The sequence below is a fragment of the Marinomonas sp. A3A genome (genome assembly GCF_018336955.1).
Classification (GTDB): domain Bacteria; phylum Pseudomonadota; class Gammaproteobacteria; order Pseudomonadales; family Marinomonadaceae; genus Marinomonas; species Marinomonas lutimaris.
This window is the reverse complement of record NZ_CP025532.1, coordinates 2,454,661-2,510,511: the sequence shown is the minus strand read 5'-3', so window position 1 is coordinate 2,510,511 and position 55,851 is coordinate 2,454,661. Positions and strand designations below refer to the sequence as shown.

Genomic DNA, 55,851 nt, shown 5'->3' with positions numbered 1-55,851 from the left:
GTTGGGTACGTGCGAGCGTATGCTCGAATGTTGGATTCTCGTTGTTCGAAAATAGTCATGTCGTCTCCTTATGAAACTTCTGTTCACTTGCTGTTTTGTGGTTGTGCTTTTGGTTTTATCGTTTTGGTAGTGATTGATTGGCAAGGCCTGCAAGCTGGCAAAACCAACGGCAGACATCGGCAATCAATCGATCATTGAAATCGTAATGTGGACTGTGACAAGCCACGTTGTGACCTGCGCCATCGTCACTGCCTATCAAGGCAAACGCACCGGGAATCGCTTGCAAATAGTAGCTAAAATCTTCCGACGCCATGATTGGTAAGGCTTGTCCGTGATTAAGTGTTTGTTCGCCATAAAGCGATTGCCACACCTCGCGAGCGTTTGTGGCTTGGGCTTTATGATTAATGGTTGCCTGATAGCGCATGTCGTGTTGTATAACGCATTCCACGCCATAAGCCGCTGCAGTTTGCGTGGCGACTTCGGTAATATGTTGATTAATTAGTTGGCGAGTTGCTTCGTCAGGCACACGAATGCTGCCGCTTAATGTCGCCGTTTCTGGAATCACCGTAGGCGCGGTTCCGCCATGTATTTGCGTTACGCTGATCACTGCTGTGGCTTGTGGTGCAATACGTCGACTGACGATTTGCTGTAACGCCACATTTACCGCGCTGGCTGCTAACAAAGGATCGGCGCAGAGTTCTGGTTGGCTGGCGTGCCCGCCACGACCTTTGAATTCCATGCTAAACGTGCCATTGCCACACATCACAATACCGTCAGGGCAAGCGATCGTGCCATAAGGCAGAGCGGGCCAGTTGTGCCAGCCGTAAATTTCTCCGACATTTTCCAATGCGCTATCTTTGATCATTTCACGTGCACCGTGAAAACCTTCTTCGGCTGGCTGAAAGATGAGTACCACGGGCTGAGGTAACTCTTTTTCAAATTGTTTTAACCAACGTGCTGTTGCTAGCAGAGTGGCCGTATGTCCATCATGACCACAAGCGTGCATGCAGCCTTGGTTCACCGATTGCCATTCCTTGCCTGTTTGCTCGTCAATTGGCAAGGCATCCATATCTCCACGCAAAGCAATCGCTTTACCTTTAGCGTTTTTGTTCAACCATGCGATGGTTCCTGTATCGGCACAAGTGCGCCATGGAATATCCAAGGCATCGAGCTGGCTGCGAACCAATGATGCAGTGTTTTTTTCTTGCCAACTAAGCTCGGGATGAGCGTGTAACTGCTTACGCAAGTTTTCTGCGAAGATAATATTCTCTTGCCATAAATTCTGCATAACGCCTCCCTTAAAACTCTGTGTAATTTGAAAAACTTCATACAGTAGTAATTAAATATTTATGGGGTTGCAAGAGCGAAAAATAAAAAGAACATCAATAAAAAGTATAAAAGACAGAAAATAAAACATAAAAACATCAAAAAAAACGCTCAAAACAAACACATAGAGAAATATGTAAAAAAATCATAAAAAGCTGAAAATTCACATTTCAATCAATAAAATAGGCGTTTTAGTGTGCTCCAAAAATGCGCGGTAGAGCCCTAAAAATAAGCGTTCAGCTCAAAATTGGCGCTTATAAATAACTGTCATGTCTAATGATTAGTTATGTAAGCGTTTTGATTGATATAAGTTACATATCTAACGATTAGTGTTGTAGTGTTATTTCTTTATTGTTTTACTACGTTATAAAATAAAAGGGTGAGTTTTGAAGATAAAAGAAGAGAGATAACGATAGAATTAATAATTTAAAATGAATGAGGCTGCAGTCTTAATAAATATGAAAATCTTATTTTAAATATTAAGATTGGGCCTCTTTTTTGGATATTAAGAGGCTAAGAAGAGAAGAGAGTTAGTCGCAAAATAACTGTTCAATCGTTTTCATCGGTAGGAACAGCCGGATACGACCATTATGTTCACATAAGAATTCAAAACCATATTTCTTATAAAAATGTTGAGCAGACTCTGTCAGGCAGTCAACAACCACCGCGAAGGCTTTCATGTATTGATTGACTCGCCATAAATATTCCAGTGCTTTTATTAAACTCACTTTACCAAGTCCATTGCCGTGGAACTCTTTATGAACGGCTAACTGGGCCAGTAAAAATACTGGAATAGGGTAGGTAGGCAGCTTTTTAGCTAAATTTTTAGGTAAAGTTTCTCTGCCTATGGAGCTGGCAGCAACGCAATAAAATGAGCAAATAGGGTATTTTTTATTAAGCAGAGGCTGCACTGCAGGTAAAACCATAGTTCGGCTGATACCCGCTTGCATATGTTTCGCAGCCTGAGTTTTGATAAATGTATTCAGTTCATCTTCACCACAATCGAAAGAGTCGCGATCATGGTCCGATTTTTTTAGCTCTTCAAATTCCTTTTTCCAGCTCATTTTTTCAACCTATTGTTGCTAGTTAATCGCTTTCGACTTAACGAAAGCCTTCATCTTTAGTAAATGCAGCTGCTTCCTTGAGTGCATTATTAGGTTTTTCTGCTTGTTCACAAGCCATGAGAAATTGCTCAAAAACATCTTTTTTCACTATAAGACTCTCATGTTTAGCAATAACATGCGAAGCATCTTCGTCCATCAATCGAACAACGTACTCAGTCAGACTTTTTAGTCCTAAAAGAGCGGACGCTTTTTCTGCTTTGGCTTTAATTTCTTCATCAAGCCGAATATCTAAACGTGCAGTCGCCATTTTTAGCCTCCAACTGTACGGATACATTCCGTATTGTTATGCAGTATAAATCTTGATCAAGAAATATGCAATTTGTACGGAAGCATGACGGATTAATTTAGGCAATAATCTTGTTGAGTTCTATCGAACCGTTGATTCATTTACATACCAGGTATCATTTTTGTGATGGATACCAATGACGATCAGAGCTTCGCGTTTCTCGTAAATACCTTTTCACACAAAGCGAAAGCAACCGTCATGATTGCCATCCCGATAGCCTTGTAAAGCCCCAAAATACTCGTAACCCACGTTTCGACCATTTTTGGCTTGCATGTGTTTGATGTCATACTCAAAACGCTCTGGAGAGAAATCGACAAGATCCTCCTCTTCGTAATGTTTAATAAACAACTCATAGTTGCCCGTGTCATCGGCTTTCAGCATTCCTTGAAGAAATTGCTCCGCAATGTGTTTCTCATTTTTGAGCTCAAGCATAGTCGTATCCTTACTAGAGTTTAAGGCTAAATGAATGCACTAGAGGTTATTATTTCATCATGCTTGGAGCAAATTATTTGGGATAAGCTACTTTTTAAGCACAAAAAAGCCAAGGCCGTATCGACGGTCTTGGCTATTATTGATTAATCCTATAAAGGATTAGGCTGGGTTGGCAGCCACATCCAAGCGTACTCGAAAACGCATAACAGCAAGGCTTGCCAAAACACCTACGCAACAAACAAGCGTGACGTAATACGCAGGAGCTAATGGATCTTCATTTATTAACGTACTCACCACCAGTGGCGTTGTACCACCAAAAATGGCATAAGCCAAATTATAAGAAAACGACAGACCCGTGAAACGAATCGCAGGAGGGAAGCTTTTCACTGCAATCGCAGGGACAACACCCACTAAGCCGACAAAGAAACCAACCAAAGCGTATAATGGAAAGAGCAAGGATGTATCTTGCAGCATAGTGCTATAAAACACCCAATAACTTGCACCAAGACCAACGCTAAAAATTGCCAGTATTGGGCCATTTCCAAAACGATCTGCTAAAGCGCCACATACCAGCGTGCCAATTAAAACGAAAATAATCGCCACGCTATTGGCTTCTAATGATGTTTGAGGATCTAGCTGAATAAGTTTTTGCAGCAAAGCTGGCGTCATCAATATAGTTACCACAATAGCTGCCGTTAAGACCCAAGTAACGGCCATGGAAACCACAACCGAAGGAATATGCCCTTTTAGTACTGTCTTAAGAGGCAGGTCTTCGGCTAACTCTTTACGCTGTTCCATTGCCTTAAAAACTGGCGTCTCGTGCAACCAACGACGTAAATACATAGTCACAAAGCCAGACAAACCACCTAGAATGAAAGGGTAACGCCATGCAAAACTGTGGATCTCTTCCGCTGAATAGATAGCGTGTAAGAAGGTTGTCACCAAGGAACCAATTAAAATACCCGCAACAAGGCCAGCAGACAGCACACCACAAGCGAACCCCACATGACGCTTAGAAACGTGCTCTGTTACAAAGACCCAAGCTCCTGGAGCCTCTCCACCAATAGCCGCACCCTGTAAAATACGGAATAGCAAAAGCAATAGAGGAGCGGCAATACCAATCGTCTCGTAAGTAGGCATTAAACCAATTGCTAATGTCGGTACAGCCATCAGGAAAATACTCATCATAAACATGCGTTTACGACCAAGTTTATCGCCAAAGTGAGCCATGATAACGCCGCCTAGAGGACGGGCTAAGTAACCCGCCGCAAAAATGCCGTAGGTTTGTACTTGGCGTAACCAATCTGGCATGTCTGCTGGAAAGAAAAGACTACCAACAACGTTGGCAAAGTAAACGAAAATGACAAAATCGTAAAATTCTAACGCGCCACCAAGAGCGGACAAACTTAAGGTTTTGGCATCACTTCGATTTAAGCGTCGATGAGGAGCATTTCCATCATCAGCACTATTGGGTTGAGTGTGTGTTTTTGTATTCATGATTATTAGACAACTACTTATTAAGGGCTACTTTTGTTTAAAGAGGACCTATCCAACGCCACTACGATTTTTGTTTTTATTCATGAAAATTCAGACATGAGGGTAGAAAGAGATGTTTTCTGACAGGAATAAGAATTTTACTGGTGGTATTGTGCAAAATAAAGGTGTTTTGACGAATATGGCAGCAACTTCGGAAATACTGACTATTTGGCAAATTTTTTATGCGGACTGATAAGCTGGGATCAATAAAGTCACATGCTCTTTTTATGCTGTTAGCTGCTCTTATCACAGCTTAGACGCTGTTAGAAAAATTTAACCTCTGAACGCGAGCCAACGCATTCCGAACAATTAAAACATGAAAGGGAAGAATAGTTTTAAGGTAGATTTTTCCGCCGATGTTATGGGGATGTACCCAAGTCGATAAAAATACTCGACCATCCTTAGACATGACAGAGATTCTAAAGTCTAAATGTTTATCATTAAACCCAGCGATTAGTTCATGATCATTCTCTGAATCAACTGGGAAAAAACCAACCTTGTCGGATGCTTCTGGCCCATCGCTTAACAGACCAAACTTTGAAACAACAGCATTGCGTATTTTTACCAAGAAACTTGCCCATCCGGGAAAGTCGGTAATAATTTCAGCTGCTTCGCGAGGTGATAAATTGGATTGAACAGCGTAGCTGTCTATGAAATCCGATTTATTGATACGATCGGTAAGAAGGCTGTTGCTAGGAAGTTCCGTTTCTACGACTTTACTCATTATTCATCATCCTTTTGATTTTAGGTGTCGGCTAATAGTTTATCTATTTTTTTATATGAGATTAAAGGGCTATTTACTCACGGCCTAACTCCAAACATTCTCCTTCCATGGCTTTTGCATCCTCAGGATCGTGTGTGACAAGCAACGCGGGTATGTTCGCTTGGCGTATTTCGTTTAGCACAAAGGCTCGTACGTCACGCCTTAGTGCTGGATCAAGTTTGCTGAAGGGTTCGTCCAATAGTAAATAATCCGGTTTGGAAAGCAGGGTTCGTAGCAAGGCAACACGAGCCTGTTGACCGCCAGACAGTTCTTTCGGTAGGGCATTGGCTTTGTCGGGAATGCCGAGTTTTTCCAAGGCGTTTTGCGCCATGTTGATACGTTCTTGCTTATGGATGTCAGCAGGAATAGCGAACATGAGGTTTTCAGTGATGCTCATGTGCGGGAACAGCAAGGGCATTTGTTGTAAAAAGCCGACTTTTCGATCTTGCATGGATTTTGTGTGCAAAGCTTCGTCGTTTAAAAAGGCTTCGCCAGTGGTAGTTAAATTCGGTGATAAAGATCCGCTTAAAAAATGCAGTAGGCTGGATTTGCCAATGCCGCTTGGCCCCATGATGGACAAAACCTGACCATCGGTGATCTCGAAGCTCAAATCTTTGATAAGTGTCTTATCGCCCAAAGACAAAGAAAACGCATTTACACTGAGCACGATGTCTTCCTTCTGCTAAACAAAGTTTTTAATACCAAGCGCCACCTAGTCCAGCGCGGTGGAATAAATTGCGCGAGCCAAAACACCATGATGGGAAAGAAGGCTTGCAACATGGCCATGCTGCCCACTTGCTTTCTATCGCCTGATGCAGCTTGGGCAACGGCTTCGGTTGTTAACGTGTTGTAACGGCCTTCACCCGCAATGAGCGTAGGCAAATATTGGGCGATACTGACAGAAAAACCAATGGCAAAGGCGGTGAAAATAGCGGGTTTCAGCATGGCGATTTTAACCACAAGATAGTTGCGCCAAGGACGATGGTTGAGCCGATTGGCTTGCTGTAAGTATTCCTCTTGATACGCTAAATACGGGCCTTTTAGGGTCAGATACACATAAGGCAAAACATACATGAGATGCAGGGCAATAATGGCCCGTAGGTCGCCATTGAGATTTAGATAAATCAGCAACACATGCAGGCCAAACAAAAAACCAATTTGCGGCAATAGAATGGGCACGTAAATCAGCCAATCAAATAAATGGGGCGTGTCGCTCTGGACTGAATGTGTCATCTTATGTCGTTTGGTTTCCAACATCACAAGACTGATGACACAAGCCAGCAGCGTGGCTATCAGCGCAATAATGAGCGTGTTGCTTGTGAGTTCCATCAACAGCGGCGTGGCGCGTTCGATATTGTCCCATGTCCATTGACTGGGCAGCGCATCGGGAAAGCGCCAGCGTCGAGTAAGTGACCAAATAGGCAGCACAAGCAGAGCAACAAACGCATTGATTAAAGCCAGCAACCCGAGCATGACACCCATTCGAAGCGCGAAGTCAGTAAGACCCGCACGCTTGCCATTGCTGCGTTCTGCACGTGTTAATCGACTAAACAATAAGTGCGCCACTTCCCAGCCTGCTAAAACGGCAACAATGATCAACATAAGAGAAATGGCCCCAGCGCTTGCCATTAAACGCATGGATAAATCGGGGTCATTAAACCAGCGTAACAATGTCACCGCCAGTGTTGACGGTGTGTTGGGGCCAATCACCAAGGCCAAATCGACCACGGTCAAACTAAAGGCAATAACAATGAAAATGGGCAAACGAATAATCGGATACAGCTGAGGAATTAACACTTTTCGCCACAAGGTAAAACGGCTGTAACCGAGGGCTTGACCGACTTGTAGGCTTTCTCGCGCCTTGATGCTCTTCATGGTGGCGAGCATGACAAACAAGAGATAAGGCATTTCTTTTATCACAAGGGCGAGAATCAGTGAAACGCCATAAGGATCTTGTACGGTAATCCAGTTAGGTGGGCGATCAAAGCCTGTTAGCCAAGGGCTAAATAATCGAATTAACCAACCAGATGGACTCAATAGAAACAACAGGCCAATGGCAATGGCTGCATGGGGAATCGCCAAAATCGGTGATAACAGAGCTTCTATTTTTCGGAAAAACGGACGCTGATAGCCCCAAGCCAACAGCGACAGAGCGAACCAAAGGGCAAGCAGAGGCGCGGCAATTCCCGTTATGAGAGTGAGTTTTAAACTGGCGTAAAATTCCCCTTGGGTAAACAAGTCACGCCAAGGAGAGAAGGAAAGGTCGTATTCACCAAGGGGAGGGAAATATGCAAACGCAGGAAGCAAGGTGCCGATCAAACCAATGGCAATGGGAAATACCAATAACAGCCTAATTATCCCAGTGATCCATTTCGCGTGTTTTAACGGCATCTTGCTTCTTAATATATTTGGGGGGGGGTAATAATCATAGCCACTAATGTCTGTCATTCCCGCCTTTGAGCTTGTCGCTAAAGGTACTAAGCGAATTTTGTAGACCTTTATTAAGCCCTAAAGCCCCACCCTAATCCTCCCCTTCAAAGACACAAGGGGAGGGAATTAAAACAGTCTGCTCCTCCCCCTGCTAAGGGGGAGGCTGGGAGGGGGTATTGCGATGGTCTCATCGCGGGAATCACATCGTACCTTCAAACCTTATTGTGCGTAACGTTTACGCCACTCAGACTCTAACGCTCCCACCCAACTACTGTGTGGCTCGGGTAACGTTTGGCCTAACTCTTCAATGCTTAATGTGGCGATACCACGAGGCAGAGCGTCAAATTTGGCTTGTTCAGACGCAGGCAATTTTGCGTAAGATAAAACACTTAAGTCGCCCCAAATAGTTGGCGTTTGCTTTTTAATTTGCGCTTCTGGTGACAACATAAAGTTTGCCACAACTTGTGCTCCCGCTTTTGCGCCACTGTTATACGGAATTGCTAGAAAGTGGGTGTTACCAATGGTGCCGTTGGTGAAAACGTAAGAGCGCACCGAGTCTGGTAGATTACCTTTGTCGATCTGAACCGATGCCGCGGAAATGTCGAAGCTTAATGCTACATCGATTTCTTGGTCATCGAGTAAACGCATCATTTCTTCTGAGCTGGATGGAAAGGTTTGACCATTGCGCCATGCGACCTTATGAAGCTGATCTAAATAGGCCCACAAAGGTGCGGTAATCTTGTCGAAATCCACACTGTCTGCGGGTTGTGCTAGCGCTTTGCGGTAAGGTGTTAATTCGTACAAAGCTTGTTTCAAAAATGTTGAACCAAGGAATTGCGGTGGTTCTGGATAGGTGATTCGTCCAGGATGTGCTTTGGCGTAAGTCAGTAATTCGGCAATGGATTTAGGCGGATTGTTCAAAATTACTGTGTCATACATAAAGATGACTTGCGCCATGCCCCAAGGGGACTCCATGCCATCGACCGGGGTGCCGAAGTCTTGGGTTAAGCTTTGACGAGCATTTTCGTCTACATAATTGATGTAGTTTGGTAATGATTGGCTAAATGGACCAAATAATAGATTGTTGTCTTTCATGGCGCGGAAATTTTCGCCATTCAACCAGATAAGGTCGATGGAGCCATTGCTATTTTTGCCAGCGGTCTTTTCGGCCAATACTCGGTTTACCGCATCAGATGTGTCGGTCAGTTTCACTTGTTTCAGTGTGACATCGTATTCTGCTTTTATACGGTCGGCTGCCCATTGAATGTAATCGTTAATGTTGTCGGCTCCGCCCCAAGCGTTGAAATACACGGTTTGGCCTTTGGCTTGTTGAAGCGTGTCTTGCCAGCTTTGTTGGCTTGCGTTGTTTTGAGTTGAAGTGGCTAGTGTAGGCAAGCTTGATAAGGCTAGGGCGGCAGCGATGGAAGCCGCGACAAACGATTTTCTCATTCCTTTCTCCTGATGTTCTTTAGTTGTTTTAATCTTTACGAAAGCTTAGACGTAAATAGATCCTTGTTTCTTACAGTCCTTTATTTAAGGAATTGTTTTTTATTAAAAATTGGTTTTAGCGTACCATGTTGCAGGCTCAAATTGGGCGAATGTTTTACAGCTTTTTTCGAGGTGTTATGTCTTACCAAATTTACTCTCATGTATTACCGAGCGCTACACCAGGCACTCAGCGTGTGTTAAAAGCCCATCACTTTGGTGAAGCAGGTGCGCGTCCTAAAGTGTATTTTCAGGCGGGATTACATGCAGACGAATGGCCGGGGTTTTTGGTGCTTAACACCTTGCTGAGAAAACTGAAAAAAGCCGACGATGCAGGTTTGATTCAAGGTGAGATTGTCATCGTGCCTGTGGCGAACCCGATTGGTTTGGCGCAAAATTTTCACGGTTATATTCCGGGCCGCTTTGCGTTTTCTGACGGTGGCGGTAATTTTAACCGCAACTGGCCTCAGTTAGGCGCGAAAGTAGAAAAGCGCATCAAGGGCGATATAACGGGTGATATAGAAAGCAATATAGACATTGTTCGTCAAGCGATTCACGACGAATTGGTGTTGCTGCCAGAAACCACCGAACTGCAAGGTATGAAGAAAACCTTGTTGGCTTTGTCTATGGATGCAGATGAAGTGATCGATCTGCATTGTTCCGGGGAAGCCAGCATGCACGCCTATGTCGCACAAGAATTTGAAGGCCACTTTAAGCCATTATTGGCGCTATTGGGCGCGAAAGTCGGCTTGTCTGAATTAGAAACCGGCGCCGCTTCGTTTGACGAAACCAATGTCAGTGTGTGGCGTGATTTAAAAGCCCATTATGCCCATTTGATTCCTTGGGGAAGCCGCTCTTTAACGGTAGAATTACGCGGCGAAAATGACATTTCTAATGAGTTTGCTCAGCAAGATGCACAAGCTTTATTTGATTATCTTGTGCTGCGAGAAGTGATTGCTGGTAAGTCACCCGCGATTGATGACAGCGACGTTGAATATTATCCACTGGATGCCATGGATTTAGTCAAAGCGCCGTGTGCTGGCATTGTCTGTTATCACAAAGCCATTGGCGACGAAGTAGAAGAAGGCGAAGTGATTGGTGAAGTGGTGAACCTAATGGACGATGACGTGGAAAGCTCCAGTTATCCTTTGGTTTCACGCACCAATGGCGTGTTTTTTGCCCGTGTACAGCGCCGTTTGGTGGTGTGTGGCGAATCCATTGCCAAGATCGCTGGCAGAGAACATCTGGCGTTTCGTGAGATCGGCAAGTTGTTTGAAGACTAGAAAAACTAATGACTTAAAAGTCGATAATTAGTAATTGAAGATCCAATCGTATAAATACTAGGCAAGATTATTTTGACACAAGCGCAACCCAATACAGAGGTGACCACCTCGTTAACCGATGAGCAAACGCTTGTTGTAAATCATGATCTCACGTCACCAGCGAAAGTCATTGCCGTGGCTGGCGCGGGTAAAACCACCACCTTAATTTCTCGTATCGAGCATTTGTTGGCTCAGGGTGTGGATCCTTCTCACATCGGCGTGTTTATGTTTAATAAAAGCGCACAGGAGGAATTCTCCGAGCGTTTGAGTAAGCGCCTTATGGCAGCAGGGCATTTACGCTCTCCCAGTGTGATGACCTTTCATGCCTTTGGTATGAAGTTTTGTCGTCGTTTGGAACAGCAAGGTTGGTTGTCTGCCGCCAAGCTCATTACCGATGATTTTAGTTTGGTAAAAATGTTGCGCGAGGCGTTACAGCGTCTGGTTCGCAATGGCGAGAAAATCGCTATGCTAGACGAGAAAGACTGGCTTGAAGACGTGCTGTTGTTTGTCGATCAAGTCAAAGCGTCTGATCAACCAGCGCAGATCGTTTTTGAAGCTTTGGGCTGGTCTAACGAGCGTAAGTTTTTCCCAGCGTTATACGATGAGCTAGAGAAGCTACGTAAACGTAATAACATCCGCTTTTTTGCGGATTTGCTCAGTGACCCTTATGAATTAATCAGTGAATTAGACGAAGCTGAACGCGTGAGAGTGCGTGGCTTAGTACCTGATTTCCGTTATTTGTTAATTGACGAATTTCAAGATATTAATCCTTGCCAATACGAGCTATTAAAATTGCTTTATCCTGCGCCTTGTCAATGGATGATTGTGGGCGACGTACAGCAATGTATTTACGAATGGCGCGGTGCCAGCCCAGAGATCATGGCAAGTCAGTTTGACCAAGACTTTGCTGGTGTGGCGACTTATCCGCTAAGTACCAGTTTTCGTTTCGGTCACGCCGTCGGTTTAATGGCGTCGAGCGTGATCAGTGAAAACGATCCTGATGCTTTAGTGATTGGCGCTGGCGAACGCACGCGAGTGTCTTTTGCCCGCGCACCGAAGACAGGCAAAGCCTTGTTGGGTGAGTTGAAATCTTGGGTAGAGGAAGGTCGCGCATTAAGTGACACCGCCGTGTTGGTGCGTTTGTACAGCGACATGGTGCCAGTGCAACTCGCCTTGATGCACAAAGGTGTGCCGTATCAATTGCACGGTGATTCGCCGCTATTAGAAAATCGTCAGATTCGCATGCTAATGGCCTATCTTGCGGTGATTGCTGGTGGCTTGGAAACGTCGAACACCTTTTTTCATCCGGATGATATCGAATACTTGCTGACGGTACCGAGCCTTGGTGGTTCCATGGCGCAGCGCAAAACCTTGATCCAACAAGCGAAACAAGCGCCGCATTTGTTGCCGCAGATTATCGAGTCCGTGGCTGACGCGACAGATGGTTGGCGTGCTAAAAAACTATACGAACGTGCTGATTGGTTGCGCAGCCTAGGCGTTTATCGCACCGATCCGGGGCAAGGCTTGGCGCACACTTTAGAAAAGTTAGGCATTTATCGCTACTTTGAAAGCACCAGCAGTAAAGATATTCAGACCCAAGAAAAAATCGCTACCTGCGATGCCTTTATGGCCTATGTACGTGGTGTTGGCGGTGATGCAAAATCAATATTAGAACAGCTTGCCACTTTGAATGAAAAACAAACGGATGATGTTCATGGCGTGCATTTGATGACGATTCACAAGTCAAAGGGCTTGGAGTTCGATCAGGTATTATTGTCAGGCTTACAAGAAGGGCGCTTCCCTTATTACGATGAAGACTTAAGCGCCATTGATAAACAAGCCGCCAGTGATATGGCGTCGGAGCGACGTTTGTTTTATGTGGCGATTACCCGCGCCAAACAGAAACTCGTGCTGTTAGAAACGCCCAGTGCCGATGAAAGTAAGCGGATGAAGCAGGGTGATATTCCCCGAGCGGCACTAAAGAGCTTGTCTCTGTCGCGCTTTGTGTTCGAAGCACAGCCTTACGCGGTGAGCCGTATTTGCGAAGCTTGGTATGTCGAGAATGTTGGCACGCCAATTGATACGGAAAAAGGTTCGGTCTTTCAACGTTATTTGAACGCGGTCGATCCATCTCCGTCGCTGACATTTCGTCATCGGGTTGAAGGTAAAAGTCTCTTGCAGCCCGGCGACAAAGTCCGTCACGACCAATTTGGTCAGGGCGTTGTTGTCCGACAAGAGCGAGACGCCAAACAAATGATTTTCGTGGATTTTGGTGAAATGGGTCTAAAACGCTTTAATCCCAAGCACACACAACTTATTAAACTGTCTTCCAGAGCCTAAGGAACGCGTAATGTCCATTCCATTGATTGATTTATCTAAACTGACTCACGAGAGCGAGTTAGTCCGCCAAACTGAAATAAACGCCCTAGACAAGGCGTGCCGAGAGATTGGATTCTTCTACCTTACCAATACAGGCATTCCGAAAGAATTGATGGCAGCACTAATGCGCGAAGCCAAGCGATTTTTTAATCAGCCACAAGATGTTAAAAGCGCCATCGACATAAAAAACAGCATTAATCACCGTGGCTACGGCAATATTGGCGAAGAGCAGCTCGACGAAATTGGTCATGCGGATTGGAAAGAAACCTTTGATATGGCGTTGGACTTTCCTAAAGATCACCCTTTGGCGATTAAATATCCGACGGCTTACGGCCCTAACCAGAATCCAAGTGATCCTACGACACTAGAAGTGCTGCAAGAATACTATGTAGAGGCTTTCCAAGTGGCGCAGAAGCTGCTGACGGCTATGGCGCAAGCCTTGTCTTTAGAGGATGACTTCTTTACACGCGGCTTCAAAGATCACGTGACTGTTTTGCGCATGATTCACTATCCGCCACGCCCAGCCAACGATCATGACAATGGTGCGGGTGCGCATACGGATTACGGTTGTGTCACCTTGCTATTGCAAGATCAAATAGGTGGCTTACAAGTGAAGAACCGCAAAGGCGAGTGGGTTGATGCGACGCCAATTGACAATGCCTTAGTGGTCAATATCGGCGACTTAATGCAGCGTTGGACTAATGACGAATACGTTTCTACAGCGCATCGAGTGCGTGCTTCATTGCCAGATGTGCATCGCTACTCGTTCCCATTCTTTGTGGAACCAGATTACGAAACCAATGTTGAGTGTGTGCCAAGCTGCGCGACCGCTGATAAACCTGCCAAATATGATGGGATCTTGAGTGGCGACTGGATTCAGTCACGTTTTGATGCAACCTATGCGTACCGAGAGAAAGAAAAAGCTTAATCTGGGTGACAAGTCGTGAAGATAACGTGTAATGATATAAAAGATAAAATATTTACTAAAACGAGAAGAGTTCAAAAAAAGAAGAGCCAAAAAAATGACCGCTAGGCGGTCATTTTTAATAGTTCAGATAAAGGTTGAATTCGGTAGTTTTGGTCTTTGATTTTCGCGATGTGACCTGCTGGTACTTGAGTCCAGCTGTCACTGGAATGGTCTAGCGGTTCTGAGCCAATCACGATGTGTTTTTCAAATTGCTTGCAGTATAAGCTTGGTGCTAGTTCGTCACTAGAAAAGCGAATGGCGGTGATTTCTTCCCCATCTGAAAAAACCGCTGTGAAACGCAACGGATCTTTGATGTTTTTCTGTTTCATCATCTCCATAATTTGCGCTAGGGTCATTTCTATCGCAGCTTCAGGATTAGCTTCTAATCCATTGGCAATCATCAATAAGAAAATCACTTCGGAATCGGTTGCGCCATGTCGATGGCTATAAAGATGTTCAGGTATCAAGCGATCCAGTTGCCAGCGTAAAGACTCATAGCCACCAATTTGTCCGTTGTGCATGAATAGCCAGTTTTTGTAACTGAATGGATGGCAGTTTGAGCGATTGGTTTCTGTGCCAGTGGAAGAGCGCACATGGGCGAAAAACAAGCCGCTTTTAATATGTTTCGCTAGGCTTTTTAAATTACTATCACTCCATGCAGGCAATACTTCATGATAAAGGCCTGGTTCCTCGCGTTCATCGTACCAGCCCAAACCAAAACCATCAGCATTCACTGTGACTTCCGATTTTCTAGCGCTTAAGCTTTGATGAATTAAAGAATGCTCTTGTTTGAAAAGTAATGACTCAAGGTAAACCGCGTCACCTTGATACGCCATCCAACGACACATGATTTTCTCCTAGGAATGAAAAGGGGAAGTGACTAACTTCCCCTGAAATCTTAATCTAAAAAGTATACTCCTGTAACACTATACTTTGAAATAACTGATCTTAGCTGAAAGTTGTGTTGCCAATGAGGCCAGTTGTTCTGCAGAGTTGCTAATAGAATGAATCGACTTCGTTGTACGTGAGGCAATTTCGGTAATATTCTCGACGTTGCGGCTTACTTCAGCGGTTACCGAGGCTTGTTCTTCGGCGGTTGCTGAAATTCGATCGTTCATATCACGAATCTTAGACACGGATTGGTTGATATGATGAAGCGAGTCCTCCTCATGTTTGACCTGATTCACTGCATCGGTAGAGCGCTGATGACTTGATGTCATGGCTTTTACTGCAGAGCTAGTGCCGCTTTGTAATAAGGCGATCATTTTTTCGATCTCTTGCGTAGCATTCTGGGTGTTTTGTGCAAGATGGCGTACTTCATCGGCTACTACGGCAAAGCCACGGCCTTGCTCACCTGCTCGTGCCGCTTCAATCGCTGCGTTTAAAGCGAGTAGGTTGGTTTGTTCTGCAATACCTAGAATGACGTTAAGAATATTACTGATTTCTTTGGTATTGGTTTGCAATTCATTAATAGTATCCGCAGAGCTGGCAATTTCGCTTGCTAACTCCTGAATGCTATTAATTGTTTTTGTGACAATGGTCGTGCCTTCGTTCGCGGCTGTTTCTGCCTCGTGTGCAGCTTGGCTTGCGTCTGTAGTTGATTCAGAAACATGTACCGCCGTGGCTTGTATTTCTTGTATCGCTTGAGAGATAAAATTGGTTTCTTGTTGCTGGCGATCTACCATTTCAGAGGATTCGTCGGTAATGCGATTAAGATCATTGGCGGCAGTTGTTAGCATCGAGCTGGATTCTGCTACGTCATGCAAAATGCTACTAAGTTGTACAACGAGTTTGTCCATTGCTGTTTCTAGCATGCCGATTTCGTCTTTGCGTGTGCTGGCGATTTTAGATTGAACCAAATCACCTGAGGCAATTTCTTCTGCACGTCGAACCGCTTTAATAAGTGGTCTACAAATGCCGTTAACAATGATGATGCTGATGGCGATACCAATCACAATAAGCACGGCAGCTAGTATGCCACTAGTGTAAATGGTTTGGTCTAGTTTGTGATTTTGATTATCAGCCACGGCGCTGCTGTATTCATTTATAGAGGCAATAATGTCCTCCATTTGCTTGTTCACCGTGATTAGGCTCTCGTCGGCAGCGCGACGAGATTTACTTGCTTTCATGGTATTTAACTTTACCCACCAGCTGTAGGTTTCTGTGCTGGCTTCTAAGAAAATAGCTTGTTGCTCTTCTAGGGCTTTAATTTGTTCTAGTAGGTCACCTAATCCATCATGAACTGGCATGGTGGCAAGAATGCTTTTTACATTCTCTATACTGGTGACTAGTTCACCAGTATAAGTTTTGAATTTTGCGGCAGACTCTGCAATCTGTTCAGTGCCATATCCACCAATAGATTTTGCGATAGAGACTTGGAAATAACCACGCTCAAATTCAACAGATTGTTGCAGTAAAAGCTGGCGGCTTTTTTCTAGATTTTTAACGAGTTGAAGGCTTTGAGAAGAAAGGCTTTGTAATTCGGAAGAAACGGATTTACTGGTCAGTGCAGAGCTAATGCTGATGCCAATAATTACTAACGAAAAGAGTGCAATAAGTGAGAGTATTTTGGTGCGTACGGACAGATTTAACATAGTTAATCCAATGAATTAAGAGTGTTGGTCGATATCTCTAGTACAGCAATACTTATGCCAATCAAGTTGCATTATCTCGTACGAAGGATGTTGGCTTATATCGTCCCCGCAACCTGTACTTTATTTGATCTAAAGCTTGGCAAAAATATCCACGTGTTTAGAGAGGATCTAATTTATTTTGTTTTTTTTATTGCTCAAGCTTGAATATGCACTCTGTAGGGAATGTGCAAGCAAAGCTGGCGAATAGTAAGATAACGTAAAAAGGGAGGAGAAGCATAGTGGTTTTCCCGCTATGCTCTATTTTTGTGCATTCTTGAGGGCTTAATTGTTCTCTGATGGTGCGGAGCTGATAACCACGTCATTGCCGTCAACCGTAAAAAAGAAGCAGTCGCGTCGATTTGTGTGGCAGGCTGGACCTTGTTGATTAACCTTGATTAGAATCGCGTCACCATCACAGTCAAATGACATGGATACTAGCGTTTGGCGATGCCCTGAGCTTTCACCTTTACGCCAGTAAGTTTGACGTGAGCGAGACCAGTAACACACTTGGCCCGTTTCTAACGTCTCACGAATCGATTTCTCGTTCATGTACGCCAGCATCAAAACTTCACCAGTATCATGTTGCTGCGCGATGGCCGCGACCAAGCCATGCTCGTCTGTTTTTAGATTCGCTAATACTGTATCTAGAGATAGCTTCTCGCCTTTGGCGAGGTTTTCGTATTCTTTTAAGCTCATATTCTGGCCTTTATTTTTTCTGAAATTGCGCCTTTACCAATGCCCTCAAAACCGTGGGCTTCAATGTGCACACCTTGATTCTCTTCTGCTAATACATCGGCAATGTGTGCGGAAAGCGATTCAACAGTGGTATCGCAATCCAGCATGTAGACTTGATTGCTGTCGATTTTTAGCTCAAACAATCCTTGCTGGCTTGTGTAGCTAAAGCAGTGATAATTTACACCGTTTTCAGTGACCTGATTTATCAAATCTTCTTGGGTGCCTAAATAGATGTCTTCCCAACGTTTTGCCCAATCGTGTTCCATTGCAGCATTACGTGCGCCATCGGCGTAAATCTCAACCGTAGAACGATGGCCATGAGCAATACGCTGGCAATTACCGGCATGCTTCTTTAAACCATGGCTGTATTGGTATTGCGCGCCAGTAATTTGTTCTGGTGAAAAACGCACGCTGACCGCTTCTAATTCCGCTGGAAGCAGATTAAGAATTTGTGATTCAACCCATTTAGCGACCGCTTCTGGTGTGATTTCGGTCATTGGCAATACGCAAATGGCTTGAGTAGGTGCGTCACATTGAAACACGCGTTTATCGTTAGCTGTGGTTTTACTATGATCAAAGTGAAAAGATACGCGATCATCAGCTAATGGAGTCATAGTTGATCCGCTGTGCTCAGCAGGAATCGCCAGCATGTGATCGATATTCTCATCCAACCATTTCTTGATTTGTTTTTTCACGATACTGAAATCACAAATCATACTTTCATCGTTTAACTTGCCGGTCAGTACAATGTCTGTCTGCCAGCTTTCGCCCAACAAACCACGTGTGGCATCAAAGTAGGAAAAATCCACGTGGGTTAGGTTTTTTACAAATAGCTTCAACTCGCTACTCCTATGATTCTTAATGGCGCGTATCTTACCGTAAATAGAAGCAGCGTTATAGCTTGATACTAAAAAGCGCAAGCATAGGAACAAGAGTAGGAAAGGGTGCTTATAAGCAGAAAGATTTAAGTATTTGAAAATACATAAGAAAGGCGGTTGATATTTCGATTTGGCTGCGTATAATTGCGCCCCAAGGTCAACAAGCCTCCTTTATGGTGTCTCTGCTGGTCCCCTCGCAACGATAAACCGTTAATCTGGTCAGGTCCGGAAGGAAGCAGCCACAGCGGTGGACTTGTGTGCCGAGGTGCGGCTGGTAGAGATGCCACCTTAATCTCCCCAAAGTTCTAAACTCTCCCTTTTTCACATCATTTCTATTTCATTCTTTAATGCCTTTATAAATCTCTTCACGATGTACCGTCACGTCTTTTGATGCTGTCACACCGACTCGAACTTGTCCTCCTTTGCGACTGATATTTAATTTCACCACGGCAACTACAAAAATGAACAAGACAAGACTCGCCCTATGTACCGCATCACCCGCGACGGCTTCGTCTTTTTGGCCATGGGCTTCACCGGCACCAAAGCCGCCCAATTCAAAGAAGCCTACATCAACGCCTTAAATCAAATGGAAAAACAGCTCCACTAGCAAAAACAACCACAGACAATCTAGCGCTAGCGAAAATGGACAGCTATTCCCTCCAAGGAAGGCAACTGCTCAACAATATCGTCAAATCCATGCAGATACAAAGCGACCCCGTCGTCGTTTCATTAAAAGAACTCATCGACCTAATCCAAGCAGTTCGTACTTTCCTAACAAAAAAAGCAACAGCAAATAGCACGACTAGCGTTTTAATTCAGGTAAGCAGACTGGGTAAACGACAACATCACCCGCGTCAAAGACTTTGCCCAACGCAACTTTGTAGACTTCTAAGCGGTAAGCAACTAAAGCCCCGATGTGGGCTTTAGTTGTTGTTTTTATTCGGATAAGAAGATAATTTTACTGGGCGTGTAGATGAAACTAATAATCTTAAAAAACTGGAGTATGGTTTGAGTATTTTCTTAACAGTAATTTCAGGCGTCTTTATTTTTGTTATTGGTCAGGCTATATTAAAACTTATTATTGAGCCTGTTCAAGAAGTGAAAAAAACTTTAGCGAAAATTCAAATAGATCAATTTTTATTAGGTCATATAGCCCATAATAGTGAAACGTTTGATCAAAATGATCTAGATAAAGTATTTAATGCTTATAGGGAGTATTCTGGAACTCTTATAGCACATACGACTTTAATACCTTTTTATAAAAACATTGCAAAAATTACAGGTTTGCCATCAAAAGATAAAATGATTGAAGCTTCAAGGAATTTAGTTAAATTATCTAATTGGATTAACTCTAGTAGTGATGTTAAATTAGGTCATATAATGAGAAATACGCAAGGCTTGGTTGATAATTTAGGGCTTTATTTAAGCCAAGCGGATAGGGTTAGCGACGATTTAATTCAAGAGCTTATGACGCCAAAAAGGAGAGACTAAATTATTTTTTAGAGTTTAGGAGTAGGTGAAAAATAGCGCTTAGCCTTTATCTGCTCAACAACATCGTCAAATCCATGCAGATACAAAGCGACCCCGTCGTTGTTTCCTCAAAAGAACTCATCGACCTAATCCAAGCCGTCCGCACTTTCCTAACAAAATAAGCAACAGCAAATAGCACGACTCGCTTTTTAATTCAGGCAAGCAGACTGGGTAAACGACAACATCACCGCGTCAAAGACTACGCCCAACGCAACTTTGTAGACTTCTAAGCAGCAAGCAACTAAAGCCTGCGAAAGTGGGATTTAGTTGTTGTTTTTATTGGGGTAAAGGGATAAGTTTGGGATTGGGTTAGATGGAATTAGCCGTCTTTCTAAATAGGAGAAAAATGTGGCATTACATCCTCATGTTCAGTACTTTTATAATGAATGGTTAAATAAAGCAGATAGCTACGTCGATAAAAGTCTTTCTGGTTATTTTAATAAAGCATTTTCACTGTTTACGCTTTATAACAAACTATATGCCGAAGCAACATTTTCTCTAGCGAGAGCGAAGATAATTAAGTTAAACGAAAGACAAGGGTTTCCAGATCGCAAAGGAGCAACAATATTTGCACCTCAATATATAGGGTATGAAAATCTAGAAAGAATATTTTCCGAAGATGAATGTGCTCGTTGCATCGATGAACTGGCTTATTTTATTGAAACAGGAAGGTTTTATATCAAGTTGAGTATGCTTTATGGGAAGCGTCAACAGATAAAAGATAAAGAATTAGCTGAGAATTTAAGGTCAAAGACAGTTGAGGTAAAAGTAAACGCTGTTATGGATTATATTTATACAGTTAGATGCAATATGTTTCATGGTAATAAGCAGTTTGATGAAGTTCAAGTGGATCTACTTGAACCAATAATCATCATTCTCCGCAAGGTCATAGTTGAACTATACGATAAGCTTTCAGATTCCGAGTTTGAGCCTAGAGGAAAAACCTTCATTTAATCCATGCAGATACAAAGCGACCCCGTCGTCGTTCCATCAAAAGAACTCATCGACCTAATTCAAGCCGTCCGCACTTTCCCAGAAAAATAAGAGCCCAAAAATCGCCCAGCTAGTTTTTTAATTTAGGTAAGCAGACTGGGTAAGCGACAACATCAGCCGCGTCAAAGACCTCGCCCAACGTAACTTAACAGACTTCTAAACGACAGGCTATTTCAATAAGTAAAAGCAAAGCCCACGGAAGTGGGCTTTGCTTGATTATCAGAGTAAGAAGAGATAATGTTCTGCTGGAATAAATTTGATATGGAGATCAGTTATGCACACACCTGTTGAGTATTATATAAAGCTTCCAATTGCTTTATTTCGAGCAGGGGCTCGGACAAAACCTAAATTTGATTATCTCAGAACGATGCCACCACGCGATGACACCCAAGTGTATGATGTGAAAATCGATCCGAAAACTAAGATGATTGATCATAAATCCGGTGGCTTAAGTTTGTTCATTACGCCTAACCTTAGATTTGGTCCTGATTGGTGGGTTTTACCAGAGGATACTCCACTTCCAGCAGGATTTACTTTAACCAAAGATTTAACAAATGGAATCTTTAAAGGTCATTATTCTATAAGATCTTTGGAGGATATCCATGTCGATATTTGGAAAAAAACTCTATTGGATTGGGCTAATGAGTACGCCATCCACGTGAGTGAATACAAAGATACAGTAGGAGAAAAAAATGTTTAATATAATGGAGTTACGCATAATTAGGGCGTCAGTTAAAGCTAGCATGGATAGCTTGTTGGAAAAGTTAAAAACAATTGATCCAGATAGTGATGGCGCCGTAGAAATTAGTAATGATTTGATGTTTTATCAATCTATTCTAGACACAATATCTGAAAACCCAGAAGTATAAATGGGGTTGTTCAACATAAAGCCTGAGTAATTATAAAGAAGCCCATCAAATAGATGGGCTTTGTGCATTGTCAGTGTTTCTTATAGCATTTACTCGTTCAAATGCCATCTCAAACTCTGGGTCGTCCATAAAAGGTTTTCGATTCTCCGCTCTGTCGTTACGGTGTTATTAGACTGACGCTGCTAACACGACTTTAAGCTCACTTGAAGCTGCTCTAAACGCTCTGCTACAACGTACTGATGAGCTTCTGGTATTGGAATTTGGGGGCAGATGAAAAATAGCACTGAGTCTTCATCGACCGCAAAAAGCTACGACAACCCAGCCGCCGCCCAACAAGCCTGCCAAGAGGCCTTATTGAAAGCCAACGCCAAGGCGCCAGCGTCACCCAAGACACTTATTCTCTTCTTTGAAATCGCTCACACATCACCATATTAAAATGGCGGGTGTGATGTTACTCAAGGAAAAAGTTTTTTAAGGCGAAGGGGTCAATAGATGAAACTCTTAGTTTAATTACTAACGTTGAACAAGAGACAGATTCTATGTAAGGGAGCCATAAAGATTCAAAGATTGCAGTTGAAGATTTGCTAATAAAGCTTGATCGTTCAGTGCCAAGTTTTACGCATTTAGTAAGAGGGTCATGATTTAAGAGCTGTTTTGTGTTGTTTTTAAAGTACCGGCTTTAGGTGATTTTTTGTGTTTCAGACGCCACCAATAAAACAGTTATAGAAACAATAAAACCGCCAGTTGGGCGGTTTTATTGTTTTAGCGCTTGGGCTAAGTGATCAGCCTTGGCTTACGAACTTCATTGAGATGGAGTTGACGCAGTGGCGGATGTTGTTTTCTGTGAGTCTTTCCCCTTCAAATACGTGACCTAAGTGGCCTTCGCAATTGGCGCAGACGATTTCTATACGTCGGCCGTCGGCGTCAGGGACACGTTTTACTGCATTGGGAATTTCGTCGTCAAAACTTGGCCAGCCGCAATGAGAGATGAATTTGTGTTCTGAGGTATAAAGCGGTGCATCACATTGGCGGCAAACATACAGGCCGCCTTCCATGGTGTCGGTGTATTCTCCAGTAAATGGGCGTTCTGTACCTTTATCAAGGATTACACTGGCTTCTACAGGTGTAAGTTTGTTGTATGGTTTACTCATAAGACTTGTTCTCCTGTCGCTATGGTGAGCGTTGTTAGCATAATTATGTCATGCCTTATTGTTGTAGAGTAAGACAATAAATTGCACGGTGAGTTCGAGTTTTTGTGAGTGTTGTTTTTTGATGATAAAAAGCCCGTCTTAAAGACAGGCTCTTTTATGTGTCAACGCTTCATTTTGGGTTGGGTTGGAATTTATTCAGTTAACCCTAGACGCTTTTCTTCGGCTTCGCGTAAGAAGCGGAAAAGCTTTTTACGGTTTGTGGTGTTGCCTGCTTGTGATACTTCTTTTTGAGATTGGCGAATAAGCTGTCTAAGCAGTTGAATGTCTTCAACCTGAGGGTTTTCCTCTAAATATTGCGACAGTTCTTCTTTGCTGTTTTCGCCAATTAGTGCATCACGCTTAATTTCAAGCTGATGAAATAGCTTGTTGTAAGCGGCAGATGTTGAGTCGAAAAGTGCGACACGATGCGCTATAGCTTCATGGTCTTCTGTGCGCATTACCTTGCCGATGTATTGCAAGTGTCTTCTCATGGCTTCATGTTGCTTTATGCGGCCAGCTTCAACGAATGCTTCGCGTAATGTGTCAGACATTTCCACTTTTTTAAGTTGGTTTTTACTTAGGCCTAATAGTTTTTTTCCAAGATCTTGCAGGGCTTCCATTTCACGCTTGATCTGGGTTTTGCTTTTAGGGATTTCTTCTTCGTTGTTTTCAAATTGATCAAAGTCTGTCATGGGAACCTATATTAGAAAAATAGTAGCGAGACCAAGGAAGGATAAAAATCCAACCACGTCGGTCACGGTAGTCAAAATTACGCTGCCAGCTAAGGCAGGGTCGATACCGATTTTTTTTAGCAAAATCGGCAGAAGTGTGCCAGTGGCTGCAGCAAATAGCAGATTTATTATGATGGCGCCCGCAATGATATAGGCAATCTTGATGTTGTCAAACCAAAGTGCGGTGAGGGCGGCGATAACCGTTGCCCAAAGAAGGCCATTTATGAGTCCAACGATGAGCTCTCTGTTGAGTAACCAGCGAGTATTGGTGGAGCCTATCTGATTGAGTGCGATACCGCGAATAACCAGTGTGAGTACTTGAGAGCCAGCTATACCGCCCATGCTAGCAACGATTGGCATGAGTATAGCTAATGCAACAACTTGGTCTAGCGTCTCTTGGAATAAACCTATGACGTAGGATGCGGTAAAAGCCGTTATTAGGTTTATGCCAAGCCACACTGCGCGTCGCTTAGTGGTTTTTATGATGGGTGCGAAGGTGTCTTCATCATCATCAAGACCTGCCATGCTTAACATGGAGTGTTCGGCTTCATCTCGGATAACATCTACAACGTCATCGATGGTGATGCGGCCAAGTAGCTTTTTGGTTTTGCTGTCAATAACAGGTGCAGAAACCAAGTCCATTTTTTCGAAAAGCTGTGCTACTTCGCTGGCTGGTGTCTCTGCATCAATGACCGTGAATTCTGTTTCCATGATGTCGCGCACGGTTGCGCTAACATCAGATACCAATAGTTTGGTGAGGGGGAGAGTGCCTAATAAGCGATCTGATCGGCTAACAACAAGTAGGTTATCAGTCATGTCTGGCAGGGTTGAGTGTCTGCGTAGATAGCGGAAAACCAGATCGACGGTGATGTTTGGACGTATGGTGATGGTGTCCGTGTTCATCAAGCCGCCGGCGGAATCTTCCGAGTAGCTTAATAGTGCTTCAACTCTTGTTCTGTCTTGCGAGGACATTGACGCAAGAACTTCTTTTACGACCTTTTCTGGTAGGTGTTGAAGTAAGTCGGCAAGGTCATCGCTTTCAAAGTGTTCGGATACGGCGATGAGTCGCTCTGTATCCATGTTTTTCATGAACTGTACACCAATATCTTCGCTTAGATATTGAAGTACTTCACCTTCGTTTTTTGCTTCGATTAACTCCCAAAGAAGCTTACGCTCTTTGGGAGGGGAGGACTCTAATAGACGAGCAACATCTTGTGCAGGCAAAGCCCCGTTAAGTAGATAACGGATTTGCATGGTGGCACCGGATTCAAGCGATTCAGTAACCGTTTGAAGGTGATTAAGCGTGTTTTGCTCTGACATAGAAGGTTTTACTCGTCTTCACCAAAGCGATTGTTGATTAATTCTATCACCGCCTTTATTGCGTCTTTTTCGTCTTCACCATTGGTTTTGACACGAATTTCTGTGCCTTTTCCAGCAGCCAGCATCATCATTGCCATAATGCTTTTGCCGTCAACATTGCGGCTGTCTTTTTCTATGGTGATGTCGCAAGAGAAGCGAGTGGTTGTTTCAACTAGTTTGCCGGCAGCGCGAGCATGCAAGCCAAGTTTGTTTATAATTGTGACGGACTCTTCCTGCATGCTGTTTCCCTATATTAATGAGTCAAAAATATTGAATAGTTCTTCATTGGTTTGTGCTGTACGCAGCTTGTCCAATGCTTCTGGAGACTGAGCAAGCTCGGCGATTTGGGCTAAAGTTGCAAGGTGTTGATCGCACTCATGAGGTGGAACAATTAGAGCAAATATTAGGTCAACCGCTCTTTTGTCGATGGAGTCGAAATCAATAGGCGTTTGTAGAGACATAACAACGATAGCGGTGTGGTTTGCAGACTCTAGACGGCAATGTGGAATAGCGATGCCGTTGCCAATGCCTGTGCTGCCTAGTTTCTCTCGACCAAGTAATGCGTCATAGATGGCTTCGTTGTCGCAATGTAGTCGATTTGAAGCGACTTCCGCAATGCTTTCAAGGACGCGTTTCTTACTAACAATATCTTGTTTTGCGAGAACGAGTTCCGCTTTTAATAATGATTTCAAGGACATGATAAAATGGTTTCCGTTTAGATCAGTCGTTTTCGTTCATTGGAAGGAGGGATGTTCATCGCCTCTCGATATTTGGCAACAGTACGTCGAGCAACCTGTATGCCTTGGTCTGCTAAAATAGCAGCTAGCTTGTTGTCACTTAGTGGTTTTTTTGCTGGTTCATCTGATACAAGCTTTTTAATCATAGCTCGTATTGCTGTAGAAGAACATTCTCCGCCAGAGGCTGTGTTGACATGGCTGGAGAAGAAGTACTTTAGCTCAAAAATACCTTTAGGTGTGTGCATGTATTTCTGGGTTGTTACCCTAGATATAGTTGATTCATGCATGCCAACTTCTTCTGCAACATCGTGAAGAACCATGGGTTTCATGGCTTCTTCGCCAAGTTCGAAGAAATCAATTTGTCGACTTACTATGCAGCTGGCCACTTTTAATAATGTTTCGTTGCGGCTCTGCAAGCTCTTCATGAACCATTTTGCTTCTTGAAGAGAGGTTTTGATGTAGGTGGCATCTTCGGCGGTTGTTGCTGTGCTAGCCATCGCTGAGTAAGTCTCATTGATTTTGATGGGCGGCAACGCGTCGTTATTTAGTTCAACTTGCCATACGTCATGGCGTTTTTTTACGGTGACGTCTGGAATAACGTAGTCGGTGTCATCTGCGTCGATCACTGAGCCAGGGCGTGGGTTAAGCTGTTGGATCAAATTGACGACTTCTTTTAGTGCTTCGTCTTTTAATTTTGTTTTGCGGCTTAACTGAGCAAAATCTCGGTTACCTAACAAGGGTAGGTAATGATCAATAAGATTGTGTGTGCTCTTGTATAGAGGGTGGCTCTGGAAAGCTTCCAGTTGCACAAGAAGGCAGTCGCGTAGGTCGATCGAGCATACGCCAACAGGGTCAAAGCGTTGTAGTCTGTGTTGTACAGCAATGACTTCGTCTAACTCAAGCTCTTCTAGTTCTGTACAAAGGGACTCACAAATGTCATCGGGGGAAATGCTTAAGTAGCCATCGGGTTGGACGCATTCAATGATGGCGTAAGCGATTTCGATGTCGCGATCTGACATGTGAGTTAAATTTAATTGCCATATTAAATGGTCTTGTATGCTTTCTGCTGGTGCATTTCGGCTTTCGAAGTCGCTATCGCCTTCGTAGCTGTTGTGATCACTGACGGCCGCAGAGCTTTGGTAGGTGTCATCCCAGTTACTGTCGATGGACAGTTCTTCTGGGATACTTTCTGTCCACTCGGACTCTACGCGTGCTTCTTCGCTATTGTTGTCGACTGTTGTATCTGCAGCACTTTTTGATTCTATACTGGCAGGGATGTCGCTATGAATTTGTTCGTCGTCGTCGAGCTCAAGTAGTGGATTAGACTCAAGGAATTCGTGAATTTCTTGTTTTAAATCCAACGTAGAAAGCTGCAGCAAGCGGATAGCCTGTTGCAGTTGTGGCGTCATGGTCAGCTGCTGACCGAGCTTTAATTGTAAAGACTGCTTCATAGAGCAACTCTTTCTTCTAATTGAATGAATTGGAACGAGTTGTGCATACTACTCCCTTTCTACAGCAATGATAAGGGGTTACAGGCGGAAGTCGTCGCCTAAATAGACCTTTTTTACTTGTTCATTGTTGATGACGGTACTGGCATCGCCAGATGCAATGATGTAGCCATTACCAACAATGTAAGCTTTATCGCAGATGTCTAGTGTCTCTCTGACGTTGTGATCGGTAATTAGGACGCCGATTCCACTCTCTTGGAGGTGTTTGATAATGTGCTTTATATCACCAACGGAAATAGGGTCTACGCCAGCAAATGGTTCATCAAGTAAGATGAATTTTGGGTTCATGGCAACAGCTCTCGCTATTTCGACCCGGCGTCTTTCTCCTCCTGATAAGGCCATTCCTAGGTTGGTGCGAATATGAGTGATATGGAACTCTTCTAAGAGCTCTTCTAGTCTTTCTTGTTGTTGCGCTTTTGTTAGTTTTTTGCGTGTTTCTAAGATGGCTAGAATATTATCCTCTACAGACATTTTTCTAAAAATAGATGCCTCTTGAGGAAGGTAGCCAACGCCTTTTTGAGCACGTGTGTGCATCGCGTCATGAGTAATATCTTGGCCGTCAATAAATATGCCGCCAGCATCGTTTGCTACCATGCCAACTATCATATAAAAGCAGGTTGTCTTGCCCGCGCCATTAGGGCCGAGTAGGCCAACGGCTTGGCCTGACTCAACGGAAATAGATACATCCTTTACGACTTGGCGTTTTTTGTAACTCTTTGCAAGGTGTTTTGCCTCTAGTATAGCCATCTATTTTTTGGTCTCAGGTGCTTGTTTATCTTTTGGCGCTTGTGGCTGTAAAGTCATTGAAACGCGCCCTGAATCTTTTTTCTCAGCACTGAAAGTGCCGTCATCGACCATATAAAGGATGTAGTCTGCAGTGATGGAATTTTGCATTCTACTTAAATAGCCGTCGCCGATGATTTCTAGTTTTGATTCGCTTGTTAGGTAATGTATTTCGTTACCTTTGCTAATAACAATGTTGCCGCTCCAATCTATTTGCTGGCTAAATTTCGCAGGCTTTCCTGTGGCTTCTAGGCTGCTGAATTGTCGAGTCTTTGGATCGGTTGTTACTTTAAGGTATTGCGCTTGAATTTCAATGGTACCTTGTTTAACAAATACATTACCTTTGTATATTGCTTCGCCTGAGTTTTGGTCGAATAATGCTTCATCTGCCTGTATTTCTAATGGTTTACTTGTGTCGTCAGGCAGTGCGTATGCGTATTGGCCAATTAGGGCCGAAGTGAGCAACACGCTGATGTTAATGAATCGTTTCATATTTTCCTCGTACAGATCCTGTCATCACGACTTCTTCTGAATTGATATAAGTTTTAATTTCTCCAGCAGAAGTCTCTCCTTGAGTGGAGATAAGTGTCGCGTTTCCATAGCTGGTTAGTGATTGATCTTTATCTAAGTAATGTATGTTGTCTGCACTGAGCTTTATATCTTCAGATTGGAGGTATTTTTTAGTTGCTCTAGCGTTTTCGGTTAATAGAATATCATTACTTCCGTCTTCAATAACCCCTTTATCTGCTTTTGCGCTCCATTGACCTGATTTTGTGTAGCGTTCAATACTCGGAGTTTCTAATAAGGTTCTGGATTTAGCTATATAATGCAGTGTTTGTTCTGCGTCGAGTGTTTCAATTAGAGCTCCATCGGTATCAAACTCTTTTACTTTGACTTTAGTGATGAAATAGTCGGGTGAGCTGCTTAGTGATTCAGTTTGAACCAAGTTTTGCATAGGTGTCGTCCCATACCACCCTAAAGAAGCCACTAATAGTAAAGCAGCCCCTATGATCGAGAGGTTTTTGGGTTTTATTAGTTGTTTAAGCGAAAGCATTACACCGAACCGTTTGTGCTAATGATAAATAAATAAACCCCATAAGAAGCAATCAGTGGTACACCTACCCATCGAGGGATGCTGTTGTTCTTCGTTCTTTTGAAGATGAAAATGGCAAGAGCAAGAGCGACGGTTAAGCCTAATACCCAAGGGAAGTCTCGGCTTGTTACGCTTCCATCAATTAATCCTGGTGCAATTAAGCCAGGTAGAGGAAGTACAGTTGCTAAGTTGAAGATGTTTGATCCTAAGATGTTACCAATTGCTATGTCGTGATGACCTTTTCGTACGCTGCTAACTGAAGCGGCAAGCTCTGGTAAGCTGGTTCCGACAGCAACGATAGTAAGGCCTATAACCAATTCGCTTACGCCTAAAGCGGTCGCTATGCCAATTGCTCCCCAAACAAGTAATTTTGAGCTACCTATTAAGACAGCAAGACCAATAAAGGCAATCAACAAAGATTTGCCAATAGAAGAGCCATCATCTTCGGGAAGGTCTGCTTTTAAATCATTTTCTAAATCTTTACTGCCTTTCAATAAAATCACCAAAATAATGATAAAAGCAGCAATTAATATGATTCCATCCCATACGCCAAGGGTCTGATCAAACAGTAAAAATCCTGCTAGCAGTGTGATTGCCAATACAAGAGGGACTTCTTTTGATGATAGGCCCGACGCTATTGGGATCGAGGAGAATAACAATGTGATACCGAAGACAAGAGCGATATTAGCAATGTTAGATCCGAGGACGTTGCCGACGGCAATTTCAGGGGCGTTATCCAGTGCGGCAATGGCTGAAACGACCATTTCTGGTGCTGATGTGCCGAACGCGACTAATGTAATGCCTATTATCATTGGATTAACATTTAGTTTCTCTGCTACAAGTGCAGAGTGTTCTATAAATTTGTCGGAACTCATTACGAGTAAAATTAAGCCTAGAATTAGGGCGATTGAAAACAACAGCATGGTATTGATATTACTCATAGATACAGGGAGTACCATTTAATGAGGTTTGACGTTGAAATTCAAGGCTTGATCTTATAAACAAAATGGATTTGGCTGTGTCGCGATTTTATTTATCGGGGGGCGATGTTAGTATCTGGCAATATTTTATAGGGATTAAAAAGGTGTGTCAGTGGTAGATGCTTATATAAAAGTCCAAAATGTTAGTTTTTCAAGGGGAGAGCGGTCTATTTATGAGAACGTTTCCCTTACTATTCCACGAGGTAAAATTACTGCGGTAATGGGGCCTAGTGGAACGGGAAAAACGACGCTGCTGCGTTTGATTGCGGCACAGCTTGCGCCAGATTCGGGCAAGATTTTAGTGGATGGTCAAGACGTTCATGCCTTGTCTCGCTCCGAACTTTATAAGGTGCGAAAGAAAATGGGCATGCTTTTCCAAAGTGGTGCTTTATTTAGTGATATGACTGTTGCTGAGAATATTGCTTTTCCAATGGAGGAGCACACTAAGTACGATGCAAAGAAAATCGCGGATATTGTGGCTGATAAGCTTTACAGTGTTGGTTTGCGAGGTGCTGTTAATTTGATGCCATCGGAATTGTCTGGCGGTATGGCTCGTCGTGTTGCTTTGGCTCGCGCGATTGCTTTAGATCCAGAGCTTGTTATGTACGATGAACCTTTTACTGGACAAGATCCAATATCGAAAGGGGTTCTTGTGAAGTTGATTCGTCAGCTTAATGATTCTGCACATATCACGTCGGTTCTTGTTTCTCATGATGTTGAAGAGTCTCTTTCTATCGCTGATCATGTTTGTATTTTGGCTGGTGGGCGGGTTATAGCTGAAGGTTCTGCGGATGAGATTCGAGCATCTGATGATGCTGAAGTGAAGCAATTTCTGAACGGTGAGCCTGATGGCCCTGTTCCCTTTCATTATCCAGAAGAAGATGTCTCTGGCAGGGTGGCGTTATGAAAAGTATTGGATTGTTAGGGGCGTCGCTGCTGGATTGGCTTGAAGCGGTTGGCCGGGCTGGAATATTTCTAGTGCAAAGCATTTTTAGATTGCCGGTACGCTTTAAGGAGTCCGTTAATTTATTAGTGAAGCAGCTTTACTCTGTTGGTGTGTTGTCTCTTGTTATTATTATTGTTTCTGGTGCTTTTATTGGCATGGTGCTGTCACTTCAAGGTTACAGCATTCTCGCTAAGTTTGGCTCAGAAGAGGCCGTTGGTCAGTTGTTGGCGCTTTCTTTGTTGAGAGAGCTCTCTCCTGTAGTGACGGCGCTCTTATTTGCGGGTCGTGCTGGGTCTTCTTTGACTGCTGAAATTGGATTGATGAAAGCAACTGAGCAGTTATCTAGTTTTGAGATGATGGGGGTAGACCCGTTGAGGCGAGTGATTGCGCCTCGCTTTATTGCTGGTGTGATTTGTTTGCCTATCTTGAGTTTGATTTTTTCTGCATCTGGTATCCTTGGTGGACATCTTGTGTCGGTCGAGTGGTTAGGTGTTTACGATGGTGCATTTTGGTCATCAATGCAGCAGTCCGTGTATTTTGATACTGATATTCTGAATGGTCTTATTAAGGCGTTATGTTTTTCAGTGGTTGTTACTTGGATAGCAGTTTATCAAGGGTATGAGTGTGTTCCTACTTCTGAAGGGATTGGTAAGGCAACCACTCGTACAGTGGTTTTAGGTTCATTGGCTATTTTGGCTTTAGATTTTGTATTAACCGCCGCTATGTTTGGGGATTTTTAGCATGAGAAGTAAACGTTCAGAGTTGATGGTTGGGTGTTTTATTGTATTGGGCGTTGCAGCTCTTGTTTATTTGGCTGTTCAGGTTAGTGGTCTTGCTTTTTCAAGTAAGAAAGATACTTATCAGGTCGTTGCTAGATTTGATGATATTGCTGGGCTAACAAGTCGGGCTAAAGTGTCTATTGCTGGTGTAGCAGTTGGTAATGTTGAGTCCATCACGTTTGATAAGGACTTATATATGGCTTTAGTCACAATGAATATAGATTCAGACGTTAACAATATTCCTACAGATAGTTCTATTGCTGTTTTGACAAGTGGTTTGTTGGGCGAGAAATATCTGGGTATTTCTATTGGTGCTGATGATGAGATGCTTAAAAATGGCAGCGAGATTTATGACACTCAATCGGCTCTAGTTTTGGAGACTTTGATTAGTCAGTTTTTGTTCAAAGGTGGCGATTCGGAGAAGTAGTATATGTCTAAGATTTTATCTGGTGTTATTTTTGTTTTTGCTTTGCTCGGCTCGGGTCTGACTTGGTCTAGCTCTGAAGGTGCAAGGGATGCCGTTATTAAAGTGGTAGATGCCTTTCGAACTGATATTGTCGCTGATAAGGCGGTATTGTCTAAAGATCCAGCTTTGTTAGAAGAACGAGTTGATAGTATTTTAACGAAAGTGGTCGATTTCGATGATTTTTCTAAAAAAGTGATGGGCAAATATTATCGAAGAGCGTCGCCTGAGCAGCGTACTCGCTTTGTTAATGTGACTAAAGATACCTTGTTGAAAACATACGGTACTTCTTTGCTTGAGCTTGATGCCGATCGAATTAAGGTTTTGCCTTTAGGTCCTCAAGGGAGTGGCAGGGAGACAAAGGTTGATGTTGATTTCCAAATGGAGGCTGGTGGTATGTTAAATATCAGTTTTTATATGGAAGAATCTAAAAAAGGTGTTTGGATGTTGAGTAATGTTGTAATTAATAATATCAACTTCGGCTTAACTTTTCGTAAGCAGTTTGGCGTTATGATGCAGCAAAATAAAAACGATATTGACCTTGCTATCTCAGCCTGGAAAGAGTCTTTAGCTAAGAAGTCTTAATTTAGGCGTTATTGTTTTGCAACGATATAGAATCCGAATCCATTAAGTGGGTTCGGATTTTTTGCTTTTTAGGCTCTGAGCATTGTCAGTCTTGATTAAAATCTTAGAAAACAAGTGGTTTTTTATTCAGAGTTGGGCATAGAGGTGTTAAGTAGTTGGCTGTACTCATGTAGAATAGTGAGATCAAGCATATTTATCTATTGGAGCGACTGTGAACGCAGGTGAAGTTAAAGCACTTTTAGAATCCTCTATCCGTAACTGTGAAGTGGTTGCCGAGGGAGAAGGTTGTAATTTTCAAGTAGTTGTAGTGACAAGTGAATTTGAAGGCCTGTCTACAGTTAAGAGGCAGCAGCTTGTATATTCACATCTTCAAGAAGCTATTTCTAGTGGCGCTATTCACGCCGTTACAATGAAAACCTATACGCCAGAACAAATAAGCAAGCTATAAAAGCTATTATAAGAGATTAAAAATATGGATAAGCTTCTGATTACCGGTGGTACTCGGCTTAATGGTGTTGTTCGCGCTTCTGGTGCGAAAAATGCCGCGTTGCCCATTCTAGCGGCAACCTTGTTAACAAAAGAATTGATCACAATTAAAAACCTTCCTCATTTACATGACATTACCACCATGCTTGAACTACTTGGTTCTATGGGGTGTGGTGTTGTTGTTGATGAAAAAATGAGTGTGCAGTTAGATGTTTCAACACTTAATAATTGTGAAGCGCCTTATGATCTTGTTAAGACTATGCGCGCTTCTATTTTAGTGCTTGGTCCTTTAGTTAGTCATTTTGGTAAAGCGGTTGTGTCGCTTCCTGGTGGTTGTGCGATTGGTAGTCGCCCAGTGGATTTGCATTTGCGTGGTTTGGAAGCCATGGGTGCGACAATTTCTGTGGAAGGTGGTGATATCGTTGCAAGTGTTGATGGTCGTCTTAAAGGCGCACGCATCTTCTTTGATAAAGTTACTGTAACCGGAACAGAAAATCTGTTGATGGCTGCGACGTTGGCTGATGGGCAAACTATTTTGGAAAACGCAGCGCGTGAGCCTGAAGTAGTTGATTTAGCTGAGTGTCTAATTGAAATGGGCGCTAAGATTACTGGTCATGGAACGGATACTATTATTATTGATGGTGTTGAAGCGTTGCATGGTACTAGTTATCCAGTTATGCCAGATCGTATTGAGACAGGTACTTTCTTGGTTGCGGCTGCAATTACGGGCGGTAAAGTCCGAGTGATTGATACCAATGTTAAATCACTTGAGGCTGTACTTTCTAAGCTAGAAGAAGCTGGCGCGAAAGTGACTTGTGGTGATGATTGGATCGAAGTGGATATGGAAGGGCGTCGTCCAAATGCTGTAAACATCAGTACCGCTCCGTATCCTGCATTTCCAACCGATATGCAAGCGCAGTTTGTTGCCTTAAATTCAATTGCGAACGGCGTAGGTCGAGTTATTGAAAATATCTTTGAAAATCGCTTCATGCATGTTGATGAAATGCTTCGCATGGGGGCTGATATTGAAGTCACTGGTAATACGGCTATCGTGCGTGGTTGTGAGCGCTTGAAAGGCGCACCAGTCATGGCGACAGACTTACGTGCTTCTGCAAGTTTAGTGCTTTCTGCTTTAGTGGCAGAGGGTGATACAAAGATTGATCGTATCTACCATATTGACCGTGGTTATGAGTGTATTGAAGAAAAATTCGGTTCATTAGGTGCGAAAATTTCACGGGTCTTAAATTGATATGAGTAAAACATTAACGATTGCGCTGTCGAAAGGGCGCATTCTTGGTGAAACTTTACCGCTTTTAGAAAAAGCGAATATTGTTCCAGTTGAAGATATTAGTAAAAGCCGAAAATTAATATTCGACACAAACCATGAACATATTAAGTTGGTGATTTTGCGCGCGACTGACGTACCAACTTATGTCGACCATGGTGTGGCAGATTTTGGTGTTGCTGGTAAAGATGTGTTGATGGAAGCGTCTACTAAAAACCTTTATGAGCTACTAGACCTCAAAATAGCAAAATGTCGTTTGATGACGGCTGGCGTTGTTGGTCAACCTTTGCCAAATAGGCGTTTGAAAGTAGCCTCTAAGTTTATTAAAACGGCGAAAGCGTATTTTGCTGAGCAAGGTATTCAGGCTGATGTGATTAAGCTATACGGTGCTATGGAATTGGCACCTATCATGGGCTTGGCAGATCTTATTGTAGATATCGTCGATACTGGCAATACGCTAAAAGCAAATGGTCTTGAGGCTCGTGAATTGATTGCGCCAATCAGTACCCGTTTGGTGGTCAATAAAGCGGCTTATAAAACGAAGTATTCTGAAATCGAGCCTATCCTAGAAATGATACGTCGTGCGGTTGAAGATAACGAGGGTAAGTAATTGAACCTGAATATTCGAGAATTCTCTTCTAGCTCTGATGGTTTTCGCTCTGAGTTAGAATCTTTGCTTGCATGGGACTCAGTGTCTGATGCTGGTGTGCAAAAAGCCGTAGCAGATATTGTTGAGCAAGTTCGTCTTAATGGTGACTCTGCAGTAATTGAGTTTACAAACCGTTTTGACCGTCGACAGGTTGATTCTTCTAAAGAGCTTGAAATCTCTCGTGAAGAATTGGCTTTGGCAAAAGGTCGCGTCAGCGCGGAGCTGGTTGCTAGTTTGGAAGCGGCTGCAAAACGTGTGCATGATTATCATGAGCGTCAAAAACAGCCTTCTTGGCAATATCAAGAAAATGACGGCACAGTGCTTGGTCAAAAAGTTACGCCTTTAGATCGTGTTGGTGTTTATGTGCCAGGCGGTAAAGCAGCCTATCCTTCATCTGTATTGATGAACGTAATGCCTGCTAAAGTAGCTGGCGTTGGCGAAATTATCATGGTGGTTCCAACGCCTGATGGTTTGGTTAATGATATCGTTTTGGCGGCGGCTTATATTGCTGGTGTGGATCGTGTGTTCACTATCGGTGGTGCGCAGGCTGTCGCGGCTTTGGCTTATGGTACAGAAACGATTCCCAAGGTCGATAAAATTGTCGGTCCTGGCAATATATACGTGGCCACAGCTAAAAAAATGGTATTTGGTGTTGTTGGTATCGACATGATCGCCGGACCTTCTGAGATTTTGGTTGTTTGTGATGGTAAGACGGATCCAGATTGGATTGCTATGGATTTGTTCTCTCAGGCAGAGCATGATGAAGATGCTCAATCTATTTTAATTTCTCCTGACTTGGCTTTTATTAAAAATGTAAAAGCTTCCATGGAGCGTTTGATTGAAACGCAAAGTCGTAAAGATATTATTAAGGCGTCTTTGGAAGGTCGTGGTGCTTTTATCCATGTTGAAAATATGGATGAAGCTATGGATATTGCGAACATTGTTGCTGCTGAGCACCTTGAGTTATCGATCGATGAGCCTGAGAAGTGGGCCGAAAAAATTCGTCACGCTGGTGCTATTTTTATGGGTCGCCATACGCCGGAAGCATTGGGTGATTATTGTGCAGGACCTAATCATGTTTTGCCAACGTCTGGTACGGCAAGGTTTTCATCTCCTTTGGGGGTTTATGACTTCCAAAAGCGTAGCTCTTTGATTTATTGCTCGCCTGAAGGGGCAAGTGAATTGGCGAAAATTGCTTCTCCTTTGGCTCGTGGAGAGTCTTTGGAAGCGCACGCTATGTCGGCTGAATACCGTATTCTGAAGGATGCTTAATGGCGAATAATTCTTCGCACCCAGCGGCGCTTTACAAGCTGCGAAAGGTAACGCGCATTTCTGCGTTGGTTATTTTGCTTTTGGTTGTGGTTGGGTTCTTTATGCCAGCGGATTATCGGGTGGAGCGTAGTGTTGTTATTAACGCTCCTCGCGATGTGGTTTATCAAGATATCCTTCAAGGAGATCGTTTACCAGATTGGATGTTTGTGCAAGATGGTAAAGTTGCTTCATTTGGTGGTGTTTTGGGGAAGGGTGATTCCGTAGCTTTGGTTTATGATAAAACAGCCGACCAAGGGCTTTTGTCTGTGATTGAATCATCAGAATCTGTTATTCGGTTTGATGTTCGTCCTAAGCCAAAGGTAAATCTAGTTCATAATAAAATTGTATTACAAGAAAATGAAGGTAGTACAGTGGTTAAATGGACTATTGAAGGGAATCTTAGCGCTGGTTTGTTGAGCCCTTACCTTGCTATGTTTGCAAACAATATTGCGGGTAGTAATTTTGAGCGCAGTTTGCAGAAGCTAAAAGAGCAAGTTGAGCTTCTGCACTAGCAATTATAAATGATGTGTTAATAGTTGATGCGCTGCATAGTGGGTTGTTTTTCTAGCATGATATTGGTCTGATAGGATTGCTGCCCACGAATACCTACTAGAGAGATATTTGTTCCAGGTTTTAGAGATGCGATTAGGTGTCTTATCTGAAATGGATCTTCACTTGGCGTATTGTTGATCTCAAGAATAATATCTCCCACTTCTATGCCAGCTTTCTCTGCTGGGCTTTCTTTTGTTATATCGCTTACTAGTAGTCCATGTTCTGATGGTAGTAGTAAGTTTTCTGCTAGTGTCTTAGTGATTTTTTGAGCATCCATTCCTAAATATCCTCTTACTACTTCGCCGTGTTTTATAATGTCAGTCATCACATCAAGAGCGTCGTCAATCGGTGTTGCAAAGCCTATTCCCTGAGAGCCTCCAGTGCTTGAGTAAATTGCAGAGCTAATGCCAATGAGTTCGCCTCTCAGGTTAACTAAAGCGCCACCTGAATTTCCAGGGTTTATTGCTGCGTCAGTTTGTAGGAAGTTTTCATAAGTGTTAAGTCCTATGCTGTTTCGGCCTTTTGCGCTAATGATGCCAGCGGTGACTGTTTGGCCGATCCCGAATGGATTTCCTATGGCGAGGATTTGATCTCCAATAGATATCTCGTCACTGTTACCCATTTTAATGTTGGGCAGGTTGGGTAGATCTATTTTTAAAACGGCTAGGTCGGTTGATGGATCTGAGCCAATTAGCTTTGCTTCAACACGTCTGCCATCGTTAAGAGCGATAACAATGCTTTGTGCATTTTGAATGACGTGGTGATTGGTCAGGATGAAGCCATCTTTTGTGGCAATTACGCCGGAGCCTAAGTTGATGCTGTGTTTTGCGGTATTTAAGTCGTTTAGGCCTTTTTGTTGTAGGACTTGGGTATAGATATTAACAACAGAAGGGGTGGCGATTTTGACTGGTGTTGAGTAGCTTGAAAGTGAGGTTTTTTGTTTCTCCTGTATAAGTAATACGGCTAGGCCTATACAAGTGCCAGCGAGAATAGCGATAATGATTGGTATACAGTAATTTTTTTGATTCATAAGGTATAAGGAGTTGTTTTGCTACGCAGTGAATTTGAGTTATTGCTTAATAAGACATTAAGTCCAAGTCGTTTCAGGGATTATGCGCCCAATGGTTTGCAGGTGGAAGGAAAAAAAGAGATTAACCGCGTGGTGACTGGGGTAACTGCTAGTCAGGCGTTAATTGATGCTGCTATCGAGTATAAAGCGGACGCTATCTTTGTGCATCATGGCTATTTCTGGAAGAATGAGGATCCGCGGATTGTTGGTATGAAATATCGACGCATTTCTTCTTTGATTAAAAATGACATCAATTTATATGGCTACCATTTGCCTTTGGATGCGCATCCTGCGTTGGGTAACAATGCTGGATTGGCTGATGCAATAGGGCTTTTAAATCGTTCCAGTTTACAATTTGGTGTGCCTATAGAAGAGTCTATTGGTGTTGTTGGGGAATTGAGTGAGCCGGTTTCGGCGGTTGTATTTCAAAAGATAGTCGAGGCCGCGGTAGGGCGAGATATACTTTTTGAACGCGTGAATGATCAGCCTATTTGTCGTGTTGCCTTGTGTACGGGTGGCGCGCAGAGTTATATAGAGCAAGCGGTAGCCGTTGGTGCGGATGTGTTTATCACTGGTGAAGTTTCTGAGCAGACAATTCACATTGCGCGTGAGATGGATATTCATTTCATTGCCGCGGGGCATCATGCAACTGAGCGCTTTGGTGCTAGATCTATGGCTGCGTATTTATCAGATGAGTGTGGTCTTTATGCGGTTTTTATTGATGTGGACAGTCCAGCTTAGTGGTGGCGCTGACTAGATATAAAAATGGGCTCTTAAAAAGCCCATTTTTATTGATTTGTTTTCTTGTTAGATGGTTCGTTTAGGCTCGATATCGACATTTCTTTCATCAAAACCAAATGTTTCACTTAGCATGCCTGGCTCTTTATCTTTTTTTAGAGCGTAATCTCGCGGTGGTTCTGTGAAAGTGTGTTCTTCAGTTGTGTCTGCGTTGTTTGTTGTGCTTTTTTCGACTTTTATGTTGCTTAATTGACTTGCGTTATCGGCAAGAGAGTTTCTTAAGTCGGCCAAGCGTTTTTCGACGGACATTAGTTGTTCATTACTGTCTGTGAAGAAGTTGTCGATAATGACTTGTTTGCTGTCTAATTCCTGCTGTAGCGATTTCATAGTGATGATGTTTGAGCTTGAATCAGCTTTCTTGCTGTTATTTTTTGCACTGTAGCTTTTAAGAGCAAGTGTAGCGACACAGCCAATAATAATGCCGGTAATAAAGATAATAATATTGAATTCTTCTAAGTTCATGACTTTCTCCAAAAAACAGATAATCCATTATAGCGAAACCACCCCTACGATAACAGCTTGATAGGTGTTGTTTAAGATGCAATTTGCTAGAATACTCATAATTTACTAATCGAACGAAAGAGCGGCGATGACACCCATTACACGTTACAAGCAAGATTTAACAAGAGCAGACTTTAATTATGATCCCGCTCAAGAAGAAGCAGTGGAGGCGCTGCAGGATTTATTTGACCGCTTAATTGCAAATCAGACTGATAAATCTTCCAGTGGTTTTTTGGGGCGCTTTCTGAAAAAGAAAGCTCCTGCTGTTGAGCAGGGCTTGTATTTCTGGGGTGGTGTAGGGCGAGGAAAGACCTATCTGATGGATACCTTTTTCGACTGTTTGCCAACGGAAAGAAAAATGCGTCTGCATTTTCATCGTTTTATGCAGATGGTGCATCAAGAGCTTCGTAAGCTTCGTGATGTGAAAAATCCGCTGGAGATAGTTGGGAAAGAAATTGCATCTAAAGCGCAGGTGTTATGTTTTGATGAGTTTTTTGTAACGGACATAACGGATGCGATGATTTTGGCGGGGTTGCTTGAGGTGTTGTTTGAGAACGGCACGACTCTGGTGGCAACCTCTAACATAGAGCCTGATGGTTTATATAAAAATGGTTTGCAGCGTGCGCGTTTCTTGCCGGCAATCGATCTTGTGAAGAAGCACACTAAGGTGATGAATGTTGATGGTGGTGTAGATTATCGATTGCGTACTTTGAAGCAGGCTAAGCTTTATCACTTCCCATTGAGTGAGGATGCAGATGAGGCGTTGAATGAGCGTTTCATGAGTCTAATCTCTGATGCTTCTCATATCGTTGAAGGTGGAGCTGCAGAAATTGAAGGTCGTAATATTCCTCTGCTACGAAGCTGTGAAGGACTTGCTTGGTTTGATATTAAGGCGTTATGTGATGGGCCGAGAAGTCAGGTTGATTACATTGAGTTGGCGCGTTTATACAGCACAGTTATTATCTCGAATCTACCTCAAATGGATGCCTCGCGAGATGATCTAGCGAGGCGTTTTATTAACTTGGTTGATGAGTTTTATGATCGTCATGTTAAGGTGATTTTTTCTGCTGAGGTCGCTATTCCAGATATTTACACTGGTACGCGCTTGGCCTTTGAATATGATCGTACGGTGAGTCGATTATTAGAGATGCAATCGGAAGAGTATTTGTCTTTAGAACACCGTCCTTAGGTGTATTTCGACTTTCATATTTAATTCTGTTGGTATATACTTCGCTCGCCTTTTTAAAGGTAAGTGTACGTTGATCGAATATTTATATTTGGCCAACCAATAATAATAGGTATAGCGTGTCATTGAGCACGCGTATTGAAAGGGTTTTTTGATGAAAACTTTTACAGCTAAACCTGCTGAAGTTCGCCGCGACTGGTTCGTGGTTGATGCTGAAGGCAAAACTCTAGGCCGCTTGGCTACCGAAATTGCTCGTCGTCTACGTGGCAAGCATAAAGCTGAATTCACTCCGCACGTTGATACTGGCGATTATATCGTTGTTGTTAATGCTGAGAAAATTCACGTTACTGGTAACAAAGCAGCAGCTAAACAATACTACCGCCATACTGGTTATCCAGGCGGCTTGCGTTCTATGAATTTCGAGAAGTTGATTGATCACGCTCCTGAGCGCGTTCTTGAAATCGCCGTAAAAGGTATGTTGCCAAAAGGTCCATTGGGCCGTGCAATGCACAAGAAAATGAAAGTGTACGCTGGTACTGAGCATCCACATGCTGCTCAACAGCCTCAAGCCCTTAACATTTAATACGGAAGATCATTATGTCAGCTACTCAATACTACGGTACAGGTCGTCGTAAAACGTCTACCGCTCGTGTGTTCCTTAAAGCGGGTTCTGGTAACCTAGTTATCAACAACCGTACTCTTTCTCAGTACTTCGGTCGTGAAACAGCTCAGATGGTTGTTCGTCAACCTCTTGAACTTGTTGGCGCTACTGAAAAATTTGACGTTTACATCACTGTTAAAGGTGGTGGTATCTCTGGTCAAGCTGGTGCGATCCGTCACGGTATCACACGCGCTTTGATGCAATACGATGAGACTCTACGTCGTACTCTACGTTCTGCAGGATTCGTTACACGCGACTCTCGTGAAGTTGAACGTAAGAAAGTTGGTCTACGCAAAGCACGTCGTCGTCCTCAGTTCTCTAAGCGTTAATTTTCGCTTTGGAATTATTATTAAAACGCTTGGTGTTTTCGCCAAGCGTTTTTTTTGCTTGAAATAAAGTTGGTTACAGAATTCTTGCAACAAAATGTTTTTTCTAAGAAAAATTGTTTGAAAATAATGCTAGAATAGCCGAGCTTTAAAGTTCATGGTTTCGCAAGTGTATTTTTTTGTTTGCTGCGTATTGCCTGCCATCTAGGTTTGAGATATCTCTCTGCTTAGAGTCGAGTGCTAAGTTAAAGCCTTGTTTTATAAAAGGTATGCAAGCGAGCATTCCATGAAAGATTTTCTGTGTTGACGATATCGTGTAATATTTTTGTTACTTCGTCACCATATTATAGTTTGTCCCCTCCTTTGAAGGGGATGTAGATGTTTTCAATATAGGGGTTAGACATGGGTGTTATTGCAAAGCGCTCCTCAATGACGTTCTTCTCTGATGGAGAAGATCATTACAGCCATCGAGTTCGTATTGTATTGGCTGAGAAAGCCGTCACAGTGGACATCATAGATGTAGACCCGTTTAACAAGCCAGACGAGTTGGCGGATGTTAATCCATACAATGAGCTACCAGCTTTAGTTGATCGCGACTTGGTTCTTTATGAGCCAAATGTGATGATGGAATACTTGGATGAGCGTTTTCCACATCCACCGTTGCTGCCTGTATATCCTGTTGCTCGTGCTGAAAGTCGTTTGTTTATGTACCGTATTCAGCGTGACTGGGCCAAGTTGGTTGATTTGATTCTTACTAGTAAAGACAAAGAAGCTGTCGCTAAAGCTCAGAAAGAGTTACGTGAAGGTTTATTGAACGTTACTCCGATCTTTGAAGAAAAACCTTACTTCATGAGTGATGAGTTTACTATTGTAGATTGCTGCTTGGCTCCAATCTTGTGGCGTTTGCCTATACTTGGTGTAGAGATTCCAAAAGATCAAGCAAGAGCGTTATACAAATATATGGATCTTGTCTTTGCTCGTGAGTCTTTTCAAGAAAGTCTTTCTGAGGCTGAACAAGAGATGCGTTTAGACTAAACTGAGGCTTTGTCTCGGTTTTGTTAAGTAGCAAAAGAGGAGCTTATGGCTCCTTTTTTTTACGAAATATTTATTAGGTAGGAGATAAAATGTTACCGAAAAGATCTTATTTATTAAATGCCGCTTATTCTTGGGTTGCTGATAACGATATGACGCCTTATTTGCTGGTAGACGCTCAGCAAAAAGATGTCGTGGTGCCTACCGAGTTTGTTAAAGATGGTCAAATAGTTTTAAACATTGGTATGTCTGCTGTTCGCCATTTGATTATGGATAAAGAGGCGGTTTCGTTTGAGGCGCGTTTTAGTGGAAAACCTATGCAGGTTTATGTGCCAATGCGAGCGGCGCTGGCTTTGTACGCGAAAGAAAATGGTGATGGATTTGTTTTTCCAGATGAAGAGTTCTTTGATGAGCCAACTCCAACACCGCCAGAACCTAAAAAAGGTTTTCAGTTGAAAGTTGTGAAATAAAGAATATCGTTATATTTTTCTAAAAAAAGAGCCATTTCAAAATGGCTCTTTTTTTGTCTCAAATATTTTTAATTTAATCTGCTTAGTCTTCGTAGCCAAACAGTTGGCGCTCAAGTAGGTCAACTAGAATGTGAATGACGCTAAGTTGGCATTCATGTACTCTTGCTGTTCCAAGAAGGTTGATCTTTATCTCTGTATCATCCTGAGAGGTGAGTGATGAAACGTTTTTAGCTTCTGGGCTAGTGAGCGCAACTATACTCATTTTGCGTTCATGGGCGGCTTGAATGGCTTGTATTATTGGCGAGGTGTTACCTCGGTTGGCAATGACAAACAAAATGTCGCCTTGGTTACCTAACGCGGTAATTTGCTTCGAAAAAACATCGTGGTAGCTATCGTTGTGAGTGATGGCTAAAAGAGCTGAGCCTTCACCGCTCAGGTTTATTGCGGGTAAGCCTGGGCGTTCTCTATCCATTCTGTCCAACAGGAGTGTGCTGAAATACTGTGATAGGTGAGAGCCGGTACTGTTGCCGATGCAGATAACTTTCCCACCAGAAGCAATGCTTGAAAAAATCACTTTTGCAGCATGTTCAATATAAGGCGGTAAACTTTCCAGAGCTTGTTGTTGTGCTTCAAAACTCTGGGCAAATTGTGTGTAGATTGCTTCTTGAAAATCCATAGTGATTAAAATACTGCTTTAAGCCAAGTTAAATGTTGTGTGTCTATTTTTTCGTCAAATAGTATCGCATCGAAGCGACTTGCATTGTTTACTTTATTATTCTTTTGTAGCCATAAAGCCGCGCTGTTGCGTACTTTCTTAAGCTTAGATTGTCCAAGGCTTTCAGCGGCACTTCCATGGGCGCTGTTTGCTCTGAAGCGAACCTCTACAAAAACATAGGTGTTTTGATCTAAAAAAATTAAATCAATTTCCCCGATACGGCAGAAAAAGTTTCTTTCTACAAACCGAAGCCCTTGCTTTAGGAGAAAGGCTTCGGCTGCTTGTTCTGCTTTCTCGCCGTTATTTTTCGGTACTTTCCTTTTGTTCAAAAAACTGATGGCTGGTCGCATATACCAAATTTCCTTTTCGGTAAGTCATGATCTCTGGTCTTTTATGAAATATGCCATTTTCATCCATGGTGATAATGCCAGTATTTGCAGAAATTTTGGTGCTAGGAAGTAAGGTGAATAGTTGGTATTTGTTTGCTAGTAAATACGAATCAGCGCCTAGGGCTTGTAGTCTGCGCAAAATATTTGAGCTTTGATTTTTAGGCAAAGCATCTAGCGACGTGTTGTTTGGTGTAAGGGCAGGGACTTCAGTGAACAGTATGCGCTCAATGTCTTCAGGCTTGGTTGATCTTTCTGGTGCGCTATCGTTCAGCGTGCTGCTGGCCAGCATAGGTATCTTGTCGGCAAAATAGAAATCTAGCAGAGGTCTGATTTGTTTAGCATCATTAAGCTTGCCAATGTAATAGACATAATCTAGGTCTTCGCGAGATCTTGCAATGCTATCTACACTTGTACCTATCCATTTTTCAACGGATCTTTTACGGGCATAACTTTCATTAATCAGTAGCAATTTCTGAATCGCATCCTGTCTGCCTTTTGGTGTGTTGGCATAAGACTGATTGGAAGTAATTGTGACATTTTCTTTCGCAGCTGCAGCGCGGAATTCATCGCTCTGTTTTAGTGCCCACGTGTCTTGCGTACTTAGGATTGCGGCTTTTGTTGCGCCTTCTTGTTTCGCGAAGGTGATTAGCTCATGTATCTCGTCTTCAGCACTTAAAGAGAAGTGGTAAAGATTTTTTGGATGTTGATTAACATCAAGCTGGTTTAGCGCGATCACAGGGTAAGGAAGATCTAAGTGGCTAACTTGAGCAACATTGTTTTTTTGCAATGGCCCAATAATAACATCCGGTTGCTGTTCATTGGCGGCGGCAATTGCTTCATTAATGCTTGGGTAATCGTCTATGTTGACGATACTAACTTGTGGTCTTGCTTCTTTCTGGTTGTAAAAAGAAGCAAAAAAACCATCTACAATAGCTTGAGATGCACGTTCTAATCTACCGCTCATTGGCAGCATCAAGACAATTTTTTTCGGTGCCATCTGTTCAACGGATGACATGACTTTGAAGTCTTGTGGCGGTGAAATTGCAGCTGGGTGATTTGGGTTTTCAGCTTGCCAGTTTTTGAACATAGTTAATTGTTGTTCGATAGAAAGAGATTGGTCTCTTAATATATTACTGATAGTTAACCAGCCATTAAGCAAAGGCTTCTGCTGCTGGTATAATTCATCAATTTCATTCTGTGTTAAATTCTGGATAGCCATCCATAGTTTTGCTTGATTACCTTCGCCTTCGTTAAGTGGAAGGTTATAAGTCAAATCCATTCGCAGATTCACGACTTCTAGCCAATTGCCAAAATACTCAAGAATAGACGCTTTTGTTTCTTTCCATCTATTCTGGTTGTCTGGATGGTTTGCTGCTGGCAACTTGTTGGCTTGCTCCAAGTAGCTCAAAGCATCGGTAGAATTATCTAAGTTTGATGCTGCTAAAGCGGCGAGTAAGTAAGCTTCAAATTGAATAGAAGAAGAGGTAATCAGTACCTTGTTCTCTAGTACGTCAACAGTTTGTTGGAACTCGCCTTGCTCATAGAAGTTTTTTGCTGCGTTATAAGCATCGGCTAGCTCCTTTGAAACATCAGATGCTTTCTTTGGATGATAAATGCTAGGTGGCAGAGTTCTTTCCAATGCACCGTTATTGTTGGCGTTCTGAAGTCTGTTTTGAGACTGATCCATATTTAAATTCATGGAATTACAGGCGCTTAGCAGAAAAGTGCAAAGAGTTAATGATATGATGCGGTAATTAATTAGGCTCATAAGCTTATAAAATGACAAATAAAAGAGGCAACATGGTACCACATAGTTCTGATGATGCGAGAGGGTCGCTGTACATAGTTGCTACTCCAATTGGCAATCTAGACGATTTTAGTAAGAGAGCGGAGCAAACTTTACGTGATGTAGATTATATCGCTGCTGAAGACACTCGACACACTCGACGGTTACTCAATCATTTTGCGATTGAAGCGAAGCTATTTTCCATTCATGACCACAATGAGAAAGACAAAGCTGACTATGTAGCTAGCTTATTGGACGAAGGCAAAAATGTCGCTTTGGTATCTGATGCAGGAACCCCACTTATTTCCGATCCTGGTTATCATGTTGTCCATGCATTACGCGAAAAAGGTCATAAGGTTGTACCAATTCCAGGTGCTTGTGCTTTGGTTGCAGCTTTGTGTGCTTCCGGCTTGCCAACGGATCAGTTCTTTTTTGCGGGTTTTGTGCCAGCCAAATCCAAAGGGCGTTGTGACTTATTTGAATCTTGGAAGAAGCAAGCTGGTACTGTGATTTTTTACGAATCCACTCACCGTGTTTATGACTCCATTGCTGATGTGCAAAAAGTCTACGGTGACGATGCTCAGCTTGTATTAGCTCGCGAAGTAACGAAAACCTTTGAAACTTTTTTATCTGGTACAGCAACTGAAATTCTTGCCAAGTTCGATGCAGATGCTAACCAAATGCGCGGTGAGTTTGTTGTTATGCTGAGTTTTACGCAAGAAAGCGGTAACGAAGCTGAATTAGAAGCGAAGCGTATACTTACGATTTTGTTGGAAGATTTACCGGTTAAACAAGCAGCCGCTATGGCAGCAAAATTAACAGGTGAGAAGAAAAACTACCTCTATAAAATGGCATTGGAAATGCAGGGCGAATAGATTTTCGCCTCTTGCCTTTGGTAAACATCCATAGAAAAGGTGGGTGTTTACATTCCGATAAGACTGAGTATACTCAGCTCTACTTGTCGGAGTGCCATTTGGCTGAGATCGCATAATTAAGTGCGGGATCCGCAGAACCTGATCGGGCTAATACCCGCGTAGGAAACAAGAAAGTCTCCATTTTTCTTTTCTGCATCGAATGAACTCCTGATTTTTATGGAATCGATGCAGTCATATCATCTAAAGCATCCTTTCTAATAAAATTCAGGGTTCACGTTTTGCAATTAACGCCAGTAGTGCGTTTGCCTGTGAAACAGCACCCCAGACAAGCAATTCTCCATTTTTATAATAAGGGAAGTGCTCATGTCGACTATCAATGAATCCAATCAACAAGCAAAAAAACCTAACAAACAATCTCGTGAAGAATCACGTCAAGCGGCAAAGTCTTTTATTGAGTCATTGCAAGCCAAACCTTTCCCAGCGTCTGAACGCATATATTTAACGGGTTCAGATGATACGATTCGCGTACCAATGCGCAAAATCAATTTGACTGATACACCGATTGGTTCTGATCCGGACAACCTGACTTTTGAACCCAATGAAGCGATTTACATTTACGATTGTTCCGGTCCTTATGCCGATCCGCACGAAAACATTGATGTGTATCGCGGCTTGGCACCAATGCGTGCGCCTTGGATTGAAAAGCGTGATGATACAGAAACATTGCCAAGTGTGTCGTCAGAATTTGCTCTGTCACGTCTAGAAAACTCTGCACTAGATGACCTGCGCTTTAAAGAGCTACCTAAAGTACGCAAAGCTCGTCAAGGCAAGTGCGTGACGCAAATGCATTACGCTCGTCAAGGCATCGTCACGCCAGAAATGGAATACATCGCACTGCGTGAAAATCAAAATATCGACGCCATCAAGAGTGAGTTGTTATTAAAACAACATCCTGGGCAAAGTTTTGGGGCTAATCTGCAAACGCGTATTACGCCAGAGTTTGTTCGTGACGAAGTGGCAAGAGGACGCGCCATCATTCCAAACAACATCAATCATCCAGAATCTGAACCGATGATCATCGGTCGTAACTTCTTGGTGAAAGTAAACGCCAATATCGGTAATTCAGCGGTGACGTCTTCTATTGAAGAAGAAGTGGAGAAATTGGTTTGGTCGACGCGCTGGGGCGCAGATACGGTAATGGATTTGTCGACGGGTAAAAACATTCATGAAACTCGTGAATGGATTTTACGAAACTCGCCAGTGCCAATTGGCACAGTGCCGATTTATCAGGCCTTAGAAAAGGTCGATGGTGTGGCGGAAGATCTTAACTGGGAAGTTTTCCGCGATACCTTGATCGAGCAAGCGGAACAGGGCGTAGATTACTTCACCATTCATGCTGGTGTTTTGCTGCGCTATGTACCAATGACGGCGAAACGTCTTACTGGCATCGTGTCACGCGGTGGTTCCATCATGGCAAAATGGTGTTTGGCGCACCACAAAGAAAGCTTCTTGTACGAGCGCTTCCGCGAGATTTGTGAGTTGTGTGCGCAATACGATGTGGCTTTGTCGCTTGGTGATGGATTGCGTCCTGGTTCTATCATGGATGCCAATGATGAAGCGCAAATGTCGGAGCTGCGCACCTTAGGTGAATTGACGAAAATCGCTTGGGAATACGATGTGCAAGTGATGATCGAAGGTCCTGGTCATGTGCCAATGCAGCTGATCGAAGAGAATATGACCGAACAGTTGAAGCATTGTCATGAGGCACCGTTTTACACCTTAGGGCCATTAACACAAGACATCGCACCTGGTTACGATCACATTACGTCTGGCATTGGTGCGGCACAAATTGGTTGGTACGGCTGTGCCATGTTGTGTTACGTGACACCAAAAGAACACCTTGGTTTGCCTAACAAGGAAGACGTTAAGCAGGGATTAATCACTTATAAAATTGCGGCCCATGCGGCGGATTTGGCAAAAGGCCATCCGGGTGCACAAATTCGTGACAACGCCTTATCGAAAGCGCGTTTTGAGTTTCGCTGGGAAGATCAGTTTAACTTGTCCTTAGACCCTGAAACCGCTCGTTCTTATCATGATGAAACCTTGCCACAAGCTTCCGGCAAAGTGGCGCATTTCTGCTCTATGTGTGGGCCAAAATTCTGCTCGATGAAAATCACCCAAGAAGTGCGTGACTATGCCAAAGGGCTTGAAGAGGCCCAAGCCATTGATGTGAGTGCTTTAGAAGCAAGTGATGCGGAAGCAGGTATGCAGCAAATGTCTGAGCAATTTCGTGAACTAGGCAGTGATGTCTACTTAACCACGGATAAGTTAACCACAGACAAGCACACCTCAGATAAATCAAAAGAAAAATCGCTGTAAGTAAAAGGAGGATTTATGATTATAAAGCCTCCTGTTGTCTGGTGCGTGGGTGGATCGGATTCTTCTGCCCACGCTGGACTTCAAGCGGATTTGCGCACAGGGCAAGATTTAAACTGCCACGTACAAACCATTGTTACTTGCATCACGGCGCAAAACTCGAAAGAAGTACGCTTAGTCGAACCTGTATCTTTGGGCATGTTAAATGAGCAATGGCAAACCTTGCTCGATGACGTGCCGCCAGATGCTATTAAAGTGAGTTTGCTTCCTTCTATCGAGATAGTGAAAGCGTGCTCGATTTGGTTAAAGCGTATCAAAACGAACGCACCCAATGTGATGGTCGTCTTTGACCCTGTTATGGCAGCGAGCAGCGAATCTGGAAATCAATTGCAGCAGACCGATGCGGGTGCGAGTTTGCTGGATTATATCTTGCCGTACGTAGATGTGATTACACCAAATCTAATGGAGTTTGCGTCTTTGACAGGCTTGTCAGCTGAGCTTGCCATTGAGGAATTACGGGCGCAAATGGCGCCGTACTTTGGTGCTTCTGATAGCCGTTGGTTGCTTAAAGGCGGCCATTGCAGTCATTTAGAGGGGGTAACGGACTGGTTGCTAGATAGTGATTCTATCGTTGGTTTCGCATACGAAAGGCTTTCTGCCCACAATACGCGTGGCACAGGTTGTACCTTGTCGACGGCGCTCGCCAGCTTTATTGCTCATGGCTACGATCTTTTAGATGCTACAACCATGGCGAAAGCCTACATCACGGGCGCATTAAAAAGCGGTGTGCAAATTGGTGAAGGGGCAGGGCCATTGGGTCGACCTGGCTGGCCGTTACAGATTGAAAACCTGCCGACAATTGTTACGCCGAACGAACTAAAAATATCGATGAACCAGCCTTTCACCAAGATGGATCTTGATAAAATGGGCTTGTACCCTGTGGTGGATTCGGTTGCTTGGTTAGAATTAGTCCTAAAGCAAGGCGTGAAACTCGCCCAGCTGCGAATCAAAGACCCTGACGATTCAGATCTAGAAAGCAAAATCCAACAGGCGATTGTCTTAGGAAAAGAATACGACGCTCAAGTCTTTATCAATGACTATTGGCAGCAGGCCATCGTTTTTGGTGCTTATGGTGTTCATCTCGGTCAAGAAGATTTAGATGTGGCGGATTTAGCGCAAATCCAAGCGGCTGGCTTGCGACTTGGCATCAGTACCCATGGTTACTATGAAATTGCTCGGGCTCAATCAATTCAACCCAGCTATATCGCTTTGGGTCATATTTTTCCAACACAGACGAAAGACATGCCATCTCAACCGCAAGGTTTAACGCGTCTCGCTCATTATGCCACGCTATTAAAAGGTACCTTTCCCACTGTGGCGATTGGCGGCATCAATGCGGAACGCTTGCCTGCTGTTGCTCAAACGGGGGTTGATAGTGTTGCTTTGGTGACAGCTATTACTAAAGCGGTTGAACCTGAAGAAGCAACTCGATCACTTATTCGTTTGCTTAAAGAAAATATAGGGGGCAGGCAATGAAGATTGTGTTGAACGATGCGCTTTATGAATTTGCTGGAGAAACGCTTAAAGACTTGCTGACTCAGTTAGACAAAAGTGAGCAAGGCATCGCTATTGCAATTAATCAGCAAGTGGTGCCAAAGAGCTTGTGGCGTAGTACTGAGTTGAATGAGCTTAGTCAGGTGTTTATTTTTGAATCTATTGCTGGGGGCTAGCATGTCATCTTTATTTATAGCAGGGCACGAATTTCATTCTCGATTGTTTACTGGCACAGGCAAATACGCCAGTGCGGACGCCATGATGGCATCTTTGGCTGCTAGTGGCAGTGAGCTGGTGACCTTGTCCTTGCGCCGTATGGATCTAAAAAATCAAACTGACAATATTCTTCTACCCTTGCAACAGCATGGCATGAAATTATTGCCGAATACCTCTGGTGCTCGTACCGCAAAAGAAGCTGTATTTGCCGCCGAACTTGCTCGTGAAGCATTGGAGACCAACTGGGTGAAGTTAGAGATTCATCCCGATCCGCGTTACTTGATGCCAGATGGTATGGAAACCTTGTTGGCCGCGGAAGAATTGATCAAAAAAGGCTTTGTGGTGATGCCTTATGTTCATGCCGACCCCGTGCTTTGCAAACGCTTAGAAGAAGTGGGTTGTCAGTGTGTAATGCCGCTGGGTTCGCCCATTGGTTCCAATATGGGCTTGGCGAGTCGTCCGTTTTTGGAAATTATCATTGAGCAAAGCACGGTACCTGTGATTATTGATGCAGGCATTGGTGCACCGTCGGATGCAGCACTCGCGATGGAAATCGGTGCTGATGCCGTGTTGGTGAATACCGCCATGGCCGTTGCGAAGCAGCCCGCACAAATGGGTAAAGCCTTTCGGCTCGCGGTGGAGGCAGGGCGAATGGCGTATGAATCTGGTTTGGGGGAGCGGCGCGTACAAGCGCAAGCAACGAGCCCGTTGACAGATTTCCTCGGGGCATTGTCATGATGGACGGAGCCAGCCATAACATTCGCCTGTTAGAACAAAGCTCAGCTATAGAAGGTCAGTTTAGCCATTTTGTTGAAAACACAGATTGGCAAGCAGTGACGCAATGCCATCAAGAAAAAACCGAACAAGATGTTTTGCGAGCCTTGAATAAGAGCAAACTCGACGTGGAGGATTTTACGGCCTTGATTTCGCCTGCAGCAGAGCCTTATTTGTTAGAAATGGTAGCGAAAAGCGAACGGCTTACTTTGCAGCGCTTTGGTAATACTTTGAGTTTATTTGCGCCCTTGTACTTATCTAACACTTGTGCAAACGAATGCACTTATTGTGGCTTTTCTATGAGTAATGCTATTAAGCGTCTTACCTTAAATGAAATTCAGGTGGGAAAAGAAGTCGCAGCGATAAAGAGTAAAGGCTTTGATCATATTCTCTTGGTAACGGGGGAAACCAATAAAGTTTCCATGCCGTACTTTGAACGCATGATTCCTTTGATCAAGCCGCATTTCAGCCAGCTCTCCATGGAGGTTCAGCCATTAGATGCTAACGAATACAAACAGCTACAGGGTATCGGTCTGGATGGCGTGTTGGTTTATCAAGAAACTTATCGTCGTAAGACCTATCTTGAGCATCATTTAAGGGGCAATAAATCCAACTTTAATTATCGTTTGGATGCTCCAGATAGAATCGGACAGGCTGGCATTCATAAAATTGGTTTAGGCGTGTTACTCGGGCTGGAGGACTGGCGTACGGATTCCGTGATGATGGCGCATCATCTGCGACACTTGCAAAAGCGTTATTGGCGAAGTCGTTTTAGTGTGGCGTTTCCGCGTATTCGTCCTTGTGAAGGTGGTATTGTTCCTAAGTCGGTGATTTCGGATCGGCAGTTAGTACAGCTTATTGCTGCGTGGCGTTTGTTTGATCGAGATTTAGAAATGAGTCTGTCTACTCGTGAATCGCCTGAGTTTCGTCAACATGCCGTGCGTATGGGGTTTACCACCATGAGTGCGGAATCAAAAACTCAGCCTGGTGGTTATGCGGACGATTCGCAAGAGGCTCTGGAACAATTTGAGATCAGTGACGAGCGACCTGTGGCTGAAATTATGGCGATGATTCGTGAGCAAGGGCGCGAAGTGGTTTGGAAAGATTGGGATCCGGCGCTTTCACATACCTAAAACGTGGATGGAGCGTAAAGCCATTCACCACCATTCCTAAGAATATGTTCATACTTACTCGGTTAACAGGGAAAATTCGTGAATGCGCATTTTCCCTTACGCTCTCATGACAAGTTGTGCATCTCGATTCACTCTCTTTGACACTGTTTGACAAATAAATAGACATAATAGATTTCATCCAAACAGGAAACAGAGCTTAAGGAGCCAACTATGTTTAATCGTAAAAAAGCAGGAATGATGGGCGTTATCGGTTTGAGTGCAGCGATTATAACCGGTGTAGCAGTGAGTGCTTTTGCAGAAACAGGATCACCTAAAGGTGAGGCTGTACAAGGCCAAGCGACTCAAGAAGCTCCAATGAATGCCGTCCCAACGCATGAGCAACTAGCAAGCCGTATAGCTCAACAGCTTGGCTTGGATGAGAAAACACAATCGAAAGTGTCTGATCTTTTTGAAAAAGATGGTAAGGCGATTCGTAAAATTCAAGAGCAGTTACAAACAACTCAAATGGAGTTAAGTAGCTTGTCACCGAGTTCAAAAGATTACATGGACAAAGTTGATGATCTTGCAGAAAAAAGCGGTGAGCTAACCGAAGATCTTACCGTTGCCTATGCAAAAAACCGAGCAGGCTTGTATGCCTTGTTAACTCCGCAACAGATTAAAAAGCTGGAAACGCCAGCACAACCGCAGTCTTAATTTTTCAGTAAATCTTTTCCCTTTTTACTGAGATCTATTACTGATAATCCCCTTTATTAGTAATCCTGTACTGAGAGCCTTGCCCCAGCCGTCAAAAAGCTGGGGATTTTTTTTGTTTGAAAAACAATTTATTAGAAGGCGATTTAGCTTAAAGGGATTTGATCCCTTTAAGCTGGTTATATCAGTTAACTCGCTATAGAGTTAAACAGTTCAAAATACGTCGGGAAGGTTTTTGATGTGCAACCTGGATCGTTGATGGTGACTGGTGTGTCTGAGAAGGCAACGAGTGAGAAGCACATTGCGATGCGATGATCGTTATAGGTGTCGATGGCTGCATGTTGCAGATTATCAACGGGTGTGACGGTAATGAAATCTTCGCCTTCAATAACGTCAGCTCCGAGCTTTTTCAATTCAGTTGCCATGGCGTATAAACGGTCGGTTTCTTTTACGCGCCAGTTGTAGATGTTGCGGATTGTGGTTGGGCCTTTTGCAAATAGTGCAGTTGTTGCTATGGTCATGGCAGCATCAGGAATGTGGTTCATGTCCATATCTATGCCGTTAAGCTCGTTACGTTCTGCTTCGATCCAAGTTGGACCGTAGGTAATTTTCGCGCCCATTTTAGCCAGTACATCGGCGAATTTCACGTCACCTTGTACGCTGTCTGTGCCAACGCCGTGGACTTTAATTCTCCCACCCGCAATAGCCGCAGCTGCCAAGAAGTAAGATGCAGAAGAGGCATCGCCTTCTACCATTATTTCACCAGGGCTTTGGTAAGTTTGCTGACCTTTTACAACAAATGCTTGGTAATTCTGGTTTTCCACTTCCACACCAAATTGCTTCATGGCATGTAGTGTGATGTCTATGTAAGGCTTAGAAACCAATTCGCCATCAACTTTGATGATTAAATCATCTTTTGCCAATGGGGCGCTCATCAATATAGCGGTAAGGAATTGGCTTGAAATGTTGCCTTTAATAGACACTTCGCCGCCAGATAAGCCATTTGCTTTAATGCGCAAAGGTGGGTAATTTTTCTCGCCTTCGTAAGCGATGTCGACACCAAGTGCTTGTAAAGCATCTACAAGGTCGCCAATTGGGCGTTCGTGCATGCGGGGCTCACCATGTAGATGAAATTCACCTTTACCAAGACAAAGCGCAGCTGTTAAAGGGCGCATTGCTGTACCAGCGTTGCCAAGGAATAAATCACCGAAATCTGCCTGGATTGGGCCGGCAAGTCCCTCTAGTACACAGGTTGTACCGTTATCTTCTAGAGAATAGTTAACGCCTAATTTTGTTAGGCTTTCTAGCATGCGGCGAATATCGTCACTGTCTAGTAGATTGGTGATTTTGGTGGTGCCTTTTGCTAGCGTTGCTAACAATAAAATACGGTTTGAAAGGCTTTTGGAGCCCGGGATTTGGATCTCTCCATTGGCTTTGGAAAGAGGGCCTAGCGTAATTGAATTCATTATTAAGTCCATCACAGTGGTGTTTATTGTTTCGACTTTGCGGTTCGTTATGTGTCGCTGCGTGTGAATTATAAGTGTTCGATATTGGCCGTAATTTATTCGTTATAGTGTGTCCATTGTTAAGTGGTCGCGTCGCTCTTTTGTTAGAGGTCGGTCTTGAATGTGCAATAGTATACCTTCGATGATGTTTCCTGTCAGTTATGCCGATTCACTCAGTCTGCTGTTTTTTATAACAAAGTATCTTTAGAATACTGATAAATAAAATAATGAAGTTGAGGAAAATATCCATGAGACACCAATATCATCCCCTTGGTTTTGAAGGGTCACGTATCGCTCAAGGTTTTTGGCGGCTAGAAGAATGGAATATGACTGCTTCAGAAACACTAGGCTTTATTGAAGCATGTTTAGACCTTGGTGTGACGACGTTTGATCATGCGGATATTTATGGTGGTTATCAGTGTGAAGCTTTGTTTGGCGAGGCGTTAAAGCTTAAACCTGCTTTGCGAGATAAGATGGAAATCATCACTAAGTGTGGGATTTTATTGCCGTCAGAGAATCGCCCAGACATTCAGGTACATCGTTACGATTATCGCGCTGAGCACATTTTGGCTAGTGTTGATTGTTCTTTGGCGAATATGCAGTGTGAATACATTGATACTTTGTTATTGCATCGTCCAAGTCCTTTGATGGATGCCGATGAAGTTGCACA

63 protein-coding genes, 1 other RNA gene and 1 riboswitch (2 of these 65 cut by a window edge) are annotated in these 55,851 nt (G+C 43.3%); of the genes, 33 read left to right on the top strand and 31 right to left on the bottom strand.

What is annotated here, in order from left to right; all coding sequences use genetic code 11:
* The 10 genes from CYL31_RS11735 to CYL31_RS11690 form a co-directional block, all read right to left on the bottom strand.
* Positions 1–59, bottom strand: partial view of an aspartate aminotransferase family protein gene (locus tag CYL31_RS11735; RefSeq protein ID WP_212915426.1) — the 5' end (the start) only. It extends 1,201 nt beyond the left edge of the window; the window shows 59 of its 1,260 coding nt (coding positions 1–59); its start codon is at positions 57–59; the stop codon falls past the left edge of the window.
* 56 nt (positions 60–115) lie between these two features.
* Positions 116–1,288, bottom strand: a complete 1,173-nt coding sequence (gene doeB2, locus CYL31_RS11730) for a N(2)-acetyl-L-2,4-diaminobutanoate deacetylase DoeB2 (RefSeq protein WP_212915425.1) — start codon at positions 1,286–1,288, stop codon at positions 116–118.
* 568 nt (positions 1,289–1,856) lie between these two features.
* Positions 1,857–2,390, bottom strand: coding sequence for a GNAT family N-acetyltransferase (locus CYL31_RS11725; protein WP_212915424.1), 534 nt, complete (start codon positions 2,388–2,390; stop codon positions 1,857–1,859).
* Between the two features lie 37 nt (positions 2,391–2,427).
* Positions 2,428–2,697: a type II toxin-antitoxin system TacA family antitoxin gene (locus tag CYL31_RS11720; protein WP_212915423.1), complete on the bottom strand. Its 270-nt coding sequence runs from the start codon at positions 2,695–2,697 to the stop codon at positions 2,428–2,430.
* Positions 2,698–2,910: 213 nt separating this feature from the next.
* Complete coding sequence (locus CYL31_RS11715; protein WP_212915422.1) at positions 2,911–3,168, bottom strand: hypothetical protein; 258 nt, start codon at positions 3,166–3,168, stop codon at positions 2,911–2,913.
* A 159-nt stretch (positions 3,169–3,327) separates the two neighbouring features.
* Positions 3,328–4,665: an MFS transporter gene (locus CYL31_RS11710; protein ID WP_212915421.1), complete on the bottom strand. Its 1,338-nt coding sequence runs from the start codon at positions 4,663–4,665 to the stop codon at positions 3,328–3,330.
* 292 nt (positions 4,666–4,957) lie between these two features.
* A complete protein-coding gene (locus tag CYL31_RS11705) occupies positions 4,958–5,428 on the bottom strand; it encodes a DUF2867 domain-containing protein (RefSeq protein ID WP_212915420.1) in 471 nt (156 codons plus the stop codon).
* 73 nt (positions 5,429–5,501) lie between these two features.
* Positions 5,502–6,134, bottom strand: a complete 633-nt coding sequence (locus CYL31_RS11700) for an ATP-binding cassette domain-containing protein (protein ID WP_212915419.1) — start codon at positions 6,132–6,134, stop codon at positions 5,502–5,504.
* Positions 6,122–7,858 carry an ABC transporter permease gene (locus tag CYL31_RS11695; RefSeq protein ID WP_212915418.1) on the bottom strand — a complete coding sequence of 579 codons (1,737 nt, stop codon included), beginning with the start codon at positions 7,856–7,858 and terminating at the stop codon, positions 6,122–6,124. The genes CYL31_RS11700 and CYL31_RS11695 overlap by 13 nt, the downstream gene beginning before the upstream one ends.
* 258 nt (positions 7,859–8,116) lie before the next feature.
* A complete protein-coding gene (locus CYL31_RS11690; RefSeq protein ID WP_212915417.1) occupies positions 8,117–9,346 on the bottom strand; it encodes an ABC transporter substrate-binding protein in 1,230 nt (409 codons plus the stop codon).
* Between the two features lie 176 nt (positions 9,347–9,522).
* Between CYL31_RS11690 and CYL31_RS11685 the strand changes: the two genes are divergently transcribed.
* The 3 genes from CYL31_RS11685 to CYL31_RS11675 all read left to right on the top strand — a co-directional run bounded on the left by CYL31_RS11685 (position 9,523) and on the right by CYL31_RS11675 (position 14,011).
* The gene (locus tag CYL31_RS11685; protein ID WP_212915416.1) at positions 9,523–10,665 is read left to right on the top strand and encodes a succinylglutamate desuccinylase/aspartoacylase family protein; all 1,143 of its coding nucleotides are present in this window, start codon (positions 9,523–9,525) and stop codon (positions 10,663–10,665) included.
* Between the two features lie 72 nt (positions 10,666–10,737).
* Positions 10,738–13,044 (top strand): ATP-dependent helicase, encoded by a 2,307-nt coding sequence (locus CYL31_RS11680; protein ID WP_249411563.1) that lies wholly within the window; start codon positions 10,738–10,740, stop codon positions 13,042–13,044.
* 10 nt (positions 13,045–13,054) lie between these two features.
* Positions 13,055–14,011 (top strand): isopenicillin N synthase family dioxygenase, encoded by a 957-nt coding sequence (locus tag CYL31_RS11675; protein ID WP_212915415.1) that lies wholly within the window; start codon positions 13,055–13,057, stop codon positions 14,009–14,011.
* A gap of 101 nt (positions 14,012–14,112) precedes the next feature.
* Here the strand turns inward: CYL31_RS11675 and CYL31_RS11670 are convergent, their stop codons facing one another.
* From CYL31_RS11670 to CYL31_RS11655, 4 genes are all read right to left on the bottom strand, one after another.
* Complete coding sequence (locus CYL31_RS11670) at positions 14,113–14,898, bottom strand: class II glutamine amidotransferase (RefSeq protein ID WP_212915414.1); 786 nt, start codon at positions 14,896–14,898, stop codon at positions 14,113–14,115.
* 78 nt (positions 14,899–14,976) lie between these two features.
* Positions 14,977–16,644 (bottom strand): methyl-accepting chemotaxis protein, encoded by a 1,668-nt coding sequence (locus CYL31_RS11665; RefSeq protein WP_212915413.1) that lies wholly within the window; start codon positions 16,642–16,644, stop codon positions 14,977–14,979.
* 321 nt (positions 16,645–16,965) lie between these two features.
* Positions 16,966–17,379 (bottom strand): phosphoribosyl-AMP cyclohydrolase, encoded by a 414-nt coding sequence (gene hisI / locus CYL31_RS11660; RefSeq protein WP_212915412.1) that lies wholly within the window; start codon positions 17,377–17,379, stop codon positions 16,966–16,968.
* A complete protein-coding gene (locus tag CYL31_RS11655) occupies positions 17,376–18,257 on the bottom strand; it encodes a 6-carboxytetrahydropterin synthase (protein ID WP_212915411.1) in 882 nt (293 codons plus the stop codon). Before CYL31_RS11655 ends, hisI begins: the two co-directional genes overlap by 4 nt.
* Before the next feature lie 222 nt (positions 18,258–18,479).
* Here CYL31_RS11655 and ffs point away from each other — a divergent pair.
* Positions 18,480–18,576: signal recognition particle sRNA small type (gene ffs, locus CYL31_RS11650), an RNA gene on the top strand.
* A gap of 57 nt (positions 18,577–18,633) precedes the next feature.
* On the opposite strand, the gene CYL31_RS20875 is transcribed toward ffs, so the two are convergent.
* Positions 18,634–18,741: a carbon storage regulator gene (locus CYL31_RS20875; RefSeq protein ID WP_502845437.1), complete on the bottom strand. Its 108-nt coding sequence runs from the start codon at positions 18,739–18,741 to the stop codon at positions 18,634–18,636.
* A gap of 39 nt (positions 18,742–18,780) precedes the next feature.
* Here CYL31_RS20875 and CYL31_RS20710 point away from each other — a divergent pair, with 39 nt between their 5' ends.
* The 6 genes from CYL31_RS20710 to CYL31_RS11615 all read left to right on the top strand — a co-directional run bounded on the left by CYL31_RS20710 (position 18,781) and on the right by CYL31_RS11615 (position 22,123).
* A complete protein-coding gene (locus tag CYL31_RS20710) occupies positions 18,781–18,903 on the top strand; it encodes a Rha family transcriptional regulator (RefSeq protein ID WP_249411562.1) in 123 nt (40 codons plus the stop codon).
* Positions 18,904–19,304: 401 nt separating this feature from the next.
* Positions 19,305–19,787, top strand: a complete 483-nt coding sequence (locus CYL31_RS11635; RefSeq protein WP_212915409.1) for a hypothetical protein — start codon at positions 19,305–19,307, stop codon at positions 19,785–19,787.
* Between the two features lie 387 nt (positions 19,788–20,174).
* A complete protein-coding gene (locus CYL31_RS11630; RefSeq protein WP_212915408.1) occupies positions 20,175–20,780 on the top strand; it encodes a hypothetical protein in 606 nt (201 codons plus the stop codon).
* A 313-nt stretch (positions 20,781–21,093) separates the two neighbouring features.
* Positions 21,094–21,519: a Tse2 family ADP-ribosyltransferase toxin gene (locus CYL31_RS11625; protein WP_212915407.1), complete on the top strand. Its 426-nt coding sequence runs from the start codon at positions 21,094–21,096 to the stop codon at positions 21,517–21,519.
* The gene (locus CYL31_RS11620) at positions 21,512–21,688 is read left to right on the top strand and encodes a hypothetical protein (protein WP_212915406.1); all 177 of its coding nucleotides are present in this window, start codon (positions 21,512–21,514) and stop codon (positions 21,686–21,688) included. The genes CYL31_RS11625 and CYL31_RS11620 overlap by 8 nt, the downstream gene beginning before the upstream one ends.
* 270 nt (positions 21,689–21,958) lie before the next feature.
* On the top strand, positions 21,959–22,123 hold the full coding sequence (locus CYL31_RS11615; protein WP_212915405.1) for a hypothetical protein: 165 nt from the start codon (positions 21,959–21,961) through the stop codon (positions 22,121–22,123).
* A gap of 347 nt (positions 22,124–22,470) precedes the next feature.
* Here the strand turns inward: CYL31_RS11615 and CYL31_RS11610 are convergent, their stop codons facing one another.
* The 10 genes from CYL31_RS11610 to CYL31_RS11565 form a co-directional block, all read right to left on the bottom strand.
* Positions 22,471–22,839: a methionine-R-sulfoxide reductase gene (locus tag CYL31_RS11610; protein WP_212915404.1), complete on the bottom strand. Its 369-nt coding sequence runs from the start codon at positions 22,837–22,839 to the stop codon at positions 22,471–22,473.
* A gap of 191 nt (positions 22,840–23,030) precedes the next feature.
* Positions 23,031–23,570 (bottom strand): ribosome biogenesis factor YjgA, encoded by a 540-nt coding sequence (yjgA, locus tag CYL31_RS11605; protein ID WP_212915403.1) that lies wholly within the window; start codon positions 23,568–23,570, stop codon positions 23,031–23,033.
* Between the two features lie 6 nt (positions 23,571–23,576).
* On the bottom strand, positions 23,577–24,929 hold the full coding sequence (gene mgtE, locus CYL31_RS11600) for a magnesium transporter (protein ID WP_212915402.1): 1,353 nt from the start codon (positions 24,927–24,929) through the stop codon (positions 23,577–23,579).
* Between the two features lie 8 nt (positions 24,930–24,937).
* Positions 24,938–25,207, bottom strand: coding sequence for an HPr family phosphocarrier protein (locus CYL31_RS11595; RefSeq protein ID WP_212915401.1), 270 nt, complete (start codon positions 25,205–25,207; stop codon positions 24,938–24,940).
* Between the two features lie 9 nt (positions 25,208–25,216).
* Positions 25,217–25,666, bottom strand: coding sequence for a PTS IIA-like nitrogen regulatory protein PtsN (gene ptsN / locus CYL31_RS11590; RefSeq protein ID WP_212915400.1), 450 nt, complete (start codon positions 25,664–25,666; stop codon positions 25,217–25,219).
* A gap of 17 nt (positions 25,667–25,683) precedes the next feature.
* Positions 25,684–27,156: an RNA polymerase factor sigma-54 gene (locus CYL31_RS11585; protein WP_212915399.1), complete on the bottom strand. Its 1,473-nt coding sequence runs from the start codon at positions 27,154–27,156 to the stop codon at positions 25,684–25,686.
* Positions 27,157–27,234: 78 nt separating this feature from the next.
* Positions 27,235–27,960: an LPS export ABC transporter ATP-binding protein gene (gene lptB, locus CYL31_RS11580; protein WP_212915398.1), complete on the bottom strand. Its 726-nt coding sequence runs from the start codon at positions 27,958–27,960 to the stop codon at positions 27,235–27,237.
* The gene (lptA, locus tag CYL31_RS11575; protein WP_212915397.1) at positions 27,961–28,488 is read right to left on the bottom strand and encodes a lipopolysaccharide transport periplasmic protein LptA; all 528 of its coding nucleotides are present in this window, start codon (positions 28,486–28,488) and stop codon (positions 27,961–27,963) included. It abuts the gene before it with no gap.
* Positions 28,472–28,951, bottom strand: coding sequence for an LPS export ABC transporter periplasmic protein LptC (gene lptC, locus CYL31_RS11570; RefSeq protein ID WP_249411561.1), 480 nt, complete (start codon positions 28,949–28,951; stop codon positions 28,472–28,474). Before lptC ends, lptA begins: the two co-directional genes overlap by 17 nt.
* 98 nt (positions 28,952–29,049) lie before the next feature.
* Entirely contained in the window at positions 29,050–30,030 is a 981-nt protein-coding gene (locus CYL31_RS11565; RefSeq protein WP_502845430.1) for a calcium/sodium antiporter, read from the bottom strand.
* 145 nt (positions 30,031–30,175) lie between these two features.
* Here CYL31_RS11565 and CYL31_RS11560 point away from each other — a divergent pair, with 145 nt between their 5' ends.
* From CYL31_RS11560 to CYL31_RS11520, 9 genes are all read left to right on the top strand, one after another.
* The gene (locus CYL31_RS11560; RefSeq protein ID WP_502845429.1) at positions 30,176–30,976 is read left to right on the top strand and encodes an ABC transporter ATP-binding protein; all 801 of its coding nucleotides are present in this window, start codon (positions 30,176–30,178) and stop codon (positions 30,974–30,976) included.
* On the top strand, positions 30,973–31,755 hold the full coding sequence (gene mlaE, locus CYL31_RS11555; protein ID WP_212915394.1) for a lipid asymmetry maintenance ABC transporter permease subunit MlaE: 783 nt from the start codon (positions 30,973–30,975) through the stop codon (positions 31,753–31,755). Before CYL31_RS11560 ends, mlaE begins: the two co-directional genes overlap by 4 nt.
* A gap of 1 nt (position 31,756) precedes the next feature.
* Entirely contained in the window at positions 31,757–32,221 is a 465-nt protein-coding gene (gene mlaD, locus CYL31_RS11550; RefSeq protein WP_212915393.1) for an outer membrane lipid asymmetry maintenance protein MlaD, read from the top strand.
* A gap of 3 nt (positions 32,222–32,224) precedes the next feature.
* Entirely contained in the window at positions 32,225–32,842 is a 618-nt protein-coding gene (locus CYL31_RS11545) for an MlaC/ttg2D family ABC transporter substrate-binding protein (RefSeq protein WP_212915392.1), read from the top strand.
* A 211-nt stretch (positions 32,843–33,053) separates the two neighbouring features.
* On the top strand, positions 33,054–33,290 hold the full coding sequence (locus CYL31_RS11540; RefSeq protein ID WP_012070110.1) for a BolA family protein: 237 nt from the start codon (positions 33,054–33,056) through the stop codon (positions 33,288–33,290).
* A gap of 24 nt (positions 33,291–33,314) precedes the next feature.
* Complete coding sequence (murA, locus tag CYL31_RS11535) at positions 33,315–34,577, top strand: UDP-N-acetylglucosamine 1-carboxyvinyltransferase (protein WP_212915391.1); 1,263 nt, start codon at positions 33,315–33,317, stop codon at positions 34,575–34,577.
* A 1-nt stretch (position 34,578) separates the two neighbouring features.
* Positions 34,579–35,223 (top strand): ATP phosphoribosyltransferase, encoded by a 645-nt coding sequence (hisG, locus tag CYL31_RS11530; RefSeq protein ID WP_012070108.1) that lies wholly within the window; start codon positions 34,579–34,581, stop codon positions 35,221–35,223.
* On the top strand, positions 35,224–36,534 hold the full coding sequence (gene hisD, locus CYL31_RS11525; RefSeq protein WP_212915390.1) for a histidinol dehydrogenase: 1,311 nt from the start codon (positions 35,224–35,226) through the stop codon (positions 36,532–36,534). It abuts the gene before it with no gap.
* Entirely contained in the window at positions 36,534–37,085 is a 552-nt protein-coding gene (locus CYL31_RS11520) for an SRPBCC family protein (protein WP_212915389.1), read from the top strand. The genes hisD and CYL31_RS11520 overlap by 1 nt, the downstream gene beginning before the upstream one ends.
* A 17-nt stretch (positions 37,086–37,102) precedes the next feature.
* Here the strand turns inward: CYL31_RS11520 and CYL31_RS11515 are convergent, their stop codons facing one another.
* Positions 37,103–38,155, bottom strand: a complete 1,053-nt coding sequence (locus tag CYL31_RS11515) for a S1C family serine protease (protein WP_212915388.1) — start codon at positions 38,153–38,155, stop codon at positions 37,103–37,105.
* Between the two features lie 18 nt (positions 38,156–38,173).
* Between CYL31_RS11515 and CYL31_RS11510 the strand changes: the two genes are divergently transcribed.
* The gene (locus CYL31_RS11510; protein ID WP_212915387.1) at positions 38,174–38,935 is read left to right on the top strand and encodes a Nif3-like dinuclear metal center hexameric protein; all 762 of its coding nucleotides are present in this window, start codon (positions 38,174–38,176) and stop codon (positions 38,933–38,935) included.
* Between the two features lie 66 nt (positions 38,936–39,001).
* On the opposite strand, the gene CYL31_RS11505 is transcribed toward CYL31_RS11510, so the two are convergent.
* A complete protein-coding gene (locus CYL31_RS11505; RefSeq protein ID WP_212915386.1) occupies positions 39,002–39,454 on the bottom strand; it encodes a ZapG family protein in 453 nt (150 codons plus the stop codon).
* 127 nt (positions 39,455–39,581) lie between these two features.
* On the opposite strand from CYL31_RS11505, the gene zapE reads away from it, so the two are divergent.
* From zapE to CYL31_RS11480, 5 genes are all read left to right on the top strand, one after another.
* Complete coding sequence (gene zapE, locus CYL31_RS11500; protein ID WP_212915385.1) at positions 39,582–40,682, top strand: cell division protein ZapE; 1,101 nt, start codon at positions 39,582–39,584, stop codon at positions 40,680–40,682.
* 151 nt (positions 40,683–40,833) lie between these two features.
* A complete protein-coding gene (rplM, locus tag CYL31_RS11495; protein WP_212915384.1) occupies positions 40,834–41,262 on the top strand; it encodes a 50S ribosomal protein L13 in 429 nt (142 codons plus the stop codon).
* A 14-nt stretch (positions 41,263–41,276) separates the two neighbouring features.
* Positions 41,277–41,669: a 30S ribosomal protein S9 gene (rpsI, locus tag CYL31_RS11490; protein WP_072839866.1), complete on the top strand. Its 393-nt coding sequence runs from the start codon at positions 41,277–41,279 to the stop codon at positions 41,667–41,669.
* Positions 41,670–42,068: 399 nt separating this feature from the next.
* Positions 42,069–42,701 carry a glutathione S-transferase N-terminal domain-containing protein gene (locus CYL31_RS11485; protein ID WP_072839867.1) on the top strand — a complete coding sequence of 211 codons (633 nt, stop codon included), beginning with the start codon at positions 42,069–42,071 and terminating at the stop codon, positions 42,699–42,701.
* 89 nt (positions 42,702–42,790) lie between these two features.
* Positions 42,791–43,168, top strand: coding sequence for a ClpXP protease specificity-enhancing factor (locus tag CYL31_RS11480; RefSeq protein WP_212915383.1), 378 nt, complete (start codon positions 42,791–42,793; stop codon positions 43,166–43,168).
* An 82-nt stretch (positions 43,169–43,250) separates the two neighbouring features.
* On the opposite strand, the gene CYL31_RS11475 is transcribed toward CYL31_RS11480, so the two are convergent.
* From CYL31_RS11475 to CYL31_RS11465, 3 genes are read right to left on the bottom strand one after another with little or no spacing between them, the layout of a single operon-like run.
* Complete coding sequence (locus tag CYL31_RS11475; protein ID WP_212915382.1) at positions 43,251–43,844, bottom strand: SIS domain-containing protein; 594 nt, start codon at positions 43,842–43,844, stop codon at positions 43,251–43,253.
* Positions 43,845–43,849: 5 nt separating this feature from the next.
* Positions 43,850–44,233, bottom strand: a complete 384-nt coding sequence (locus CYL31_RS11470) for a YraN family protein (protein ID WP_212915381.1) — start codon at positions 44,231–44,233, stop codon at positions 43,850–43,852.
* Positions 44,184–45,959: a penicillin-binding protein activator gene (locus tag CYL31_RS11465; RefSeq protein ID WP_249411560.1), complete on the bottom strand. Its 1,776-nt coding sequence runs from the start codon at positions 45,957–45,959 to the stop codon at positions 44,184–44,186. The genes CYL31_RS11470 and CYL31_RS11465 overlap by 50 nt, the downstream gene beginning before the upstream one ends.
* A 113-nt stretch (positions 45,960–46,072) precedes the next feature.
* Between CYL31_RS11465 and rsmI the strand changes: the two genes are divergently transcribed.
* The 7 genes from rsmI (at position 46,073) to CYL31_RS11430 (ending at position 53,679) form a co-directional block, all read left to right on the top strand.
* Entirely contained in the window at positions 46,073–46,933 is an 861-nt protein-coding gene (gene rsmI, locus CYL31_RS11460; RefSeq protein ID WP_249411559.1) for a 16S rRNA (cytidine(1402)-2'-O)-methyltransferase, read from the top strand.
* Positions 46,934–47,010: 77 nt separating this feature from the next.
* Positions 47,011–47,115, top strand: a riboswitch (TPP riboswitch).
* 181 nt (positions 47,116–47,296) lie between these two features.
* Positions 47,297–49,312 carry a phosphomethylpyrimidine synthase ThiC gene (gene thiC / locus CYL31_RS11455; protein WP_212915378.1) on the top strand — a complete coding sequence of 672 codons (2,016 nt, stop codon included), beginning with the start codon at positions 47,297–47,299 and terminating at the stop codon, positions 49,310–49,312.
* Between the two features lie 15 nt (positions 49,313–49,327).
* Complete coding sequence (gene thiE, locus CYL31_RS11450; RefSeq protein ID WP_212915377.1) at positions 49,328–50,845, top strand: thiamine phosphate synthase; 1,518 nt, start codon at positions 49,328–49,330, stop codon at positions 50,843–50,845.
* The gene (gene thiS, locus CYL31_RS11445) at positions 50,842–51,039 is read left to right on the top strand and encodes a sulfur carrier protein ThiS (RefSeq protein WP_212915376.1); all 198 of its coding nucleotides are present in this window, start codon (positions 50,842–50,844) and stop codon (positions 51,037–51,039) included. The genes thiE and thiS overlap by 4 nt, the downstream gene beginning before the upstream one ends.
* A 1-nt stretch (position 51,040) precedes the next feature.
* Positions 51,041–51,817, top strand: coding sequence for a thiazole synthase (locus CYL31_RS11440; RefSeq protein ID WP_212915375.1), 777 nt, complete (start codon positions 51,041–51,043; stop codon positions 51,815–51,817).
* Entirely contained in the window at positions 51,814–52,986 is a 1,173-nt protein-coding gene (gene thiH / locus CYL31_RS11435) for a 2-iminoacetate synthase ThiH (RefSeq protein ID WP_212915374.1), read from the top strand. Before CYL31_RS11440 ends, thiH begins: the two co-directional genes overlap by 4 nt.
* A 210-nt stretch (positions 52,987–53,196) precedes the next feature.
* Positions 53,197–53,679, top strand: a complete 483-nt coding sequence (locus tag CYL31_RS11430; RefSeq protein WP_212915373.1) for a Spy/CpxP family protein refolding chaperone — start codon at positions 53,197–53,199, stop codon at positions 53,677–53,679.
* Positions 53,680–53,864: 185 nt separating this feature from the next.
* Here CYL31_RS11430 and aroA read toward each other — a convergent pair whose 3' ends face one another.
* Positions 53,865–55,142, bottom strand: coding sequence for a 3-phosphoshikimate 1-carboxyvinyltransferase (gene aroA, locus CYL31_RS11425; RefSeq protein WP_212915372.1), 1,278 nt, complete (start codon positions 55,140–55,142; stop codon positions 53,865–53,867).
* A gap of 287 nt (positions 55,143–55,429) precedes the next feature.
* Here aroA and CYL31_RS11420 point away from each other — a divergent pair, with 287 nt between their 5' ends.
* On the top strand, positions 55,430–55,851 hold the beginning of the coding sequence (locus CYL31_RS11420) for an aldo/keto reductase (protein ID WP_212915371.1). 478 nt of this gene lie beyond the right edge of the window; 422 of the gene's 900 nt are visible here — the first part of the coding sequence; its start codon is at positions 55,430–55,432; its stop codon lies off the right edge, out of view.

Excerpts from the sequence above, each read along its gene's own strand:
- doeB2 (WP_212915425.1), bottom strand. The coding sequence starts at position 1,288 with ATGCAGAATTTATGGCAAGAGAATATTATCTTCGCAGAAAACTTGCGT.
- CYL31_RS11725 (WP_212915424.1), bottom strand. The coding sequence starts at position 2,390 with ATGAGCTGGAAAAAGGAATTTGAAGAGCTAAAAAAATCGGACCATGAT.
- CYL31_RS11720 (WP_212915423.1), bottom strand. The coding sequence starts at position 2,697 with ATGGCGACTGCACGTTTAGATATTCGGCTTGATGAAGAAATTAAAGCC.
- CYL31_RS11715 (WP_212915422.1), bottom strand. The coding sequence starts at position 3,168 with ATGCTTGAGCTCAAAAATGAGAAACACATTGCGGAGCAATTTCTTCAA.
- CYL31_RS11710 (WP_212915421.1), bottom strand. The coding sequence starts at position 4,665 with ATGAATACAAAAACACACACTCAACCCAATAGTGCTGATGATGGAAAT.
- CYL31_RS11705 (WP_212915420.1), bottom strand. The coding sequence starts at position 5,428 with ATGAGTAAAGTCGTAGAAACGGAACTTCCTAGCAACAGCCTTCTTACC.
- CYL31_RS11695 (WP_212915418.1), bottom strand. The coding sequence starts at position 7,858 with ATGCCGTTAAAACACGCGAAATGGATCACTGGGATAATTAGGCTGTTA.
- CYL31_RS11690 (WP_212915417.1), bottom strand. The coding sequence starts at position 9,346 with ATGAGAAAATCGTTTGTCGCGGCTTCCATCGCTGCCGCCCTAGCCTTA.
- CYL31_RS11685 (WP_212915416.1), top strand. The coding sequence starts at position 9,523 with ATGTCTTACCAAATTTACTCTCATGTATTACCGAGCGCTACACCAGGC.
- CYL31_RS11675 (WP_212915415.1), top strand. The coding sequence starts at position 13,055 with ATGTCCATTCCATTGATTGATTTATCTAAACTGACTCACGAGAGCGAG.
- CYL31_RS11670 (WP_212915414.1), bottom strand. The coding sequence starts at position 14,898 with ATGTGTCGTTGGATGGCGTATCAAGGTGACGCGGTTTACCTTGAGTCA.
- CYL31_RS11665 (WP_212915413.1), bottom strand. The coding sequence starts at position 16,644 with ATGTTAAATCTGTCCGTACGCACCAAAATACTCTCACTTATTGCACTC.
- hisI (WP_212915412.1), bottom strand. The coding sequence starts at position 17,379 with ATGAGCTTAAAAGAATACGAAAACCTCGCCAAAGGCGAGAAGCTATCT.
- CYL31_RS20710 (WP_249411562.1), top strand. The coding sequence starts at position 18,781 with ATGTACCGCATCACCCGCGACGGCTTCGTCTTTTTGGCCATGGGCTTC.
- CYL31_RS11625 (WP_212915407.1), top strand. The coding sequence starts at position 21,094 with ATGCACACACCTGTTGAGTATTATATAAAGCTTCCAATTGCTTTATTT.
- CYL31_RS11620 (WP_212915406.1), top strand. The coding sequence starts at position 21,512 with ATGTTTAATATAATGGAGTTACGCATAATTAGGGCGTCAGTTAAAGCT.
- CYL31_RS11615 (WP_212915405.1), top strand. The coding sequence starts at position 21,959 with ATGAAAAATAGCACTGAGTCTTCATCGACCGCAAAAAGCTACGACAAC.
- CYL31_RS11610 (WP_212915404.1), bottom strand. The coding sequence starts at position 22,839 with ATGAGTAAACCATACAACAAACTTACACCTGTAGAAGCCAGTGTAATC.
- yjgA (WP_212915403.1), bottom strand. The coding sequence starts at position 23,570 with ATGACAGACTTTGATCAATTTGAAAACAACGAAGAAGAAATCCCTAAA.
- mgtE (WP_212915402.1), bottom strand. The coding sequence starts at position 24,929 with ATGTCAGAGCAAAACACGCTTAATCACCTTCAAACGGTTACTGAATCG.
- CYL31_RS11595 (WP_212915401.1), bottom strand. The coding sequence starts at position 25,207 with ATGCAGGAAGAGTCCGTCACAATTATAAACAAACTTGGCTTGCATGCT.
- ptsN (WP_212915400.1), bottom strand. The coding sequence starts at position 25,666 with ATGTCCTTGAAATCATTATTAAAAGCGGAACTCGTTCTCGCAAAACAA.
- CYL31_RS11585 (WP_212915399.1), bottom strand. The coding sequence starts at position 27,156 with ATGAAGCAGTCTTTACAATTAAAGCTCGGTCAGCAGCTGACCATGACG.
- lptB (WP_212915398.1), bottom strand. The coding sequence starts at position 27,960 with ATGGCTATACTAGAGGCAAAACACCTTGCAAAGAGTTACAAAAAACGC.
- lptA (WP_212915397.1), bottom strand. The coding sequence starts at position 28,488 with ATGAAACGATTCATTAACATCAGCGTGTTGCTCACTTCGGCCCTAATT.
- lptC (WP_249411561.1), bottom strand. The coding sequence starts at position 28,951 with ATGCAAAACTTGGTTCAAACTGAATCACTAAGCAGCTCACCCGACTAT.
- CYL31_RS11565 (WP_502845430.1), bottom strand. The coding sequence starts at position 30,030 with ATGAGTAATATCAATACCATGCTGTTGTTTTCAATCGCCCTAATTCTA.
- mlaE (WP_212915394.1), top strand. The coding sequence starts at position 30,973 with ATGAAAAGTATTGGATTGTTAGGGGCGTCGCTGCTGGATTGGCTTGAA.
- mlaD (WP_212915393.1), top strand. The coding sequence starts at position 31,757 with ATGAGAAGTAAACGTTCAGAGTTGATGGTTGGGTGTTTTATTGTATTG.
- CYL31_RS11545 (WP_212915392.1), top strand. The coding sequence starts at position 32,225 with ATGTCTAAGATTTTATCTGGTGTTATTTTTGTTTTTGCTTTGCTCGGC.
- murA (WP_212915391.1), top strand. The coding sequence starts at position 33,315 with ATGGATAAGCTTCTGATTACCGGTGGTACTCGGCTTAATGGTGTTGTT.
- hisG (WP_012070108.1), top strand. The coding sequence starts at position 34,579 with ATGAGTAAAACATTAACGATTGCGCTGTCGAAAGGGCGCATTCTTGGT.
- CYL31_RS11520 (WP_212915389.1), top strand. The coding sequence starts at position 36,534 with ATGGCGAATAATTCTTCGCACCCAGCGGCGCTTTACAAGCTGCGAAAG.
- CYL31_RS11515 (WP_212915388.1), bottom strand. The coding sequence starts at position 38,155 with ATGAATCAAAAAAATTACTGTATACCAATCATTATCGCTATTCTCGCT.
- CYL31_RS11505 (WP_212915386.1), bottom strand. The coding sequence starts at position 39,454 with ATGAACTTAGAAGAATTCAATATTATTATCTTTATTACCGGCATTATT.
- zapE (WP_212915385.1), top strand. The coding sequence starts at position 39,582 with ATGACACCCATTACACGTTACAAGCAAGATTTAACAAGAGCAGACTTT.
- rplM (WP_212915384.1), top strand. The coding sequence starts at position 40,834 with ATGAAAACTTTTACAGCTAAACCTGCTGAAGTTCGCCGCGACTGGTTC.
- rpsI (WP_072839866.1), top strand. The coding sequence starts at position 41,277 with ATGTCAGCTACTCAATACTACGGTACAGGTCGTCGTAAAACGTCTACC.
- CYL31_RS11485 (WP_072839867.1), top strand. The coding sequence starts at position 42,069 with ATGGGTGTTATTGCAAAGCGCTCCTCAATGACGTTCTTCTCTGATGGA.
- CYL31_RS11480 (WP_212915383.1), top strand. The coding sequence starts at position 42,791 with ATGTTACCGAAAAGATCTTATTTATTAAATGCCGCTTATTCTTGGGTT.
- CYL31_RS11475 (WP_212915382.1), bottom strand. The coding sequence starts at position 43,844 with ATGGATTTTCAAGAAGCAATCTACACACAATTTGCCCAGAGTTTTGAA.
- CYL31_RS11470 (WP_212915381.1), bottom strand. The coding sequence starts at position 44,233 with ATGCGACCAGCCATCAGTTTTTTGAACAAAAGGAAAGTACCGAAAAAT.
- CYL31_RS11465 (WP_249411560.1), bottom strand. The coding sequence starts at position 45,959 with ATGGATCAGTCTCAAAACAGACTTCAGAACGCCAACAATAACGGTGCA.
- rsmI (WP_249411559.1), top strand. The coding sequence starts at position 46,073 with ATGGTACCACATAGTTCTGATGATGCGAGAGGGTCGCTGTACATAGTT.
- thiC (WP_212915378.1), top strand. The coding sequence starts at position 47,297 with ATGTCGACTATCAATGAATCCAATCAACAAGCAAAAAAACCTAACAAA.
- thiE (WP_212915377.1), top strand. The coding sequence starts at position 49,328 with ATGATTATAAAGCCTCCTGTTGTCTGGTGCGTGGGTGGATCGGATTCT.
- thiS (WP_212915376.1), top strand. The coding sequence starts at position 50,842 with ATGAAGATTGTGTTGAACGATGCGCTTTATGAATTTGCTGGAGAAACG.
- CYL31_RS11440 (WP_212915375.1), top strand. The coding sequence starts at position 51,041 with ATGTCATCTTTATTTATAGCAGGGCACGAATTTCATTCTCGATTGTTT.
- thiH (WP_212915374.1), top strand. The coding sequence starts at position 51,814 with ATGATGGACGGAGCCAGCCATAACATTCGCCTGTTAGAACAAAGCTCA.
- CYL31_RS11430 (WP_212915373.1), top strand. The coding sequence starts at position 53,197 with ATGTTTAATCGTAAAAAAGCAGGAATGATGGGCGTTATCGGTTTGAGT.
- aroA (WP_212915372.1), bottom strand. The coding sequence starts at position 55,142 with ATGAATTCAATTACGCTAGGCCCTCTTTCCAAAGCCAATGGAGAGATC.